Annotated in this window: 50 protein-coding genes, 2 tRNA genes and 2 pseudogenes (2 of these 54 cut by a window edge); 25 read left to right on the top strand and 29 right to left on the bottom strand. The window is 68.3% G+C overall.

Features of this window, described 5'->3' with window-relative positions:
• Positions 1 to 420 carry the 3' portion of a DUF5324 family protein gene (locus V2W30_RS20190; protein ID WP_338703701.1) on the top strand. 285 nt of this gene lie to the left of the window's left edge, so the window shows 420 of its 705 coding nt (coding positions 286–705); the start codon falls outside the window, past its left edge; its stop codon occupies positions 418 to 420.
• An 82-nt stretch (positions 421 to 502) separates the two neighbouring features.
• Here the strand turns inward: V2W30_RS20190 and V2W30_RS20185 are convergent.
• Positions 503 to 575, bottom strand: a tRNA-Ala gene (locus V2W30_RS20185).
• A gap of 184 nt (positions 576 to 759) precedes the next feature.
• Between V2W30_RS20185 and V2W30_RS20180 the strand changes: the two genes are divergently transcribed.
• Both V2W30_RS20180 and V2W30_RS20175 read left to right on the top strand, forming a co-directional pair.
• Positions 760 to 1308 (top strand): DNA-binding protein, encoded by a 549-nt coding sequence (locus V2W30_RS20180; protein ID WP_338698426.1) that lies wholly within the window; start codon positions 760 to 762, stop codon positions 1306 to 1308.
• A gap of 117 nt (positions 1309 to 1425) precedes the next feature.
• Positions 1426 to 2871 (top strand): serine/threonine-protein kinase, encoded by a 1446-nt coding sequence (locus tag V2W30_RS20175; RefSeq protein WP_338698425.1) that lies wholly within the window; start codon positions 1426 to 1428, stop codon positions 2869 to 2871.
• A gap of 49 nt (positions 2872 to 2920) precedes the next feature.
• Here the strand turns inward: V2W30_RS20175 and V2W30_RS20170 are convergent, their stop codons facing one another.
• Together V2W30_RS20170 and V2W30_RS20165 are read right to left on the bottom strand one after the other, a co-directional pair.
• Entirely contained in the window at positions 2921 to 4369 is a 1449-nt protein-coding gene (locus V2W30_RS20170; RefSeq protein ID WP_338698424.1) for a hypothetical protein, read from the bottom strand.
• A gap of 203 nt (positions 4370 to 4572) precedes the next feature.
• Positions 4573 to 4701 carry a DLW-39 family protein gene (locus V2W30_RS20165; protein ID WP_003999697.1) on the bottom strand — a complete coding sequence of 43 codons (129 nt, stop codon included), beginning with the start codon at positions 4699 to 4701 and terminating at the stop codon, positions 4573 to 4575.
• A gap of 288 nt (positions 4702 to 4989) precedes the next feature.
• Between V2W30_RS20165 and V2W30_RS20160 the strand changes: the two genes are divergently transcribed.
• Positions 4990 to 5328 (top strand): DUF6344 domain-containing protein, encoded by a 339-nt coding sequence (locus V2W30_RS20160; protein WP_338698422.1) that lies wholly within the window; start codon positions 4990 to 4992, stop codon positions 5326 to 5328.
• A 544-nt stretch (positions 5329 to 5872) separates the two neighbouring features.
• On the opposite strand, the gene V2W30_RS20155 is transcribed toward V2W30_RS20160, so the two are convergent.
• From V2W30_RS20155 to V2W30_RS20145, 3 genes are all read right to left on the bottom strand, one after another.
• Positions 5873 to 6040 carry a hypothetical protein gene (locus V2W30_RS20155; protein WP_338698420.1) on the bottom strand — a complete coding sequence of 56 codons (168 nt, stop codon included), beginning with the start codon at positions 6038 to 6040 and terminating at the stop codon, positions 5873 to 5875.
• A gap of 299 nt (positions 6041 to 6339) precedes the next feature.
• The gene (locus V2W30_RS20150) at positions 6340 to 6996 is read right to left on the bottom strand and encodes a hypothetical protein (protein ID WP_338698418.1); all 657 of its coding nucleotides are present in this window, start codon (positions 6994 to 6996) and stop codon (positions 6340 to 6342) included.
• Positions 6997 to 7724: 728 nt separating this feature from the next.
• Positions 7725 to 8462 (bottom strand): GntR family transcriptional regulator, encoded by a 738-nt coding sequence (locus V2W30_RS20145; protein ID WP_338698417.1) that lies wholly within the window; start codon positions 8460 to 8462, stop codon positions 7725 to 7727.
• Positions 8463 to 8742: 280 nt separating this feature from the next.
• Between V2W30_RS20145 and V2W30_RS20140 the strand changes: the two genes are divergently transcribed.
• From V2W30_RS20140 to V2W30_RS20120, 5 genes are all read left to right on the top strand, one after another.
• Positions 8743 to 9222: a hypothetical protein gene (locus V2W30_RS20140; protein WP_338698416.1), complete on the top strand. Its 480-nt coding sequence runs from the start codon at positions 8743 to 8745 to the stop codon at positions 9220 to 9222.
• On the top strand, positions 9222 to 9431 hold the full coding sequence (locus V2W30_RS20135) for a hypothetical protein (protein ID WP_338698414.1): 210 nt from the start codon (positions 9222 to 9224) through the stop codon (positions 9429 to 9431). The genes V2W30_RS20140 and V2W30_RS20135 overlap by 1 nt, the downstream gene beginning before the upstream one ends.
• Before the next feature lie 35 nt (positions 9432 to 9466).
• On the top strand, positions 9467 to 10855 hold the full coding sequence (repSA, locus tag V2W30_RS20130) for a replication initiator protein RepSA (protein WP_338703700.1): 1389 nt from the start codon (positions 9467 to 9469) through the stop codon (positions 10853 to 10855).
• On the top strand, positions 10848 to 11033 hold the full coding sequence (locus V2W30_RS20125) for a helix-turn-helix domain-containing protein (protein WP_338698412.1): 186 nt from the start codon (positions 10848 to 10850) through the stop codon (positions 11031 to 11033). Before repSA ends, V2W30_RS20125 begins: the two co-directional genes overlap by 8 nt.
• A 74-nt stretch (positions 11034 to 11107) precedes the next feature.
• Positions 11108 to 12190: a site-specific integrase gene (locus tag V2W30_RS20120; protein WP_338698410.1), complete on the top strand. Its 1083-nt coding sequence runs from the start codon at positions 11108 to 11110 to the stop codon at positions 12188 to 12190.
• A 55-nt stretch (positions 12191 to 12245) separates the two neighbouring features.
• Here V2W30_RS20120 and V2W30_RS20115 read toward each other — a convergent pair.
• The 9 genes from V2W30_RS20115 to dnaA form a co-directional block, all read right to left on the bottom strand.
• Positions 12246 to 12322: transfer RNA gene (locus tag V2W30_RS20115), tRNA-Ile, on the bottom strand.
• Between the two features lie 121 nt (positions 12323 to 12443).
• Positions 12444 to 13145, bottom strand: coding sequence for a DUF3566 domain-containing protein (locus V2W30_RS20110; protein WP_338698409.1), 702 nt, complete (start codon positions 13143 to 13145; stop codon positions 12444 to 12446).
• 18 nt (positions 13146 to 13163) lie between these two features.
• A complete protein-coding gene (gene gyrA / locus V2W30_RS20105; protein WP_338698408.1) occupies positions 13164 to 15788 on the bottom strand; it encodes a DNA gyrase subunit A in 2625 nt (874 codons plus the stop codon).
• 42 nt (positions 15789 to 15830) lie between these two features.
• Positions 15831 to 17903 (bottom strand): DNA topoisomerase (ATP-hydrolyzing) subunit B, encoded by a 2073-nt coding sequence (gene gyrB / locus V2W30_RS20100; protein ID WP_338698406.1) that lies wholly within the window; start codon positions 17901 to 17903, stop codon positions 15831 to 15833.
• A 275-nt stretch (positions 17904 to 18178) separates the two neighbouring features.
• Positions 18179 to 18733 carry a DUF721 domain-containing protein gene (locus V2W30_RS20095; protein WP_338698404.1) on the bottom strand — a complete coding sequence of 185 codons (555 nt, stop codon included), beginning with the start codon at positions 18731 to 18733 and terminating at the stop codon, positions 18179 to 18181.
• On the bottom strand, positions 18730 to 19854 hold the full coding sequence (recF, locus tag V2W30_RS20090) for a DNA replication/repair protein RecF (protein ID WP_338698402.1): 1125 nt from the start codon (positions 19852 to 19854) through the stop codon (positions 18730 to 18732). The genes V2W30_RS20095 and recF overlap by 4 nt, the downstream gene beginning before the upstream one ends.
• Positions 19855 to 19952: 98 nt before the next feature.
• Positions 19953 to 20828, bottom strand: a complete 876-nt coding sequence (gene gnd, locus V2W30_RS20085) for a phosphogluconate dehydrogenase (NAD(+)-dependent, decarboxylating) (protein WP_338698400.1) — start codon at positions 20826 to 20828, stop codon at positions 19953 to 19955.
• Positions 20829 to 20983: 155 nt separating this feature from the next.
• Positions 20984 to 22114 (bottom strand): DNA polymerase III subunit beta, encoded by a 1131-nt coding sequence (gene dnaN, locus V2W30_RS20080; protein WP_018529725.1) that lies wholly within the window; start codon positions 22112 to 22114, stop codon positions 20984 to 20986.
• Between the two features lie 903 nt (positions 22115 to 23017).
• Complete coding sequence (dnaA, locus tag V2W30_RS20075) at positions 23018 to 25006, bottom strand: chromosomal replication initiator protein DnaA (protein WP_338698394.1); 1989 nt, start codon at positions 25004 to 25006, stop codon at positions 23018 to 23020.
• 385 nt (positions 25007 to 25391) lie between these two features.
• On the opposite strand from dnaA, the gene rpmH reads away from it, so the two are divergent.
• The 9 genes from rpmH to V2W30_RS20030 all read left to right on the top strand — a co-directional run bounded on the left by rpmH (position 25392) and on the right by V2W30_RS20030 (position 32367).
• The gene (rpmH, locus tag V2W30_RS20070; protein WP_003967884.1) at positions 25392 to 25529 is read left to right on the top strand and encodes a 50S ribosomal protein L34; all 138 of its coding nucleotides are present in this window, start codon (positions 25392 to 25394) and stop codon (positions 25527 to 25529) included.
• A 20-nt stretch (positions 25530 to 25549) separates the two neighbouring features.
• The gene (gene rnpA / locus V2W30_RS20065) at positions 25550 to 25921 is read left to right on the top strand and encodes a ribonuclease P protein component (RefSeq protein WP_338698391.1); all 372 of its coding nucleotides are present in this window, start codon (positions 25550 to 25552) and stop codon (positions 25919 to 25921) included.
• Positions 25918 to 26268, top strand: a complete 351-nt coding sequence (yidD, locus tag V2W30_RS20060; protein WP_338698389.1) for a membrane protein insertion efficiency factor YidD — start codon at positions 25918 to 25920, stop codon at positions 26266 to 26268. The genes rnpA and yidD overlap by 4 nt, the downstream gene beginning before the upstream one ends.
• Positions 26269 to 26271: 3 nt before the next feature.
• Positions 26272 to 27579 (top strand): membrane protein insertase YidC, encoded by a 1308-nt coding sequence (gene yidC, locus V2W30_RS20055; RefSeq protein ID WP_338698387.1) that lies wholly within the window; start codon positions 26272 to 26274, stop codon positions 27577 to 27579.
• 41 nt (positions 27580 to 27620) lie between these two features.
• Complete coding sequence (locus V2W30_RS20050; protein ID WP_338698385.1) at positions 27621 to 28133, top strand: protein jag; 513 nt, start codon at positions 27621 to 27623, stop codon at positions 28131 to 28133.
• A 105-nt stretch (positions 28134 to 28238) separates the two neighbouring features.
• Positions 28239 to 28955 carry a 16S rRNA (guanine(527)-N(7))-methyltransferase RsmG gene (gene rsmG, locus V2W30_RS20045; protein ID WP_338698383.1) on the top strand — a complete coding sequence of 239 codons (717 nt, stop codon included), beginning with the start codon at positions 28239 to 28241 and terminating at the stop codon, positions 28953 to 28955.
• A gap of 306 nt (positions 28956 to 29261) precedes the next feature.
• Positions 29262 to 30338 (top strand): ParA family protein, encoded by a 1077-nt coding sequence (locus V2W30_RS20040; protein ID WP_338703699.1) that lies wholly within the window; start codon positions 29262 to 29264, stop codon positions 30336 to 30338.
• Positions 30335 to 31438 (top strand): ParB/RepB/Spo0J family partition protein, encoded by a 1104-nt coding sequence (locus V2W30_RS20035; RefSeq protein ID WP_338698381.1) that lies wholly within the window; start codon positions 30335 to 30337, stop codon positions 31436 to 31438. The genes V2W30_RS20040 and V2W30_RS20035 overlap by 4 nt, the downstream gene beginning before the upstream one ends.
• Before the next feature lie 311 nt (positions 31439 to 31749).
• Positions 31750 to 32367 carry a GNAT family N-acetyltransferase gene (locus tag V2W30_RS20030; RefSeq protein ID WP_338698379.1) on the top strand — a complete coding sequence of 206 codons (618 nt, stop codon included), beginning with the start codon at positions 31750 to 31752 and terminating at the stop codon, positions 32365 to 32367.
• Positions 32368 to 32465: 98 nt separating this feature from the next.
• Here V2W30_RS20030 and trxA read toward each other — a convergent pair whose 3' ends face one another.
• The 7 genes and pseudogenes from trxA to V2W30_RS19995 form a co-directional block, all read right to left on the bottom strand.
• The gene (gene trxA, locus V2W30_RS20025) at positions 32466 to 32798 is read right to left on the bottom strand and encodes a thioredoxin (RefSeq protein ID WP_338698377.1); all 333 of its coding nucleotides are present in this window, start codon (positions 32796 to 32798) and stop codon (positions 32466 to 32468) included.
• Positions 32799 to 32844: 46 nt separating this feature from the next.
• Positions 32845 to 33822, bottom strand: coding sequence for a thioredoxin-disulfide reductase (gene trxB / locus V2W30_RS20020; protein WP_338698376.1), 978 nt, complete (start codon positions 33820 to 33822; stop codon positions 32845 to 32847).
• Positions 33823 to 33946: 124 nt separating this feature from the next.
• The gene (locus tag V2W30_RS20015; protein ID WP_338698375.1) at positions 33947 to 34837 is read right to left on the bottom strand and encodes a hypothetical protein; all 891 of its coding nucleotides are present in this window, start codon (positions 34835 to 34837) and stop codon (positions 33947 to 33949) included.
• Positions 34834 to 35547, bottom strand: a complete 714-nt coding sequence (sigM, locus tag V2W30_RS20010; RefSeq protein WP_338698374.1) for an RNA polymerase sigma factor SigM — start codon at positions 35545 to 35547, stop codon at positions 34834 to 34836. The genes V2W30_RS20015 and sigM overlap by 4 nt, the downstream gene beginning before the upstream one ends.
• A 43-nt stretch (positions 35548 to 35590) precedes the next feature.
• Positions 35591 to 37318, bottom strand: a complete 1728-nt coding sequence (locus tag V2W30_RS20005; RefSeq protein ID WP_338698373.1) for a protein kinase family protein — start codon at positions 37316 to 37318, stop codon at positions 35591 to 35593.
• A gap of 120 nt (positions 37319 to 37438) precedes the next feature.
• Positions 37439 to 39678: pseudogene (gene murJ / locus V2W30_RS20000) on the bottom strand (murein biosynthesis integral membrane protein MurJ).
• A gap of 45 nt (positions 39679 to 39723) precedes the next feature.
• Entirely contained in the window at positions 39724 to 42090 is a 2367-nt protein-coding gene (locus tag V2W30_RS19995) for a DUF6049 family protein (RefSeq protein WP_338698372.1), read from the bottom strand.
• Positions 42091 to 42284: 194 nt separating this feature from the next.
• Here V2W30_RS19995 and V2W30_RS19990 point away from each other — a divergent pair, with 194 nt between their 5' ends.
• Positions 42285 to 43733: a CCA tRNA nucleotidyltransferase gene (locus V2W30_RS19990; RefSeq protein ID WP_338698371.1), complete on the top strand. Its 1449-nt coding sequence runs from the start codon at positions 42285 to 42287 to the stop codon at positions 43731 to 43733.
• Between the two features lie 116 nt (positions 43734 to 43849).
• Here V2W30_RS19990 and V2W30_RS19985 read toward each other — a convergent pair whose 3' ends face one another.
• From V2W30_RS19985 to V2W30_RS19975, 3 genes are all read right to left on the bottom strand, one after another.
• Positions 43850 to 45106 (bottom strand): MFS transporter, encoded by a 1257-nt coding sequence (locus V2W30_RS19985; protein WP_338698370.1) that lies wholly within the window; start codon positions 45104 to 45106, stop codon positions 43850 to 43852.
• Between the two features lie 125 nt (positions 45107 to 45231).
• Positions 45232 to 46314, bottom strand: coding sequence for an inositol-3-phosphate synthase (locus V2W30_RS19980; RefSeq protein ID WP_338698369.1), 1083 nt, complete (start codon positions 46312 to 46314; stop codon positions 45232 to 45234).
• Positions 46315 to 46358: 44 nt separating this feature from the next.
• Positions 46359 to 47039, bottom strand: a complete 681-nt coding sequence (locus tag V2W30_RS19975) for a PadR family transcriptional regulator (RefSeq protein ID WP_338698368.1) — start codon at positions 47037 to 47039, stop codon at positions 46359 to 46361.
• 374 nt (positions 47040 to 47413) lie between these two features.
• On the opposite strand from V2W30_RS19975, the gene V2W30_RS19970 reads away from it, so the two are divergent.
• Both V2W30_RS19970 and V2W30_RS19965 read left to right on the top strand, forming a co-directional pair.
• On the top strand, positions 47414 to 50095 hold the full coding sequence (locus V2W30_RS19970; RefSeq protein ID WP_338698367.1) for a transglycosylase domain-containing protein: 2682 nt from the start codon (positions 47414 to 47416) through the stop codon (positions 50093 to 50095).
• 111 nt (positions 50096 to 50206) lie between these two features.
• Positions 50207 to 51808: a glycosyltransferase family 87 protein gene (locus V2W30_RS19965; RefSeq protein ID WP_338703698.1), complete on the top strand. Its 1602-nt coding sequence runs from the start codon at positions 50207 to 50209 to the stop codon at positions 51806 to 51808.
• Between the two features lie 84 nt (positions 51809 to 51892).
• Here V2W30_RS19965 and V2W30_RS19960 read toward each other — a convergent pair whose 3' ends face one another.
• From V2W30_RS19960 to V2W30_RS19950, 3 genes are all read right to left on the bottom strand, one after another.
• Positions 51893 to 52924 carry an alanine racemase gene (locus tag V2W30_RS19960; RefSeq protein WP_338698366.1) on the bottom strand — a complete coding sequence of 344 codons (1032 nt, stop codon included), beginning with the start codon at positions 52922 to 52924 and terminating at the stop codon, positions 51893 to 51895.
• Positions 52925 to 52981: 57 nt separating this feature from the next.
• Positions 52982 to 54103, bottom strand: coding sequence for a peptidoglycan bridge formation glycyltransferase FemX (gene femX, locus V2W30_RS19955; RefSeq protein WP_338698365.1), 1122 nt, complete (start codon positions 54101 to 54103; stop codon positions 52982 to 52984).
• A 129-nt stretch (positions 54104 to 54232) separates the two neighbouring features.
• Positions 54233 to 54553, bottom strand: coding sequence for a hypothetical protein (locus V2W30_RS19950; RefSeq protein WP_338698364.1), 321 nt, complete (start codon positions 54551 to 54553; stop codon positions 54233 to 54235).
• A 287-nt stretch (positions 54554 to 54840) separates the two neighbouring features.
• On the opposite strand from V2W30_RS19950, the gene rpsF reads away from it, so the two are divergent.
• The 4 genes and pseudogenes from rpsF to rplI all read left to right on the top strand — a co-directional run bounded on the left by rpsF (position 54841) and on the right by rplI (position 56548).
• Positions 54841 to 55131 carry a 30S ribosomal protein S6 gene (gene rpsF, locus V2W30_RS19945; protein ID WP_338698363.1) on the top strand — a complete coding sequence of 97 codons (291 nt, stop codon included), beginning with the start codon at positions 54841 to 54843 and terminating at the stop codon, positions 55129 to 55131.
• Positions 55132 to 55204: 73 nt separating this feature from the next.
• Positions 55205 to 55803 (top strand): annotated as a pseudogene (locus V2W30_RS19940) (single-stranded DNA-binding protein).
• A gap of 43 nt (positions 55804 to 55846) precedes the next feature.
• Entirely contained in the window at positions 55847 to 56083 is a 237-nt protein-coding gene (gene rpsR, locus V2W30_RS19935; protein ID WP_003949403.1) for a 30S ribosomal protein S18, read from the top strand.
• An 18-nt stretch (positions 56084 to 56101) separates the two neighbouring features.
• Positions 56102 to 56548, top strand: coding sequence for a 50S ribosomal protein L9 (gene rplI, locus V2W30_RS19930; RefSeq protein WP_338698361.1), 447 nt, complete (start codon positions 56102 to 56104; stop codon positions 56546 to 56548).
• A gap of 184 nt (positions 56549 to 56732) precedes the next feature.
• Here rplI and V2W30_RS19925 read toward each other — a convergent pair whose 3' ends face one another.
• A protein-coding gene (locus V2W30_RS19925) for an MATE family efflux transporter (RefSeq protein ID WP_338698360.1) crosses the window boundary here: on the bottom strand, positions 56733 to 57671 show its 3' portion. 399 nt of this gene lie beyond the right edge of the window; the window shows 939 of its 1338 coding nt (coding positions 400–1338); the start codon falls outside the window, past its right edge; the stop codon is at positions 56733 to 56735.

Raw genomic sequence — 57671 nt, 5'->3', positions numbered from 1 at the left:
GCCCAGCAGGCTGCCGCGTATTCGAAGCCGCGTATCGAGCAGGCCGTGGCAGCGGCCGGTCCGGTGCGTGACGAAGCTGCGGCGCGTAGCGTCGCGGCGGTCGCGGCGCTGCGGGGGCAGGTCACCCCGAAGGAGATCCGGAAGCTGGCTCGCAAGCATCAGCGCCGGGCACGTGTCGGTCGGCTCGCTAAGGGGCTGGCGGTCGTCGGTGTCCTGGCGGGTGGTGCGTTCGCCGCGTGGAAGTGGTGGGACAAGCAGGCCAATCCGGACTGGTTGGTCGAGCCGCCGGCCGCGACCGAGGTTCCCGACAGTGCTCCGTTGACCTCGGTCGACGGGAGTGCTCAGGCGGCTCTCGATCCGGAGGTGCAGGCCAAGCAGGCGGAGGCCGAGGCGGACAGCGGTTCGGAGGAGAAGCGCTGACGCTGGTCCTTCGTCCGTGTGAGCAGTGGTACGACGAAGCCCCTCCGGCCAGGGTGAACCTGGCGGGAGGGGCTTCGGTGCGTGGAGCCTAGGGGAGTCGAACCCCTGACATCTGCCATGCAAAGACAGCGCTCTACCAACTGAGCTAAGGCCCCGAAAATGGCGCGTCCGCCGGAAGAATCGTGTTCCGGTCGTGCACCGCAGACCAGAGTACCGGGTCATCCCCCGGATCCCGCAAAAGGATTGGGGGTCCCGGCGGGCGACCACTCTCCGTAAGATGCCCCACGGTGCTTCGCGGCAGCGAAGGCGCCGTACTTGGGGAAGCGATGGGGAGACGCAATGGACGCCGCACAGCAGGAAGCTACCGCGAGAGCACGGGAGCTCCAGCGGAACTGGTACGGGGAGCCGCTGGGGGCGCTCTTCCGTCGGCTGATCGAGGACCTCGGCCTCAATCAGGCCCGCTTGGCGGGTGTGCTCGGCTTGTCCGCGCCCATGTTGTCCCAGTTGATGAGTGGCCAGCGGGCCAAGATCGGTAACCCTGCGGTGGTGCAGCGGGTGCAGTTGTTGCAGGACCTGGCGGGGCAGGTCGCGGACGGCAGTGTGAGTGCGGCCGAGGCCACGGAGCGCATGGACGAGATCAAGAAGTCGCAGGGTGGGTCGGTGCTCACCAACACCGGTCAGACGTCGACGAGTTCGGGTGCTCCGACGGTGAAGCGTGTGGTGCGTGAGATCCAGTCGCTGTTGCGGTCCGTGTCGGCGGCGGGCGACATCATCGAGGCGGCGGACTCTCTCGCCCCGTCGCACCCGGAGCTGGCAGAGTTCCTCCGGGTGTACGGCGCGGGGCGGACGTCCGACGCGGTCGCCCATTACCAGGCGCACCAGAGCTGACGGGCTTTGTGGCCGCTGCCGCCGGTGGAGGGCGGCGGTGGCCGTGGGGCGTACCTCGGGCGGTGTCCGGAGGGGGCCTTTGGCATCGCGGGCCCGGGAGGGGAGCGACGCACGACCATGGGTGAGGTCTTCGCCGGCCGGTACGAACTGGCCGACCCGATCGGTCGCGGGGGAGTGGGCGCGGTGTGGCGTGCCTGGGACCACCGTCGCCGCCGTTATGTCGCGGCCAAGGTGCTTCAGCAGAGCGATGCGCACACGCTGCTTCGTTTTGTGCGGGAGCAGGCGCTGCGTATCGATCATCCGCATGTGCTGGCGCCGGCGAGCTGGGCCGCGGACGACGACAAGGTCCTGTTCACCATGGATCTGGTGGCGGGTGGTTCGCTGGCTCATCTGATCGGCGATTATGGTCCGCTGCCTCCGCAGTTCGTGTGTGTGCTGCTGGATCAGTTGCTTTCCGGGCTCGCGGCTGTGCATGCCGAGGGTGTGGTGCATCGCGACATCAAGCCCGCGAACATTCTTCTGGAGGCGACCAGTACGCGGCTGCCGCATCTGCGGGTGTCGGACTTCGGCATCTCGATGCGTAAGGGTGAGCCGCGGCTGACGGAGACCAACTATGTGGTGGGGACGCCCGGTTATTTCGCGCCGGAGCAGGCGATGGGCGCGGAGCCGGACTTTCCGGCGGATCTCTTCGCGGCGGGTCTGGTCGCGTTGTATCTCCTGGAGGGTGCCAAGCCGGATGCCAAGTCGCTGATCGAGCACTTCGCGGAGCATGGCACGCCGAGCGCTCCGCAGGGTGTTCCCGGTCCGCTCTGGGGCGTTCTCGCGGGTTTGTTGCAGCCTGATCCCGAGGCTCGTTTCCGTACGGCGACGGGGGCTCGCAAGGCGCTGCTGGCCGCCGCGGAGCTGCTGCCTGAGCCGGGCCCGGACGACGAGTTGATCGAGGTGTTCGATCAGCTCGGCCCGTTGCCGCCGGGGTTCGGGCCGAACGGTCCGGCGACCCGCGGCCGCAGGGCTCGCCCCTTGCACTCCACCGGCCCGGCCGAGTCCCCCACGCCGCCCACCGTGCCCGAACCCGCCCCGCACCTGGAGCGAGAGCCGCACCCGCAGTCGCAGCGGAGCCCAGAACCACAGCCAGCACCGGCACCGGCACCGGCACCAGAGCGAGAACCAACACCCCCACCATCGGCACCATCATCGATGCCGCCACCGGCATCGGCACCGACTCCCCACCCCGCGATGTCGGAGACGGGTAGCTTCCATCTCCCCCCGCCCGCGCCGGCCCCCGACATCCGCTTCGCGACCCCACCACCGCTGCCTCCCCCCGTACCGCCGATGCCGGCGGTCGTCCTTCCTCCGCATGTGGCCCCCGCTGCCCACGCCGTGACGACGGTGGTTCCCCACGAACCCGTACCGGATCGTCACTCTCTGTACGCACTGCGACGCGGAGAGGTTCCCGACCGGCGCCGGACATCGCCGGGACCACCCCCACGGGTGACGATCCCGGTGCTGCTCCTCGCGCTGGTGTGCTTCACGGTCGGCATCTGGGCACTCACGCAGGCGTGAAGTCTGGGCACTCACCCGGGCGTCAAAGGGGCCCCGCCCCTCACGCCGGTCACCCGCGCAGGCGTCGCACCGCGACCAGGCGCCACGCCGCGAGCCACAGCAGCAACGCCGTTCCCGTCCCGACTCCGGCCACGCCCAGCAGTGTCATCGCCGCACTCCCGGACGAGGCGGAAGCGGTTCCTCCGGAGGCCGAGGAGCCGCCGCCGGTAGAGGAACCCGAGGAAGAGGCGGAGGGAGCGGCAGAGGAAGCGGACGAGCCGGAGCTGTCACCGGAGCCCGACGCGCCAGCTCCCCCGCTCCAGACGGCACCCCCTTCACCGTCCTCCGCGGCCTTCCGGTCGTCGGCCGTCACCTGGAACTCCCCCGGGTCCCGCACATAGTCGGGTGCCTTCTGGGGCTCCCCCTCCACGCCCACCCGGAGCGTCACGCCGGATTCCTTGTCGCCGTACTTCTGCGCCATCGCCGGGTTGAGGGTGACCTTGAGGTAGTACCAGCCGGCCAGCCGCATCGCGGATTCGTCGCCGCGCAGCAGGAAGCGGTTCTCGTACGCCACCGGTGGCAGCGGGTCGAGCGCGACGCCTGTCGGTTCACCGGCGTACGGGGCCTCTTTGGCGACGACCGTCGCCCGCGCCGGGTTGTACAGCTCGACGTCGAGCGCGCCGGGGACGAATCCGTTGCGGGCCGTGTCCTGCGCCGTACTGCCCAGATCGGTGCCGAGGAGGAGTTGCTGTCCCCAGTCCACGGGTACGCGGTAGAAGTGGCTCTGCCCCGGTCGGATCCGGTCCTGCCAGACGCCGGCGGTCAGTGCCTTCGCGTCGTTGAATCCGGTGCCGCCCCTGCGCAGCGTGCCCGTGCCGGACGGTGGCGGCACGGAGGCCGAGGGCCAGGTGTCGGGTCCTCGGGAGGGTGCGGCGGTGACGAGGCCGGGCTCGGTGGCCACATGCAGTTCGAGCCCCCAGGTCTGCCGTGTGGATTCTGCGTCGGTCTTGCGCTCCACGACCACGTAGTACGTGCCTGCCGTCTGGCAGTTCAGCCTGCCCGGTCGTACGAGCCGGGCTGCGGCGGCCGCGATCGGGCGGGGGTACGCGCCGGAGCGGAAGGTCGCGCGCTCGGAGTCGCAGCGGTTGCCGTTGCTGTCCTTGAGGACGACGGTGATCCCGTCCGCGTACGAGACCTTCGTCCCGGATCCGAGCGGGGGTACGGCGACGGCGGACACGTACGCGTTGGCGGCGCTGTCGAGCTCGACGCGGTAGTAGGCGGCGCCGCTCGGTCCCGTACCGATCGAGCTGCGGTACGTGCCGCCGACCTTCAACTCCGCCGCGTCGGTGCTGTTCCGTGCGGCTCGTACGTTCTGGGCGCTGTCGGCGTAGACGTACGGATCACTGTTCCCGGCCGCGACCGCGGGGCCGTGCGGAAGCAGTGCGGCGCACAGTCCCGCCCCGACGGTCGCCGCCACCAGTCGGGGGTCGCGCCGCCGTTCCGCCTTCAGCCGCCTCATGAGTCTCCCCATGGACCGTCATCCTGCCGTTCCGGTGCGCGCGTTGTCCGCCGTGCGTCGGAATCCCGCCATTCATTTGCTCACGCAAGGCCGGTCCGGGACGTGGTGCCGGTCCGGGACGTGGTGCCGGTGCCGGTGCCGGTGCAACACAAAACCCCGGCCGCTGGTGCGACCGGGGCCTGCGAAGAGACTGTTGTCGATACTCACGAACCCGTGGGCACGGAGTCAGTCGCCTCCGTCCACAGATCCTGCTCGGCGCGATCCGCCTGGATCTGGCGGTACACGAGGAGCCCGCCGATGGCGGCCAGTGCGACCAGGAGAAGCTTCTTCACCGCGCGACCTCGTCTTTCCTTGACGTAGGGGACCTCTGGCGCCCGACTATACACACCGACCGATACCGATCGGTGACCTGGATGTACCCCAACTCCCGCATGGCACGCCGCAGTCGAAACGGACCCTTCGCCTCCTTGGATCGACGCCCCGGCGAGAGGGCCCTTGAGGCCATCCGAGTGGTGTTCATCTGAAGATCGACGCGCCATGGGCGTCGGTCCCGCACTCTTGGCGCTGCGTACACATCATGAGGAAAGTACGCAAATCGCCCAACCCGAAAGTGAGGGACCATGACCAAGAACCGGGTCATGACGCTGTGGACCGTCGTCATCTCCGCCTTCATCGCGCTCTTCTCCGCGCTGGGACTCGTCTCCCCGGCCGCCGCGGCCACGCCCGTACAGCAGACGGAGGAGGCCCGCAACACGGTCGTGAGCGCCGCTCCCGCCGCCACCGCGGCCGTTCCCTTCTGGACCTTCAAGCGGTCCCTGCCACCGACGATGAAGCAGCGCATCCGCGCCGAGGCCCACGGTTCCTCCCCCAGCTGCCGCCACCGTCCGCCGGCCGACACCGAGCAGCAGGACGACAGCACCACGGACCTGGCCACCGAAGCCCTCACGGCCCAGCCGTAGCCCGCTCCGGAAGCTCGGCGCAGTCAGCACCACCCAGCACGCCGAAACCCCGTCAGACGCTCGCCGACGGGCAGCCCCTTCGCAGCACAGAGTGCGCCCCACAGGACGCACACACCGCAGAACCAAGCACCACAACGGCCAAGCACCACCAAGAGCCACTCGGCACCGAACCACGCCGCAGCATGAGCACCACACGGCACGCAACCACGCCGCAGTACGCGCACCACACGTACGGGCACGAAGCGCATGACCGTAACCCGCATGAACACCACGCAGGCCTGAGCACGACGCACCACTGATCACGCACAGAGCAGCCCACAGCAAGCCGGCCGACGGCAGCGACAACGGCAGACGGCGGAAGCACGGCCATCAGGCCCACCCCCGCCCAGGAAGCCCACCAGCGCACGCCGATGCACGCCGCTCCCCACTGATCCACGCCGATCCGAGGCCCCAGCCATTCCTTCCGGCTGAGCGGGCCCTTTCGGCATGCCCCGGGACGCGCCTACGGCCCCCGTCGGATCAGCCCGACACAACCGCGCTCGGCTCAGGGAAGCCACGCCGCATCCGATGACCCGAAGAGCTCGGTGGGCGAGGCGATCCGGACGGTGTACGCATCGAGCTCGTCGGTCTCGACCCACGCGTATCGCGCGACAAGGTCTTCCCAAGCTGCGACATCACCGTGCTTCGCCTTGAGAGGGGCGTCAGAAGTCATGAGGCCGCACCCTACGAAGCAACCAGGGAAGCGACTGCGCCCGAAGCCATACACGTCAAAGACCCCCAACCATCACTGGTTGGGGGTCTTTGCACTGGTGGGGCTAACAGGATTTGAACCTGTGGCCTCATCCTTATCAGGTCGATCGAGGGGACCTCTCGACCGTGATGAACGTCTGCTGAACCTTGGTCCGGCTGCCGCTCAGATTCGGCGTCGACCGGTGTCGTTCGTATCTGTTGGTGTCAGCTGTTGATGTCAGCATGCGGGGTGGTCTTGACAAGCCTTGCTCATCATGTTCTCTAGTGAACTCCCCACTCCCGCTGGGGGATGGAGCCCTCCCAGCTATCTGTACACATCTCAGCCCACTCAGCTGCGACGAACACAGGGCGGGTGCGGGCGAAGTCGCCGTTCTGCTGGCAACGCATGACCAGTCCCAAGCCGGGCAAGCCAGCCTCTCCGTTAAGCCCGATGCGTAGTCCATCCAGACCCTGAGGCATGTCCTTAAGGGAGTCCGCTGTCGCTTCAATCCACGGAGTCAGCTCAGATGGCAAACGGCCAACGAAGCGAACGCCATCGCGAAGAACCTGAGGACCGTTGCAGGCGTCGATCGAGATGGCAGCCAACGTCTGCTCATCCCGCGTGTAGTAGGTGTCGACACCCAGAGCACTGAACGGAACCCACTGCTTCTGAAGGTGCCATCCATTGATCGGCTCGCCGAGGGCAGCAGCAACCTCCTCCACGGTCTGACCAAAACGCAAAGGGCCCACGCCTTTCAGCGGAACCCAAGCCCACTCTGGACGCTCAGCATCAGAGAGAACTGACTGTGCCCACCACATGCAAAACCCCACCCCGACATCGAACCCATGTACGACACCGCATTGTGCCACCCTTCGTATCCCGTGCAGCCTGAGCAGAGCTTCGAGGTCGGTGGAGCGGCTTTGGGCTGGAGCTGCCATGGGGCGAGTGATCATGGCCCATTAAGCTGATAGCGAGTCGGGCAGTCTATGGACCTGCCCGTTAAAGCACGACGTTGGGCCATGATCTTCGAGGCTCGCCCCATGGTGGCTGCCTAAAGCCGTGGAACCGACCGGCCCCGGCCACGACGGGTTTCCCCGCTCATCTGGCCGTGAGTCCGCGTCCGGGGCTGGCCCATGTGATCAGCGGGCCGGAGGGTGCTTGCGAATCTGGCAGCGTCGGCCCGCCGGTCCCCGCCACCATGATCCGGCCTAATCGGTAGCCCAAAGCGTCGTTGACCTGTGGTGCGGCAATCCCCTGTACCTCTATGGCCCGTTGCTGGGTTCTTGGCCCCTTGGGGTGCGACGGGCGGACGGCGCCCCGCGGCCGGCGGCGCAGACATTTAGGCGGCGGGGCGGCGGCCGACCGGCGCCGCCCCGTTCGGGGCCCTCGATCCGGATTGATCCCTTTGGGACGGCTCGGGCTGGATGGTGGTTGTCCTCGGGGGTGTTCTTGTGCGTGCGCCTTGTGGTCCCACGGAAGCTGAAGGGATCTCCCTCAAGGCTGGATCATGGTGGCGGGGACCGGCGGGCCAGAGCGGCCGTTGATTCGCGGCAGCACTCTTCGGCGGTTGGGTTGGCAATGATCGGCGGCGTGGGCCGAAGCCCACGCCGCGAGCGCAGCGAGCCTTGATGAGGTAGAGAAACCTGTAACGGGCCCTCGCCATGCCTCAGTTGATGTCGTACTCCGCCGTGAGCTGTCGGCCACCGCCCATGAAGTCGATGGCGTACTCGATCACTGAACCATCTTGGTCCCAGTAGTAGTTGGTCACGGTCAGGGCTGGGGTCCCCGCCTCGATCCCGAGCAGCCCAGAAGCGTCCTCGGGGACTGGCCTCAAAGCCACAACATCGCGGCGCCGCACCGCACGTCGTCCCGTACGGTCCTCGATCAGGCCGAATGTCATCCTGGGAAGTGCCTCGGCAACGGCCAACTCGGGTGCCTGCTCGGCGAGATCACCGTGAAGCCACGACGTGGACAAGGTGATCACTCCCTCGTCATCCAGGTAGCGACGCTGGCGACGTACGACCGGTGCTCCTGCTTCAACCCCCAGCGCCTCTGCGATCTCAGCCGGTGCCGCTACGAGACCTGCGCCGACGATCTCGACGTGTTCTCCAGGGCGGAATCCACTGCCGGTGGCTCGCTGGAGCTGGAGACGGTCCGAGCCGCTGGTGAGCTTGCGTCCTAGATCAACGAATGTGCCCTGGGTAGTCGACCGGACGTACCCCTCGGCCTGAAGCTGCTTGATCCCCTTGGCTGCCGTGGCGGTGGCGACGCCCCACTCCTCGGCGATCTCCGCAATGGACGGCAGCTTGGTGTCCTGCGTCAGAACACCGTCAACGATCTTCTGACGAAAGTGGTCCGCGATCTGCATGAACGGCGGCGCGGCCCGCTGAACTCGCGGTGTCATTTCTCCTCCGTGATCGTCTGCTAGCTCACGGATTAGCGTACCCCCAAAGCGGCCTTGCCATCGCGTGCTAGTACGCGTATACATAAACGTGAGCTAGCACACAAAGCCCGGGGGCGGCGCCCTCTACCGCCAAGCAGATGCGCCGCCCCCTTCGTCCCCGAAGGGAAGCTCCATGATGCCTTCGACCTTGACCGTCGTACGACCTGAGGCCACGGTTTCGGCCCCGCTGTCGGCTCCGCTGTCGTTCAGTGATGACGCGACGTTGGTCCCGTCCCCGTGCATGACGTGCGGCCTGGACGTGGACGGCTGGGGCTGGATCAACTTCAACGGCCGTGGCCTGCTGATGCACGACATCGACGGTGAGAGCGTGCCGTGCCCGCACGCCCGTCCGATCGACTGGGCGACCGGTGACGAGCTGCCCCCGATCGCTCCGGCCACGCTCACCGCCACGGAATGGATCACCTCCCTGTACCTGTCGGACTACGTGGCCAAGTCCCGCCCGACCGTCGCCGCGCTGGCCGTCCTGATCACCCAGGGCCTGAACCGGTCCGGCTTCCCCCAGGTCGCCGAGAAGGCCGCGCAGCTCCGCGAGTTCTGGGAGCACTGCGAGAACGACACCGACACCTGCGCCGTCTGGGACACCTACAACCAGCGCTTCGACCGCACCCGTGCCTTCCAGAGCTCCTACGAGATCGAACGCAACTGGCGAGCCCTAAACCGCGAGTTCGCCGCGACGGCCGCTGAGGAGGTGGCTGCGTGATGGGACTCTTCAGCCGCAAGCCCGACTCACCGCCCCGCGGGTACGACGCCGATGACGCCAAGGTGCTCGCGGCCGTGCACCGCGACCTCGACGCGCACCGGCCGGAGAAGGACCAGCCCAAGCGCGACTCCTGGCACCGCAACTCCGCGGACACCTCGGGCCCGTCCGCCCCTACCGCGAACTCCCCCAAGCGGGGGCGTCGCTGGTGACCCACTTCCCCGTGTCCCCGGCCGCCGTCACCGACATGGCGGCGGCCGTGGGCACCGACCCCCTGACTCTGGCCGACATGCTGCGCGTGGCCAATGACCCCGGCTTTGAGCGGTGGCGAGAGCAGATCCGGCGTACCGGCGGCTGCTCGAACCCGATCCGTCTGCAAGGCCAGACCGTCACCCGCGATGCCAAGACCGGCGACGTCCTGTACGCCTACTCGACGGCCGACGAGCCGGGCGGAGCCCTCCGGGTCGCCTGCGGTAACCGCCGGGCCTCCCGCTGCCCCTCCTGCGCCTGGACCTATGCCGGGGACACCTACCACCTGATCCGCTCCGGGATCACGGGCGGCAAGTCGGTCCCCGCCACGGTGCGCGATCATCCCCGGGTCTTCGCCACCCTGACCGCGCCCTCCTTCGGCCCGGTCCACAACCGCCCGACCTCGGGCCGCTGCCGCTGCGGCGCCGCGCACGCCGACACGGACCCGATCCTCGGCACGGCCCTCAACCCGGCCGCGTACGACTACGCCGGGGCGGTGCTGTGGAACAACCACGCCGGGCAGCTCTGGCAGCGCTTCACGATCTACCTCCGCCGTGAACTGGCCGCTCGCGCGGGCCTGTCCCAACGCGCCCTTGGCGAGCACTGCCGGGTGTCCTTCGGCAAGGTTGCCGAGTTCCAAAAGCGCGGCGCCGTCCACTTCCACGCCGTGATCCGCATCGACGGACCGGACGGTCCCGACAGTCCCCCGCCCGGGTGGGCTACAACGGCACTCCTGGACGACGTGATCCGGGCCGCCGCCTCCCGCGCCACGGTCCCCATCCCGCCCGCCGGCGCCTTCGCCGGACGCACCCTGGCATGGGGAACCCAAGTCGACGTCCAACCGATCGGCGCCCTCGACCATGAGGAACTGACCGAAGCGGCCGTGGCTTCCTACGTCGCCAAGTACGCCACCAAAGCAGCCGAGACAACCGGCACCGTGGACCACCGCATCGGGGAACTCGCCGAACTCGACAAGCTGCCCCACCTGCCCGCGCACACCCGCCGCCTGATCGAAGCATGCTGGGCGCTCGATGCCGCCTACCCGGACCGGCTGTTGGCGCACTGGGCCCACATGCTCGGCTTCCGCGGGCACTTCTCCACTAAGTCCCGCCGCTACTCCACCACCCTCGGCATTCTCCGACAGGTGCGGGCCGACTACCGCGCACGACAGGACCGGCAGGAGCACGGGTGGGCCGAAGACCTCGACGACACGGAGGGCTCCACGCTCGTACTCGCCCACTGGACCTACGCCGGACAGGGCCACACCCCGGGCGAATCCTGGCTCGCCCAGTCCATCGCTCGAGACCTCCAACTGAACCGCGAAACAGCACGCGAAGCCCTCACCGAACTGTCCGACCTCGACGACTTGGGGGCCTGGGATGACTGACGAGCTGCTGACCGTCCCGGAGGTCATGGCCCGGCTCAAGGTGGGCCGAACGACCGTCTACGACCTGATCCGTACGCACCGCTTGCCGTCACTCACGATCGGCCGGAGTCGCCGCATCCCTGCTGACGGCCTGCGGGCGTACCTCGTCTCACGGCTTGAGTATGAGGAGGTGGCTTGATGGCCAAGCGTCGCCCCAACGGCGGGGGAACGATCACCAAGCGGAAGGACGGCCGGTATCACGGGGCCGCCTACGTGACCGACACGGACGGGAACCGCGTCCGGAAGTTCGTCTATGGCGCCACGTATGACGAGACGTCGGAGAAACTGGCCAAGCTCCAAGAGCAAGAGCGCAACGGCGTACCCGTGCCCGCGAAGTCCTGGACGGTCGGCGAGTGGCTGACCTACTGGCTTGAGCAGATCGTGAAGCCGGAGCGGGAGTTCAACACGTACGCCAAGTACGAGTCCAAGGTCAGGTTGTACCTGATGCCTCACCTCGGCACGAAGTCCATGGTCAAGCTCACCCCGGCTCAGATCCGGGCGTTCATGGCGCAGCTCAAGCGGGACAAGGTCGGCGCGGCGACTCGGTTCGAGGTGCTGCGGACCCTCCGGAACGCCCTCAACCGAGCCGTCCGTGAGGAGCTGCTTACGCGGAACGTCGCCCTGCTCGTCGACATGCCCAAGGTCAGTAAGGACAAGGGCAGGGCATGGAGCGCTCGGGAAGCGATCACGTTCCTTCGGACGGCTCGGGCCCATCGGCTGTACGCGGCCTGCGTCCTGGTGCTCGTTCTGGGCCTGCGACGGAGTGAGGTCCTGGGCCTGCGCTGGCAAGACGTCGACTTCGAGGCCCGGCAGTTCGAACCGGTCAAGCAGGTGCAGCGCGAGAAGGGGAAGGGGCTGATCCTGAAGGATCTCAAGACCGAGTCGTCACAGGCGGTGCTTCCCCTGCCCGAGTTCTGCGCTCGCGCCCTCGAAGAACGCCGGGAGCTTCAAGAGCTGGAACGGAAGATCGCGGGGGATCACTGGAAGCAGGCGCCGGACCAAGACCTGATCTTCTCGTCCGAGCATGGCGGCCTGATCGACCCTGTGGGCTTCTCCCGGAGCTTCGGCCGCCTCGTCACGCGCGCCGACGTCCGCCGCATCACGGTCCGGCTGGCCCGGCACACCTGCGGAACCTTGCTCGCCTTCCTCAAGGTCCATCCCAAGGTCGCCCAAGCGATCCTGCGGCACAGCCAGATCAGCATGACCATGGACGTCTACACGCACGTGGTCGGCTCTGACGAGAGGGAAGCAGTCGCGATGCTCGCTGAGCTACTGGAAGATCCGCTCATCGGCTGATGTCAGCCGTAGATGTCAAAGACCCCCCACCATGATCGGTGAGGGGTCTTTGCACTGGTGGGGCTAACAGGATTTGAACCTGTGGCCTCATCCTTATCAGGGATGCGCTCTAACCAACTGAGCTATAGCCCCGCCGCGCTTTGCGGTGTGTGTCCCGCGCGCTGACCTCTGAAGATTAGCGCACGAGGCGGCCAGTCCCAAAATCGATAGTCCTGGCCCGCCCACCTGCGGCGCGCTCGAGCGGGAAGCGCGCCTACTCGTCCTCGGCGAGCGTGAGCTCGATACCGCCGACGAAGCCCGCGGAGAGGTTGTAGATGAACGCGCCGAGCGTCGCGAGGGCCGTCGCGAGGACGACGTCGATGACGGCGATGACCGTCGTGAACATCAGCACGCGCGGCAGCGACAGGAACGACTGGAGGTCGAAGCCGTTGGACTCGTTCGAGCCCGTGGCCTCGGAGATCGTGCCGCCGACCGTCGAGAAGACGCCCATGGCGTCCATGACCATCCACAGCACGGCGGCCGCGATGATCGTGCAGATGCCGAGGGCGATGGAGAGCAGGAAGCTCACCTTCATCACCGACCACGGGTCCGCCTTGGCGACGCGCAGCCTGGCCTTGCGGGTGCGCGGGGTGGTGCGTGCGCCGGTGCGCGGCCTGCGGACCGCGCCCGGCGTCCCGGGCGCCGCCGGTGCGTTCTGGTAGGCCTGCGGCGGGTGGTACGGCTGAGCCTGCTGCTGGGGCTGCTGCCTCTCCCCGGGCAGGGCCCCGCCACCATCCGCGTACTGCTGGGTCTGCGGACCTCGAGTGTCCGTCACAGTTCCCCCCTGGGATCCATGAGACTCGTGCGAGTCGGTCGAGTCTTTGACGTCATGAACGTCGTGAGCGGAGCCACGGCCGCTCTCGGTTTCCGTACCGGTGGATGTACCGGTAGAGCCTGCGCCCGTGGCTCCGCTCACGATGATTCACTCCTCGCGCTACTCGGCCGAGGACTGCCCGCCCTCGTCCGTTCCGGCGGCCGTCTCGTTCTGAGCGGATTCGTCGGTCACGACGTCGTCCGCGTCCTCCGCGGCGTCGCCGTCGACTTCCTCTGCTTCACGACCGGCCTCGGCGTTACGTGCGATGCCGACGACGGCATCGCGCTTGCCCAGGTTGATCAGTTGGACGCCCATGGTGTCACGGCCTGTCTCCCTGACCTCGTTGACTCGCGTACGAATCACACCGCCGGACAGCGTGATGGCGAGGATCTCGTCGGTCTCCTCGGTCACCAGAGCGCCGACGAGCTCTCCGCGGTCCTCCACGATCTTGGCGGCCTTGATGCCGAGGCCACCGCGACCCTGGACGCGGTACTCGTCGACGTTGGTCCGCTTCGCGTACCCACCGTCGGTGGCGGTGAACACGAAAGTACCCGGCCGGACGACATTCATCGAGAGCAGTTCGTCGCCGTCGCGGAAACTCATGCCCTTCACGCCGGAGGTGGCGCGGCCCATCGGGCGCAGTGCGTCGTCCGTGGCGGTGAAGCGGATGGACTGCGCCTTCTTGCTGATGAGCAGCAGGTCGTCCTCGGCCGAGACCAGTTCGGCGCCGATCAGCTCGTCGTCCGAACCGTCCGCCGCCTCGCGCAGGTTGATGGCGATGACACCGCCGGAGCGCGGCGAGTCGTAGTCCTTCAGAGGCGTCTTCTTGACGAGGCCCGCCTTGGTGGCGAGCACCAGGTAGGGCACCGCTTCGTAGTCGCGGATGGCGAGGATCTCGGCGATCGCCTCGTCCGGCTGGAAGGCCAGGAGGTTCGCGACGTGCTGGCCGCGCGCGTCACGGCCGGCGTCCGGGAGCTCGTACGCCTTCGCGCGGTAGACGCGGCCCTTGTTGGTGAAGAACAGCAGCCAGTGGTGCGTCGTGGACACGAAGAAGTGGTCGACGATGTCGTCTTCCTTGAGCTTCGCGCCGCGCACGCCCTTGCCGCCGCGCTTCTGCGAGCGGTAGTCGACCGTCTTGGTGCGCTTGACGTAGCCACCGCGTGTGATGGTGACGACGATGTCCTCTTCGGCGATCAGGTCCTCGATGGACATGTCACCGTCGAAGGGCACCAGCTTGGAGCGGCGGTCCTCGCCGAACTTGTCGACGATCGCCGCGAGTTCCTCGCTGATGATCTGGCGCTGGCGCTCCGGGGAGGCCAGGATCGCGTTGTACTCGTTGATCTTCTGCTGGAGTTCGTCGTGCTCGGCGACGATCTTCTGGCGCTCCAGGGCGGCCAGGCGGCGCAGCTGCATCTCGAGGATGGCGTTGGCCTGGATCTCGTCGATCTGGAGGAGGCCCATGAGGCCCTCTCGCGCGACGTCCACGGTGTCACTGCGCCGGATGAGGGCGATGACCTCGTCGATGGCGTCCAGGGCCTTCAGGAGGCCGCGCAGGATGTGGGCGCGCTCCTCGGCCTTGCGCAGCCGGAACCGCGTGCGGCGGACGATGACCTCGACCTGGTGGGCCACCCAGTGGCGGATGAACGCGTCCAGGGAGAGGGTGCGCGGCACACCATCGACGAGGGCCAGCATGTTGGCGCCGAAGTTCGTCTGGAGGTCGGTGTGCTTGTAGAGGTTGTTCAGGACGACCTTGGCGACGGCGTCGCGCTTGAGCACGATGACGAGGCGCTGGCCGGTGCGGGACGAGGTCTCGTCGCGGACGTCGGCGATGCCGCCGACCTTGCCGTCCTTGACCAGGTCGGCGATCTTCTGCGCGAGGTTGTCCGGGTTGACCTGGTACGGGAGTTCGGTGACCACCAGGCACTGGCGGTTCTGGATCTCCTCGACCTCGACGACCGCGCGCATCGTGATGGAGCCACGACCGGTGCGGTACGCCTCTTCGATGCCCTTACGGCCCACTACAAGGGCGCCGGTCGGGAAGTCGGGGCCCTTGATGCGCTCGATGAGGGCGTCCAGGAGCTCCTCGTGCGAGGCCTCCGGGTTCTCCAGGCACCACTGGGCGCCGGCCGCGACCTCGCGCAGGTTGTGCGGCGGGATGTTGGTGGCCATGCCGACCGCGATACCGGCCGAGCCGTTGATCAGCAGGTTCGGGAAGCGGGCCGGCAGGACGGTCGGCTCCTGGGAGCGGCCGTCGTAGTTGTCCGTGAAGTCGACGGTCTCCTCGTCGATGTCACGGACCATCTCCATGGACAGCGGCGCCATCTTGCACTCGGTGTAGCGCATGGCGGCGGCCGGGTCGTTGCCCGGGGAGCCGAAGTTTCCGTTGGAGTCGACCAGCGGCATGCGCATCGACCACGGCTGAGCCAGGCGGACCAGGGCGTCGTAGATCGAGGAGTCGCCGTGCGGGTGGTAGTTACCCATGACGTCACCGACGACGCGGGCGCACTTGTAGAAGCCCTTCTCGGGCCGGTAGCCGCCGTCGTACATCGCGTACAGGACGCGGCGGTGGACGGGCTTGAGGCCGTCGCGCACGTCCGGCAGGGCGCGGGACACGATGACGGACATCGCGTAGTCGAGGTACGAGCGCTGCATCTCCGTCTCGAGCCCGACGGGCTCGATGCGCATGGCGATGTCGCCGCCCTCTTCAGGGATGCCAGGAGTACTGGGGGTGTTCTCGTCGGCCATTGCTGGTGAAGATCCTTTCTGCGGCGGTCAGCTGAGACCGACTCAGATGTCGAGGAAGCGGACGTCCTTGGCGTTGCGCTGGATGAACGAGCGGCGCGCCTCGACGTCCTCACCCATGAGGACCGAGAACAGGTCGTCGGCCTGGGCGGCGTCGTCGAGGGTGACCTGGCCGAGGACGCGGTGCTCCTGGTCCATGGTCGTGATGCGCAGCTCCTCGGCGTTCATCTCACCGAGACCCTTGAAGCGCTGGACCGAGTCGTCACGGATGCGCTTGCCGGCCTGCTTGCCCAGCTCGATCAGGGCGTCGCGCTCGCGGTCCGAGTACGCGTACTCGAAGTCCTCACGCCCCCACTTGATCTTGTAGAGCGGCGGACGCGACAGGAAGACGTGTCCGGCCTCGACCAGGGGCCGCATGAAGCGGAACAGGAAGGTCAGCAGCAGGGTGTTGATGTGCTGACCGTCGACGTCGGCGTCCGCCATCAGGATGATCTTGTGATAGCGGAGCTTCTCGATGTCGAAGTCCTCGTGGACTCCGGTGCCGAACGCGGAGATCAGCGCCTGGATCTCCTGGTTCTGGAGGATCTTGTCGATCCGCGCCTTCTCGACGTTGAGGATCTTGCCTCGGATCGGGAGGATCGCCTGGTACTGCGGGTTGCGGCCGGACTTGGCCGAGCCGCCGGCGGAGTCACCCTCGACGATGAAGATCTCGCACTTGGTGGGGTCGTTCGACTGGCAGTCGGACAGCTTGCCCGGCAGCGACGCCGACTCGAGCAGGCCCTTGCGGCGCGTCAGGTCGCGCGCCTTGCGGGCCGCCACGCGCGCGGTGGCCGCCTGGATGGACTTGCGGATGATGTCCGACGCCTCGACCGGGTTGCGGTCGAGCCAGTCCGTGAGGTGCTCGTGCACGACCTTCTGGACGAAGGTCTTCGCCTCGGTGTTGCCCAGCTTCGTCTTGGTCTGGCCCTCGAACTGCGGCTCGCCGAGCTTGACCGAGATGATCGCCGTCAGACCCTCGCGGATGTCGTCACCCGTGAGGTTGTCGTCCTTCTCGCGCAGCAGCTTCTTGTCGCGCGCGTACCGGTTGATGAGACCGGTGAGCGCCGCGCGGAAGCCCTCTTCGTGGGTGCCGCCCTCGTGCGTGTGGATCGTGTTGGCGAAGGAGTAGACGCCCTCGCTGTAACTGGTGTTCCACTGCATCGCGACCTCGACGGAAAGGAGCTTCTCCTTGTCCTCGGCCTCGATGTCGATCACGGTGGGGTGGACGACCTCGCCCTTGCGGGAGTTGAGGTACTTCACGAAGTCGACGATGCCGCCTTCGTAGTGGTACGTCACCGTGCGCGCTTCGTTGTCGTCCGCGGGCTCGGCGTTGTCCGCGCCGGTGGTGGCCTTGGCCGACTCACGCTCGTCGGTGAGCTTGATCGTCAGGCCCTTGTTGAGGAAGGCCATCTCCTGGAAGCGCCGCGACAGCGTCTCGAAGGAGTACTCGGTCGTCTCGAAGATGTCGCCGTCGGCCCAGAAGGTGACCGACGTGCCGGTCTCCTCGGTGGCCTCGTGCTTCGCCAGCGGGGCGGTCGGAACGCCCGCCTTGTAGTCCTGCGTCCAGCGGTAGCCCTCGGTCTTGATGTCGACGGAGACCTTCGTGGACAGCGCGTTCACGACGGAGACACCGACGCCGTGCAGACCACCGGAGACGGCGTAGCCGCCACCGCCGAACTTGCCGCCCGCGTGCAGGACGGTGAGCACGACCTCGACGGCCGGCTTCCCCTCGGAGGGGATGATGCCGACGGGGATGCCGCGGCCGTTGTCGATGACGCGGACGCCGCCGTCGGGCAGGATCGTGACGTCGATGGTGTCCGCGTGACCGGCCAGCGCCTCGTCGACGGAGTTGTCCACGACCTCCTGCACCATGTGGTGCAGGCCACGCTCACCGGTCGAGCCGATGTACATGCCAGGTCGCTTGCGGACCGCGTCCAGCCCTTCGAGGACGGTGATCGCGCTCGCGTCGTACGAGGCTTCTGTCGCCCCTACGTTCGCGTGCGCGACAGCGTCGGTGGTCGGGATGTTCTCGTTGGGGTTGCCGGAATCGGCCACGAAGCGCCCTTTCTGGCACAGCACAAGCCAAGCTCCCGGTTGGTGGCCGGAGCGGCTGCGGCGTGTTTTTTCGGTAGGCCCTAGTCAGCGTTGCTCGGTGCGTCCCACAAGTGGGGCGGGATTAGCTTCCAGTCTACCGGTAGCGCCGACAGTGATGGGGGTTTGGCGGTACCTGAGTCCGCACGTGCCGCCCTCAACCGGTCTCGGCCGACTCCCCATATGCGGAGCGGGGCTCCAAGAGGCTCACAGCGGCACTCAGCGCTTCGAGGTGTCAACCCCCCGCTACAGAGGGCGCGCTCTCACCCGTAGGTGTCGTCGCGACCGGTGCTTCCCGGGGCGCGCAAGGGGCCGTAGCGGCGCGGGGGACCACCGGGTCCCTGCACCTTGATGAGGCGTACGGTGCCGTGCCCCAGGTCCTGGTTCAGGCGCGCGACCAGCTGCGGAGCCAGCAGCCTCAGCTGCGTCGCCCAGGCCGTCGAGTCGCACAGCACGGTCAGCACGCGCTCGTCCTCGTCGTACTTCTGCGGGACGCAATGCTTGGCGAGGTCCTCACCGACGATCTGCGGCCAGCGGCCCATGACGCCGCCGACAGCGGCCGGAGTCTCCCACCCGCGCTCGGTGATCAACCGGTTGATGGCAGGGCCGAGCCCCATCGGATCGCGGCCGTCGGCCCGCGCACCGGACCGCAGCCCGCCGCCCCGCCGGGCCTGCTTCTTCTGCTGCGCGGAGGCACCCCGCGCGCGTGCCGCTTCCTTGGCCGCCCGTAGGGCGACGCGCGCGAGGTCGACACCTGAAGGCTCGGGATTCGCCTGTGGCTCCCGCTCCGGGCCACGGGATTCGTCGCTCGTGCTCACAGCCGCTCCACCGTCCCCTCGAAGACCGCGTACCGGGTGCCGGTCAGCACGCCCGGTACGTCGTCGTCGACCGCGGCCGTCACCAGGACCTGCTCACCGGGCGCCACGAGCTCCGCCAAACGCTCCCTGCGCCGCGCGTCGAGCTCGGCGAAGACATCGTCGAGGACGAGCACCGGCTCGTTCCCCTCGGCCCTCAGCAGGTCGTACGAGGCCAGCCGCAGCGCCAGCGCGTACGACCACGACTCGCCATGACTCGCGTACCCCTTGGCGGGCAGCCGGCCGAGCTTGAGGAGCAGCTCGTCACGGTGCGGGCCGACGAGGGTGACCCCCCGCTCGATCTCGCTCTTGCGCGCGCCCTCCAGAGCGGCCATGACCTGCTCGTACAGCTCCTCGCGCGCGTGCCCGACGATCTCCGGGGACGACGGCTTGTACTCCAGCGCCACCGGCCCGCCGCCGGGCGCCAGCTGCTCGTACGCCTTGTCGGCCAGCGGCTGCAACGTCGCGATCAGGTCCAGCCGCTGCGCGAGCAGCTCCGCGCCCACGCGCGCCAGATGCTGGTCCCACACGTCGAGCGTGGACAGGTCCATGGAACGCCCACCGTGCCGCCGGGCCAGCGCCGCGGACTTCAGGAGCGTGTTGCGCTGCTTCAGCACGCGGTCGTAGTCGGACCGCACGCCGGCCATACGCGGCGAACGCGCCGTGATCAGCTCGTCGAGGAACCGCCGACGCTCACCCGGGTCGCCCTTCACCAGCGCGAGATCCTCGGGCGCGAACAGCACCGTCCGTACGATCCCCAGCACGTCACGGGGCCTGACCTGCGAAGACCTGTTGATGCGGGCGCGATTGGCCTTGCCGGGGTTCAGTTCGAGCTCGATCAGCTGCTGGCGCTCGCCCTGGCGGACCTGGGCCCGGATGACGGCACGCTCGGCGCCCATGCGGACCAGGGGCGCGTCCGAGGAGACGCGGTGACTGCCCAGGTTGGCGAGGTAGCCGACGGCCTCGACCAGGTTCGTCTTGCCCTGCCCGTTCGGCCCCACGAACGCGGTGACGCCCGGATCGAGTGCCACCTCGGCCCGGGCGTACGAGCGGAAGTCGGCCAGCGACAGATGCGTGACGTGCATGGTCGTGGGCCGACCTCCCCCAACGTTCTCAACAGCGGTTCTCTACAGCTGTGGATGACTTCGTCCGCCGACCGCGGACCGCGTCCTCAGCCTGTGGACTACTTCTTCTCCACGGCGTGGCCACCGAACTGGTTGCGCAGCGCCGCGATCATCTTCATCTGCGGGGAGTCCTCCTGCCGCGAGGCGAAGCGCGCGAAGAGCGACGCGGTGATCGCCGGCAGCGGGACGGCGTTGTCGATGGCGGCTTCCACGGTCCAGCGGCCCTCACCGGAGTCCTGCGCGTACCCGCGCAGCTTGTCCAGGTGCTCGTCGTCGTCCAGGGCGTTGACCGCCAGGTCGAGGAGCCAGGAACGGATGACCGTGCCCTCCTGCCAGGACCGGAAGACCTCGCGCACGTCCGTCACCGAGTCCACGGCCTCCAGGAGCTCCCAGCCCTCGGCATAGGCCTGCATCATCGCGTACTCGATGCCGTTGTGGACCATCTTGGCGAAGTGCCCGGCGCCGACCTTGCCCGCGTGCACGGAACCGAAGTCACCCTCCGGCTTGAGCGCGTCGAAGACCGGCTGGACCTTCGCGACGTCCTCGGCGGAGCCGCCGTACATCAGCGCGTAGCCGTTCTCCAGGCCCCAGACACCACCGGAGACGCCGCAGTCGACGAAGCCGATGCCCTTGGCCGCGAGCTCGGCGGCGTGCTTCTCGTCGTCCGTCCAGCGGGAGTTGCCGCCGTCGACGACGATGTCGCCGGGTTGGAGCAGCTCGGCCAGCTCATCGACCGTGGACTGGGTCGCGGCACCGGCGGGCACCATCACCCACACCACGCGCGGACCCTTGAGCTTGCCCACAAGCTCTTCGAGGCTGTGGACGTCCGCGAGGTCCGGATTGCGGTCGTAGCCGATGACGGTGTGGCCTGCGCGGCGGATGCGCTCGCGCATGTTGCCGCCCATCTTGCCGAGGCCGACGAGACCGAGCTCCATCAGTGGTTCCTTACGTTGCGACGGGGCGAGAGGTGGTGCGTGACGGTACGGAGCCGTGCGTTCGTACCTGCGTCTGAGCCTAAACCCGGACGCTCATGCACACCTGTGGGCATAGCCGCTCAGGGGAACCCCGAGCGACCTGCCCGTCAGGAGCCTCAGCCCGACAGCCGCACCGGCATGATCAGGTACTTGTACGCGTCGTCCGCCTCGGCGTCCACGGCCGGCTTGCCGGAGAGCAGCGCGGGCTTGGTGGACGTCGTGAACGACAGCTGGGCGACCGGGGAGTCGATCGCGGACAGGCCGTCCAGCAGGAAGGTCGGGTTGAAGGCGATCGAGATGTCGTCGCCCTCCAGGTTCGCGTCGACCCTCTCCACAGCCTGTGCGTCGTCGCTGGAGCCGGCCTCCAGGATGAGCACACCCTGCTCGAAGCTGAGCCGCACCGGGGTGTTCCGCTCGGCGACCAGGGCCACACGCTTGACGGCCTCCACGAAGGGGGCGGTCTCGATGACGGCCACGGAGTTGAACTCCGTCGGGAACAGCGTGCGGTACTTCGGCAGGTCGCCCTCGAGGAGGCGGGTGGTCGTGCGACGACCGGCACCCTCGAAACCGATGAGGCCCTCGCCGGCACCCGAACCCGACAGCGCCAGGGTGACCGTGTCACCGCTCGTGAGCGCCTTGGCGGTGTCCAGGAGCGTCTTGGCGGGCACCAGGGCGACCGCGGACGCCTCGGGGTCCTCCGGCTTCCACAGGAACTCGCGCACGGCGAACCGGTAGCGGTCGGTGGACGCCAGCGTCACCGTGTCGCCCTCGATCTCGATGCGCACACCGGTCAGCACGGGCAGCGTGTCGTCGCGTCCCGCGGCGATGGCCACCTGCTGCGCGGCGGAGGCGAAGACCTCGCCCGGGACGGTGCCCGTCGCGGTCGGCATCTGCGGCAGCGCCGGGTACTCCTCCACAGGGAGGGTGTGGAGCGTGAAGCGCGAGGAGCCGCACACCACGGTCGCTCGTACACCGTCTGTGGAGATCTCCACGGGACGGTTGGGGAGGGCGCGGCAGATGTCGGCGAGAAGGCGGCCGGAGACGAGCACCGTGCCTTCTTCGTCGATCTCCGCGTCCACCGAGACGCGTGCCGAGACTTCGTAGTCGAAGCTCGACAAGCTGAGTGCGCCCTCCTCGGCCTTCAGGAGAAGGCCCGCGAGGACGGGCGCTGGCGGTCGTGCCGGGAGGCTGCGCGCCGCCCAGGCCACTGCCTCCGCGAGTACGTCGCGTTCCACCCGGATCTTCACCGTAAGCCGCCTCCTGCGTGTTGCTGGCTGCTCTCGCCCTGCATTGGTCTCGGTCTTCGTCGTCAGACGTCGGTGTCGCTCGGTCCACAGCTGGGGAGGACACCGGGGAACAGTCTGACGCACCGCACTGACAGTCGTTGCCCGCCTCGGTCAAGTCGTGCCGAGCCGCGGTCGAGGTGCCGAGAGCGAGTTGTGCACAGCCCCGTCTTCGAAGCGGATTCCCAGCTCTCTCTAGTTGGGAGTAGTAGTAGGGGCTGTGGAAACCGTGGATAACCACCTTTTCGCAGGTCAGGCCCGGTTTTTTGTCCACTGACCCTGTGGGCCGAGGCGGTGGATAACCGCCCCCGTCTGTGGACGGCGAAAAGTTCTGCACACACGATGCACAGCCTCGGGGTACTTCTCCCCAACGTCGTCCCCAGCTTTACCCGCGTTCCCCACAGCCCAACCGACCCCCTTGGTGTGACGCCTTTCACTCGCCACGGTGACGAGGCGCGTCGCGTTGCCGAACAGTGGACAGCCGTGTGGAGAAGCTCCCGATCACTGTGCACAACGGCTGTCATCCTGTGGGTCGACGGTGGACAACGACATGCACACCCTGTGGACAGGATTTCTCTCCACAGCCTGTGGATATCTTTTGTCCACGGATCCACAGGTGCCTGACCTGGCCTGATGCTCTGTCACCACTCCTTGCTGTGGACGCAGTCTGGACAACTTTCCGGTCCCCAGGGTGTGGATCGAAGAAATCCGGCACATCTGTGGAGAACACCCGTAACGCGCCGGGAAATCGAACAGCACCGCGGCGCCGACCGCGCAGGCGGACGAAGAACGGACGTGGAGCGGACGCGGAAAGGCGCCCCGGGAGACGTTCCCGGGGCGCCCTTGAGAGCCGTTACCGGCCGTGTGTCAGCCGTTCTTGATGCGGTTGGTGAGCTCCGTGACCTGGTTGTAGATGGAGCGCCGCTCGGCCATCAGCGCGCGGATCTTGCGGTCCGCGTGCATCACGGTCGTGTGGTCGCGGCCGCCGAACTGCGCGCCGATCTTCGGCAGGGACAGGTCGGTGAGCTCGCGGCAGAGGTACATCGCGATCTGGCGGGCCGTCACCAGGACGCGGCTGCGCGAGGATCCGCAGAGGTCCTCGACGGTGAGTCCGAAGTAGTCCGCGGTCGCCGCCATGATGGCCGTCGCCGTGATCTCCGGGGCCGCGTCCTCGCCGCCCGGGATCAGGTCCTTGAGGACGATCTCCGTCAGGCCGAGGTCCACCGGCTGCCGGTTGAGCGACGCGAACGCCGTGACGCGGATCAGCGCGCCCTCCAACTCGCGGATGTTGCGCGAGATGCGGGACGCGATGAACTCGAGCACCTCCGGCGGGGCGTTGAGCTGCTCCTGCACGGCCTTCTTGCGAAGGATCGCGATACGGGTCTCCAGCTCGGGCGGCTGGACGTCCGTGATGAGGCCCCACTCGAAGCGGTTGCGCAGCCGGTCCTCCAGGGTCACCAGCTGCTTGGGCGGCCGGTCGCTGGAGAGCACGATCTGCTTGTTCGCGTTGTGGAGCGTGTTGAAGGTGTGGAAGAACTCCTCCTGCGTCGACTCCTTGTCCGCGAGGAACTGGATGTCGTCGACAAGAAGGATGTCCATCTCGCGGTAGCGCTTCCTGAAGGAGTCGCCCTTGCCGTCGCGGATGGAGTTGATGAACTCGTTGGTGAACTCCTCGGAGCTCACGTAGCGCACGCGCGTGCCGGGGTAGAGGCTGCGGGCGTAGTGCCCGATGGCGTGCAGCAGGTGGGTCTTGCCGAGGCCCGACTCCCCATAGATGAAGAGGGGGTTGTAGGCCTTGGCGGGTGCTTCGGCGACGGCGACCGCGGCCGCGTGGGCGAAGCGGTTGGACGCGCCGATGACGAACGTGTCGAAGAGGTACTTGGGGTTCAGTCGGGCGGTCGGTTCGCCCGGACCCGTCGCCGGCGCCGGCTGTGCGGCGAGCGGACCGGGGGCGCCGCTGGGCACGCCGCGTCCGCCGGGGCCGCCGTCCGGAGCGCTGTGGCGCCCACCACCGCGCGGGGGCTCTCCGCGGTCGCGTCGAGGCTGGCGGTCGTGCTGCTGGTCGTAGCCGCCGCGCTCCTCGTAGCCGCCGCGGTCTTCATAGGAGGGCCGTTCCGGTTTCTGCTGCTCGTAGGGGGAGCGCTCCTGCTGCTGGTCGTAGCGGCCGCGCTCGGGCTCGTACCCCTGCTGCTCGTAGGGAGACCGTTCCTGCTGCCGGTAGTCGTGCTGCTGCGGGGGCGACGCGTACGGGTCGCGCTCCGGGAAGCCGAGCCGGGGTTGCTGCCAGCTGTACTCGTCCTGCTGCGGTCGCGGCCAGGCGCCCGGCTCGGGGCGCTGGTAGTCCGGGTAGGCGGGGCGGGCCGTGGGGAGCGGGTCGGCGCGGGGCGTCTGGGGCTGCTCGCCGCGCGGGCCCTGTCCCTGGCCCTGGCTGTGCTCGTCCTTGCCGCGGCGGTCGTACCCGTCGTAGCCGTCGTACGTGTCGCGGCTCTCGTACGTGTCATGGCCCTGGCCCGCGGGGGCCGAGGGCTGCTCGGTGTCCTCGTAGCGGTGCTGCTGGACCGGCGGGGCGGGCTGCTCCCCCACGGAGTCGTCGACGGTGATCGCGATCCGGATGGGGCGGCCGCACTCGCGGCTGAGGGTCTCGCTGACGACGGGGGCGAGTCGGCCTTCGAGTACGCCCTTCGCGAATTCGTTGGGGACCGCCAGGAGGGCGGTGTCGGCGACGAGGGCCAGGGGCTGGCAGCGCCGGATCCAGTGTTCGTCCTTCGTCTCGACGCCCTGCCCGCGGCCTTCCCCGAGGAGTTGTTCCAGAACTCGTGGCCACACTGCGGCAAGATCGGCAGGTACGTCAGCCACAGGGCACGCTCTCTCGCTGGTCCCACGAACGTGTGGTTCTCGGGACGGATCGGGAAGAAAATCGGGTGGGGTGGTGAGAAGGGAACGAATCGGAGTTCAGCCACGGTAGTCAGCGCGACCGCTGCGGTTCAAGTTGTTGTCCCCAGCCTGTGGACAGTGTCTCCCGTGTGACGCCGGTTTGACCGGATGGCGTAGCCGCGCGTACCGTGACCAGGTCGAGTTGTCGATGGCTGCTGCCGCCTGCCTCCGATGGGCAAGGTCACGGGTCGCAAGATCTTTGCGGTTCGTGTAGCGGTGCACTCGGGCGTATTGCGAGCTTCTCGTGGGCGCACGGTGACAGCCAGGCGATGTCCCGCCACCACCCGATTTCTTCTGGAGCCCCCGAGTGAGCAAGCGCACCTTCCAGCCGAACAACCGTCGTCGCGCCAAGACCCACGGTTTCCGCCTTCGCATGCGGACCCGTGCCGGTCGTGCGATTCTCGCCAACCGTCGTGGCAAGGGTCGCTCCAGCCTGTCCGCCTGATCTAGTAATCAGGTCATGACGTGCTGCCTACCGAGTATCGGCTGAGGCGGCGCGAAGACTTCGCGACCGCGGTACGCCGAGGACGTAGGGCCGGACGCCCGCTCCTCGTCGTCCATCTACGCAGCGGTTCAACGGACCCGCACGCGCCTGGGGAGAGCGTTTCCCCACCGCGTGCGGGTTTCGTCGTGAGCAAGGCCGTAGGTGGAGCCGTCGTACGGAACGCGGTGAAGCGCAGACTTCGACACCTCATGCGCGACCGAGTGGCCTTGTTGCCCCCAGGTAGCCTGGTAGTCGTACGCGCGTTGCCCCCCGCGGGCGACGCCACCCACGCACAGCTGGCCCGAGACCTGGATGCCGCCCTGGAGCGGCTGCTGGGAGGGGGCGCGCGATGAAGTACCCGCTGCTTGCTCTGATCAAGATCTACCAGTGGACCATCAGTCCGCTGCTCGGTCCGGTGTGCAAGTACTACCCGTCGTGCTCCCATTACGGCTTCACGGCCATCGACCGGCATGGTGCGATCAAGGGCACGGCCCTGACCGCTTGGCGCATCCTGCGGTGCAATCCGTGGTCGCTCGGCGGTGTCGATCATGTTCCGCCGCGTAAGCGTCCGCGGTGGCACGAAATGCTGCGCAACGCCTGGCGCGAACGCAAGGGCGGGCCTTCCGCCGCCGGCGCGCCTGCCCAGGGCTCCCCGGAGAGCCTGGCCGCCGAGACCCCGTCCCATGCTCAAGGAGCTTGATTAGTGGACACGATTGCCGGTTTTTTTAGTTTCATCACGACGCCAGTTTCTTGGGTCATCGTCCAGTTCCACTCGATGTACGGGAAGATCTTCGGTCCCGACACGGGCTGGGCCTGGGGTCTGTCCATCGTGTCCCTGGTGATCCTGATCCGGATCTGCCTGATCCCGCTCTTCGTGAAGCAGATCAAGTCGACTCGGGCGATGCAGACGCTGCAGCCCGAGATGAAGAAGATCCAGGAGCGCTACAAGAACGACAAGCAGCGCCAGTCCGAAGAGATGATGAAGCTGTACAAGGAGACGGGTACCAACCCGCTCTCCTCGTGCCTTCCCATCCTGGCGCAGTCGCCGTTCTTCTTCGCGCTGTACCACGTGCTCAACGGCATCGCGACGGGCCAGACGATCGGCGTCATCGATGACGATCTGCTGGAGAGCGCGCGTAAGGCGCACATCTTCGGCGCCCCGCTGGCCGCGAAGTTCACGGACAGCGCCGACAAGGTCGCTTCGCTCGGCGCGACGCTGACCGACGTCCGCGTCGTCACGGCGATCATGATCGTCCTGATGTCGGCGTCGCAGTTCTTCACGCAGCGCCAGCTGATGACGAAGAACGTCGACACCACGGTGAAGACCCCGTTCATGCAGCAGCAGAAGATGCTGATGTACGTCTTCCCCGTCATGTTCGCCGTCTTCGGTATCAACTTCCCGGTCGGTGTCCTCGTCTACTGGCTGACCACCAACGTGTGGACCATGGGCCAGCAGATGTACGTGATCCGCAACAACCCGACGCCGGGTTCCAAGGCGCAGGCCGCGTACCTGGAGCGTCTGCTCAAGCACACGACGCACGCCGAGAAGATCCGTCTGCGCCGCGACCGCAACGTCGTGAAGGCGATCGTGGCCAAGGGCCGTGACCGCAACGAGTTCGAGCGCAAGTTCATCAACGGCCTCACCAAGGCCGGGCTCGCCGCTCAGGCCGACGGTGCTGTGGTGAAGAGCACGGCGGCGACCGCGGTCCTGGACGAGGACGGCGTGCCGACGACGACCGGTACCGGCGCTCCGAAGCGCCAGCAGCCCAAGCGTCAGTCCAAGTCGCAGCGTCAGTCCGGGGCCACCGCGCAGGGTTCGGCGAAGGACGACTCCGAGCCTTCTTCGGACAAGCCGTCGCTGGTGAAGAAGGATGAGCCGCAGGACGCCAAGCCGCAGGACAAGCAGTCCGGGGGCGCCAAGCCCGCCGGTGGCTCGCAGCAGCGCAGCAAGGCCAAGTCCGGGCAGCGCAAGGGCGGCCCGCAGCGGCCGAAGTCCCCGTCCAAGAAGTAACACCTCGACGTAAGTCTTTGACGTAAGAAGGAGTCCATCCCGTGACGGAAGGCACCACCTCCGCCGCTCCTGACGCCGGCGACACCCTGACCCGCCTGGAGCAGGAGGGCGAGATCGCTGCGGACTACCTCGAGGGTCTGCTGGACATCGCCGACCTCGACGGCGACATCGACATGGACGTGGAGGCCGACCGGGCCGCCGTGTCCATCGTCAGTGACGCGGGCAGCCGCGATCTTCAGAAGCTGGTGGGCCGCGACGGCGAGGTCCTGGAGGCTCTCCAGGAGCTGACCCGTCTGGCCGTGCACCGGGAGACCGGTGACCGCAGCCGCCTGATGCTGGACATCGCCGGGTACCGCGCGCAGAAGCGTGCCGAGCTCACCGAGCAGGGCGCCAAGGCCGCGGCCGAGGTGAAGAGTTCCGGTGAGCCGGTCAAGATGAAGCCGATGACGCCCTTCGAGCGCAAGGTCGTGCACGACGCGGTCAAGGCCGCCGGCCTGCGCAGCGAGTCCGAGGGCGAGGAGCCGCAGCGCTTCGTCGTCGTGCTTCCTGCCTGAGCGGCACGTCGCTTCCCGGCCCCGTCTGTTCGCAGGCGGGGCCGATCTTTGTCAGCCTGTTAGTCAGCCACCCATGCGGTAGTGCGGTACGGAAGGACGGTCCCCGTGACGGAGGCAGCAGAACTCCCCCCGGCTCCGGAGCAGGCCCGGACGGTGTTCGGCGAGCGCTATGCGGACGCCGTCCGGTACGCGGAGCTCCTCGCTGACGCGGGAGTGCAGCGTGGCCTCATCGGCCCTCGTGAGGTTCCGCGTCTGTGGGAGCGGCACATCCTGAACTGTGCCGTGCTCTCCGAGGTGGTCCCGGAAGGTGTCACCGTGTGCGACGTCGGTTCGGGCGCCGGGCTGCCGGGCATCCCGTTGGCCCTGGTCCGCCCGGACCTCAAGATCACCCTGCTTGAGCCTCTTCTGCGGCGTACGACATTTCTCACGGAGGTCGTCGAGCTGCTGGGTCTCGACCACGTGACGGTGGTGCGTGGGCGTGCGGAGGAGGTCCTCGGCAAGCTTCCGCCGGTGCACGTCGTCACGGCTCGTGCGGTGGCCCCGCTGGACCGGCTGGCCGCGTGGGGCGTTCCGCTGCTGCGGCCGTACGGCGAGATGCTGGCCCTCAAGGGCGACACGGCGGAGGAAGAGGTCAAGAGCGCGGGTGCCGCCCTGAGCAAGCTGGGTGCGGTCGAGAGCTCGGTGCTGCATGTCGGTGAGGGCGTGGTCGATCCGCTGTCCACCGTCGTGCGGGTGGAGGTGGGCGAGAGCCCCGGCGGTGTGCGTTTCGCCGCCAAGCGTGCCAAGGCGGCCCGTACCGGCCGTACCCGCCGCAGGCGTTGAGCGCCTGCGGGTCGAGGGAGTTGTGTGATGAGTGCCGCTGATCCGTCCTGAGGACCAGCGGTACTCCACAAAAGCTGTCAAACGTACGCATCTCGGGGTGTCGCACGGGGGTGTACCAGGCTGCGGTGCATCGTGTTTCACGTGAAACGTCGCTCACTGCTGCATGGCATCATCAGTCGCGGCCGCGCAGCGGCCGCTCCCCGCGACCGTAGGCCTCTCGGATCCCTCGATCCGGACACGGAGTTGTCCACATCAGGGGATTCATCCACAGAAGACCGGGCCTCGCTGGTTCTCGACCCCGAAGGCATGGGAGGCTCTGTTCATTGCGAGCCTGAAGTCGAGGAGAGTGAATCCTTGCGGTCCGACGCCAACATCGCGGGACCGATGACCGATCCGGTCCCCGGTCCCCGTACCGAATCGGCGGGGGAGGATGTTTCACGTGAAACACCGACCCCGATGGACGACACCCCCATCGGTCGCGCTGCCCAACTGGCAGTAGAAGCTCTCGGACGTGCCGGCGAAGGCCTGCCACGTCCTGAGCAGACCCGCGTCATGGTGGTGGCCAACCAGAAGGGCGGGGTCGGCAAGACCACGACCACGGTCAACCTTGCCGCGTCGCTCGCGCTGCACGGCGCCCGCGTTCTGGTGATCGACCTGGATCCACAGGGCAACGCCTCCACGGCTCTGGGTATCGACCACCACGCCGAAGTTCCGTCCATCTACGACGTGTTGGTGGAGAGCAAGCCGCTCTCCGACGTGGTCCAGCCTGTCGCGGATGTCGAGGGTCTCTTCTGTGCCCCGGCCACCATCGATCTCGCCGGGGCGGAGATCGAGCTGGTTTCTCTGGTGGCACGTGAGAGCCGGCTCCAGCGCGCCATCCAGGCGTATGAGCAGCCGCTGGACTACATCCTCATCGACTGCCCGCCGTCGCTCGGCCTGCTGACGGTCAACGCGCTCGTCGCGGGCGCGGAGGTCCTGATCCCGATCCAGTGCGAGTACTACGCGCTGGAGGGCCTGGGGCAGCTCCTGCGGAACGTGGATCTGGTGCGGGGGCATCTCAACCCGGACCTGCACGTCTCGACGATCCTTCTCACGATGTACGACGGGCGTACCCGGCTGGCCTCCCAGGTCGCCGAGGAGGTCCGGAGCCACTTCGGCAAAGAGGTTCTGCGGACGAGTATTCCGCGCTCGGTCCGCATCTCGGAGGCGCCGAGCTATGGGCAGACGGTGTTGACCTACGATCCGGGTTCCAGCGGTGCGCTTTCCTACCTCGAAGCAGCACGGGAGATGGCGCTGCGCGGTGTAGGGATCCACTACGACGCCCAGCACGCCCACGCGGGCACTCAACTTGACCAGCAGAGCATGCCGGAGGGTATTCAGTGAGCGAGCGACGGAGGGGACTGGGCCGTGGTCTCGGCGCGCTGATCCCGGCGGCACCCACCCCTGAGAAGAACGGATCGACGAGCCCGGCACGGGCGTCGGCTTCCCCCAGCGCCGTTCCGGTGCTGACCGCGGAGCGCGGTGTGGCGGCGGCGAAGGTGGCATCGCTGTCGCAGAGCGATGTTTCACGGGAAACGGAGACGCCGGCGCGGGACGCGGTGGCGGACTTCGAGCGTGCGGCGGGGGGAGCGTACTTCGCCGAGCTTCCGCCGGAGTTCATCACGCCGAACCCGCGCCAGCCGCGTGAGGTGTTCGACGAGGACGCCCTCGCCGAACTGGTGACGTCCATCAAGGAGGTCGGTCTCCTCCAGCCCGTGGTCGTGCGGGAGGTCGGGCCGGACCGCTACGAGCTCATCATGGGCGAGCGCCGTCTGCGGGCCAGCCGCGAGGCGGAGCTGGAGCTGATCCCCGCGATCGTGCGGGCGACGGACGACGAGAAGCTTCTTCTCGACGCGCTGCTGGAGAACCTGCACCGGGCGCAGCTGAACCCGATCGAAGAGGCCAACGCCTACGAGCAGTTGCTCAAGGACTTCAAGTGCACGCATGACCAGTTGGCGGATCGGATCGGTCGGTCGCGTCCGCAGGTCTCCAACACCTTGCGGCTCCTGAAGCTCTCGCCGGCGGTGCAGCGTCGTGTCGCGGCGGGCGTGCTCTCCGCGGGTCACGCTCGTGCGTTGCTCTCCGTGGAGGATTCGGAGGAGCAGGATCGTCTCGCCCTTCGCATCGTCGCCGAGGGTCTGTCGGTGCGGGCCGTCGAGGAGATCGTGACCCTCATGGGTTCACGGTCGACGAGCACCGCGCGTGCCAAGGGGCCGAGGGCCGGGGGCCGTGTCTCCCCGGCGTTCAACGAGCTGGCCACGCGGCTCTCGGATCGCTTCGAGACGCGGGTGAAGGTCGAGCTCGGCCAGAAGAAGGGCAAGATCACCGTCGAGTTCGCTTCGCCGGACGATCTTGAGCGGATCCTCAGCACGCTGGCTCCGGGAGAGAGGCTCGCGTTGCAGGAGAGCCTCCAGGAGAGCGCGGCGGAGGATCAGGACAGCTGATCCTGTCCGCCTCGCCCGGTCATGCGGAGCGGGCCGTGTCCGGTGTGTACCGGAACACGGCCCGCTCTTTGCTTTCCTACGGTATCGACGGAATCGCATCCTGGTTACGATGCGATCGGGAAGAGCGCATCCACCCGGCAGCACCTCATTGGGGAGGGCGGGGTCATGCCATCGGTGAGTCGCACCGGACTGATGACCGCAGGTCTCGGACTGGGCGCGGTCGGCGGATTCGTCGGCAGCCTGCTCAGGGAACGGAGCGCGCTGACAGCTGCCCGCGTCGCCGCGGGTGAAGGAAGCGAGGAACTGCCTTCATGGGGCGTCGGCTCGTACCGCTCACGCTGGACAACCTTTCGGACCTTCCCCAGCGTTGCCGGTCGTGCGTCTTCTGGGAACTGGACCCGGTCAGCGGCCAGGCCGCGGTAAAGGCTGGAACCCCGGAGCTGGAGAAGGAAGCCTGGATCTCGGCCGTTCTCCTGGAGTGGGGCTCCTGCGGACGCGTGGTCTACGTCGATGACGTCCCGGTCGGCTTCGTGCTCTACGCACCGCCCGCCTATGTCCCCCGCTCCACGGCGTTCCCCACGAGCCCGGTGTCTCCCGACGCCGTCCAGCTGATGACGGCGTGGATCACGCCGAACTACCAGGGACAGGGCCTCGGGCGCGTCATCGTGCAGACCGTCGCGAAGGATCTGCTGCGCCGGGGCTTCAAGGCGATCGAGGCGTTCGGCGACGCCAAGGGGAAAGAACCCGCGTGCCTGCTCCCCGCCGATCATCTGCTGGCGGTCGGCTTCAAGACGGTCCGGCCGCACCCTGCCTATCCGCGGCTGCGCCTGGAGCTGAGGACGACGCTGTCCTGGAAGGAGGACGTCGAGATGGCTCTGGACCGGCTGCTCGGCGCCGTACAGAAGGAGCCCGCGCTGCGGCCACTGTGATGGGCCGGAGAATGCCGAAGGGCCAACCCGGACGGGTTGGCCCTTGCGTGTTTCACGTGAAACAACGTCTGCTGCTTCCGTGAAACGGCGTCATCGAACTACTCGGCGATGAAGTCCTCGAGGTCACGCACGATGGCGGCCTTCGGCTTGGCACCGACGATGGTCTTGGCGACCTCGCCACCCTGGTAGACGTTCAGGGTCGGGATCGACATGACGCCGTACTTGGCGGCCGTGCCCGGGTTCTCGTCGATGTTGAGCTTGACGACCTCGATCTTGTCGCCGTACTCGGCAGCGATGGCCTCGAGCGACGGCGCGATCTGGCGGCACGGACCGCACCAAGCGGCCCAGAAGTCGACCAGGACGGGCTTGTCGCTCTTGAGGACGTCCGTCTCGAAGGAGTCGTCCGTCACGTTCTTCAGGTTGCCGGCCACAGCGGGCTCCTCATTTTCTCGGGGGTTGCGGGAGAGGGAGTTCGGATCAGACCGTGGCGGTCTGGGTCTTCTCGGGCTCCGCGGCCTCGCCGTCGGCGAGCGCGGCAAGGAAGCGCTCGGCGTCGAGAGCGGCGGAGCAGCCGGTACCGGCTGCCGTGATCGCCTGGCGGTACGTGTGGTCCACGACGTCACCGGCGCCGAAGACACCGGTCAGGTTCGTGCGCGTCGACGGAGCCTGGACCTTCAGGTAGCCCTCGTCGTCCAGCTCGAGCTGGCCCTTGAAGAGCTCGGTGCGCGGGTCGTGGCCGATCGCGATGAACAGACCCGTCACCGGCAGCTCGGAGGTCTCGCCCGTCTTGAGGTTGCGCAGCGTCAGGCCGGCGAGCTTCGGGTCGCCCTTGATCTCGGCGACCTCGCTGTCCCAGACGAACTTGATCTTCGGGTCGGCGAACGCGCGCTCCTGCATCGCCTTCGAGGCGCGCAGGGTGTCGCGGCGGTGCACGATCGTCACGGACTTGGCGAAGCGCGACAGGAAGGTCGCCTCCTCCATCGCGGTGTCGCCGCCGCCGATCACGGCGATGTCCTGGTCCTTGAAGAAGAAGCCGTCGCAGGTCGCGCACCAGGAGACGCCACGGCCGGAGAGCGCGTCCTCGTTGGGCAGGCCGAGCTTGCGGTGCTGGGAGCCGGTGGTGACGATGACGGCCTTCGCGCGGTGCACGGTGCCCGCGGTGTCCGTCACGGTCTTGATCTCGCCGGTCAGGTCGACGGCCACGACGTCGTCGGGGATCAGCTCGGCGCCGAAGCGCTCGGCCTGGCCGCGCATGTTGTCCATGAGCTCGGGGCCCATGATGCCGTCCTGGAAGCCCGGGAAGTTCTCCACCTCGGTGGTGTTCATGAGCGCGCCACCGGCGGTGACGGCGCCCTCGAACACCAGCGGCTTCAGCGACGCGCGCGCGGTGTAGAGCGCCGCCGTGTAGCCGGCGGGCCCGGAGCCGATGATGATCACGTTACGGACGTCGCTCACGGCTTGATTCCTCGTCTCTGCGGGACTGCTGCGTACTGCCGGGGAGAGACCCTTCTCGGGACTCTCACCCCACCCAACGGATCCTACGGGGCTTGCATTCCCGAGATGTCCGGGCGCTTCGGTCTCAGCCGCGGTCGTAGTCGTGGGTGTACAGCAGCTTGCCCTGGGAGGAGCCCGTCGTCACGCAGGAGGCGTCCACGACGAAGGCCGTGACTCGTCGGGACGGCTCGCTCTGGTGGGGCAGCACGACGAGGTAGGCGTCCGTGCCGCCGTACGTGCCCTTCTCCGCGGCGATCGGGTCCTCGCTGCGGTGGGTGCCGAGCTGGACGCAGGCCGGGACCGTGGGAGCGCCCTTCTTGATGTTGGGAGGAGCCTGCGGCGACTTGGGGCCACCGGTGCTCTCGGTGCCGATCGACGGTTCGCCGAGCAGGTCCGACACCTTGGTCTTGAGCGGTGTCCCCGCGAAGGTCTGGGCCGTGCCGCTCGTGTGGTTCTCCGCCACGTTGGGAGTGTCGCCTCCGCCCTGGACGAGGAGCCCCCAGACACCGAGGGCGGCCACTGTGAGGACGGCGCCGACCGCGGCCCCCGTACGGCGTCGTGCGGAGCGAGGCCTGCGGCCGGGGCCGGTCCCGGCGCGCGGGTGTCCCGTCGGCCGGTCCACGGCGTGCGGTGTCGCCGTGGAGGCGCGGTCGGTCGATGTTTCACGTGAAACAGGCGCGGTCGTTTCGCGCACGGATTCCAGCGGCGCCTCAGGAGCCAGGGTGTCCAGCAGGGCCTCGGCGGCCAGTGCGGCGTCGATGCGGTGGGCGACGTCCTCGGGCATGCGCGGGGGGCCGGGCAGGGTGCCGAGCATCCCGCGGATCTCTTCCAGCGAGGCGTAGACGTCGGCGCAGAGCGCGCAGCCGTCGAGGTGGCGGCGGAGATCCGAGGTGCGGGAGGGAGACAACAGGCCTTCGGCGAGATCGGAGATCTCGGTGACCTCCGGGTGCTCCGCCGTGTCGGTCGTGGAAGTCACGCTCGCCCACCTCCGCCCTTCACCGCAGCCGAATCACTTGGTCCTGCCTCGTCCCGAGGCCCCGCTGCGGGTGGGACGGATGTCCCCTGCGTCCGGTTCCTTCGGGGGGACGGGTTCTCGCCACTTCCTTCGTCCCCGCCCTCGTCGCGCAGATGCGTCACGAGGGGGAGGAGGCGTGCTCTGCCCCGGGCGCAGCGGCTCTTGACGGTGCCGGTGGGCACGTCGAGGACGCGGGCGGCCTCGGCCACCGGGTACCCCTGCATGTCGACCAGGACGAGGGCCGCCCGCTGGTCGGCGGGCAGGGATCCCAGGGCTTCCAGCAGTTCGCGGTGGAGGTCGTTGCGCTCGGCGGGCGCCGCGGCGGACTCGTGGGGTTCGAGCAGCTGGTCGAGGCGCTCGGTGTCGTCGACGGGTGCGGTCTTCCGCGAGGCCATCTTGCGGGCCCGGTCCAGGCACGCGTTCACGGTGATGCGGTGCAGCCAGGTCGTCACGGCGGACTGCCCGCGGAAGGTGTGCGCGGCCCGGTAGGCGGAGACCAGTGCGTCCTGTACCGCGTCGGCGGCCTCCTCCCGGTCCCCCAGCGTGCGCAGGGCGACGGCCCAGAGGCGGTCGCGGTGGCGCCGTACGATCTCGCCGAAGGCGTCCTTGTCCCCCGCGACGTGGCGGGCGAGGAGGTCCTGATCGCTCGCTTCGCCCAAGGCGTCGTCCACTGTCGAACCCCCTCCCCCTGGCGAGTCCCGATGTCCCGGTGCGTCAGCCGGTGAACTTCACGTTCGTGATGCCCTGCTTGTAGCCGGCCTGGCTGTACCCATCCTGGCCCGCCTTGGGCAGTGCGGTCAGCCAAACGAGGACGTAGCGCGTCTTGACCGGCTTGTCGGCCTTCACGCTCGCCGAGGCGCTCTCGGTGGTGGTCTTGGCCCCGATCCGATCCAGGCCGCTGACGGAGGACGGGCTGAGCGAATCCGCGGCGTAGAGCGAGACCGCCGTGTGGTCGCCGGTGTAGCGAAGCCCTATCGACGCGGCCGACACCTCTTGCGTCGAGCCGAGGTCGTAGACGATCCCGACCCCCGGCTTTATGACGAGCTCGGGGCCGTCCACGAACGACTTGGTCCGCCAGTACGAGGCGCTGTCGTCGTCGTACGTCTTCGCCACGTCGGCCGGTGCCTGGGCGTCGCCCTCGGCCACGTACTCCTTGGCGTCCTTGATCGTGATCGGCTTGGTCGGCTTCTTGTCGTCCTTGCCGCCACCGCCGTCGGTGGTGTGTGTGGTCTCGGAGCTGTCGGAGTTGCCGCGGTCCATGAGGGCGTCCGCGAGCTGCCAGCTGCCGAGGCCGAGGGCCGCGATGAGCAGAGCGGAGACGGCCCACTTGAGGGCCTTCCCGGTGCGGCTCTGCAACGGGGCCGGAGGCGCGGGCACGGGCTGGGTGGCGCCGAGCGGCGCCGGGCGGCCGTACGTCCCCTGCTGGTACGTGGTCCGCTGGTACTCCGGAGGCGCGGTGAACGCGGGCTCCGGCGGGCGGATCTTGGGCATCTCGCCGATGGCCTTCACCAGGTCCTCGGGCGTGGTGCACGGGGGTTCCTGACGGGACGCCGTCGCCCCGTCGTTGGCGAGCGCGCGCATGGCGAGCTCGGCGAGGCCGCGGTGGACGCCGGCCCGCACCTGGTCGGGGGCGATGAGACCGACGTCCTTGGGTAGCCCTGACAGGCCGTACGCGTCGTTCTCGTACGGCCAGCGCTGGGTCAGGGAGGCGTAGAGGAGCGCGCCGATCGCCTCGGCGTCGGTGCGCTGGGGGGTGTCGGAGGTGATGCCGCGCAGCGCCGCGTTCACGGCGAGGCCGCGGATGCGCCACTGGCCGGTGGAGGTGCGCAGCACGGCGCTCGGCGTGAGCCGCAGGTGGGCGAGGCCCTCGCGATGCGCGGCCGCCATGGCGTAGGAGACCTGGCTGACCATCTGGTACGCGTCGTGCGCCTCGAGGGGGCCGACGGCGAGCAGGGCGGTCAGTTCGGTGGCGTCGGGCAGCCACTCGTGGACGACGTAGACGAGGTCGTTCTCCTCGACGGCGTCCAGGACCTGGACGAACCGGGGGTCGCCGAGCAGCGCCGACGAGCGGGCCGCGGCGAGCACCGAGCGGGCCCGCGGGTGGTCGGCGGGCAGCAGGTGCACGCCGACGGCGCGGCGGAGCTTCTCGTCCACCGCGCGCCAGCTGCTGAAACCGTCCAGACGGGTGACGCACTCTTCCAGCCGGTAGCGTCTGGCGAGCTTGTGGCCGCTGTGCAGCTCGGGCGGTGAGGAGGTGCCGGGGCTCACATGTGTCCCCGTCTCCGCGGTGTCCGCGGGCTCCTCACGCGCCGGTGTGTCCAGCTCTTCGGTCTTGGCCACCCCGTCGGCCGTGGCCTGCTCCGCCTTGTCCGCGCTGGCGGTCAGCGGTTCGTCCCCGCTGTTGTCGGCCACGTCGACGGCAGCCGTGCTCCGTTCCGCCACCGTCGCTCCTGCCTCCCCATCCGTTGCAATCACTCCGACGCCAAAGCCAATTGTGCCCACAGTCCGGCGCTATGCACGACACGCGGTGGTCACCGATGGTTGCACGCACATCCGGCCGACTCAGCGGCCGAGGCGTCCGCGGACCATTCCGACCATCGAATTCAGCTCCTCGATCCGCATCTTGCGCGCCGCTGCATAGAAGACGCCCAGCATGACCGCACCGCCGATGACCAGCGCCGCGATCGAACCGGCCGCCCCGTGCCCGAGTGCCTTGGTGAGCGCGTACCCGATTCCGCCGCCGATGACCGCGGCCGGCACGGATGCGAGGCAGAGACGTGCGTACGTACGCACCACATTCGCGCCGTCCAGGTCGCCCCCGAGCCGCTTGCGCAGGCGCCGCCACGCGATACCGACCCCGATCGCGTACGCGAGACCGTACGAGAACGCCATCCCGACGACCGCCCACTGAGCAGGCAGGATCGCGTAGCAGACGGCTGAGGCGGCGGCGTTGACGGCGGCGACGATGACCGTGTTGTAGAAGGGCGTCCGGGTGTCCTCGTACGCGTAGAAGCCGCGGAGCACGACGTACTGCACGGAGTACGGAATGAGACCGAGTCCGAACGCCATCAGGATGTAGCCCATGGACTGGGCGGCCTCGGTGCCGCTGGAGCCGAAGAGCAGGGTGCACATCGGGACGCCGAGCGCCACGAACATGAAGGCCACCGGGACGATCGCCACGGCCGAGGTGCGCAGGCCCGAGGAGATGTCGTCGCGGACCGCGCCCGGGTCGCCGTCGTGGGCGGAGCGGGAGATCCGCGGCAGCAGCGCGGCCATGACCGAGACGGTGATGATGGCCTGCGGCATGCCCCAGATCAGCTGGGCGTTCGAGTAGCCCATGATGCCGGTGCCCTTGACGGGGGACGCTTCACCGGCCGCCGTGGCGAGCTGGGTGACGACCAGGACGCCCGCCTGGTTGGCGAGGACGAACAGCACGGTCCACTTGGCGAGCTTCACGGCCTTGCCGAGGCCGTGGCCCTTCCAGTCGAAGCGCAGGCGGAAGCGGAAGCCGGTCTCGCGCAGGTACGGGATCATCGCCAGCGCCTGCACGGTCAGGCCGAGCAGGGTGCCGATGCCCAGGAGGCGGACGCCGTCGTCCGGGATCGTCGTCACGCCCATGTTGGTCTCGGCAGCGGTGCCGTAGACCCAGATGAACATGCCGAACGTGAAGATCATGACGATGTTGTTGAGGACCGGGGTCCACATCATCGCGCCGAACTTGCCGCGGGCGTTCAGGATCTGGCCCATGACCACGTGCACACCCATGAAGAAGATCGTGGGCAGGCAGTAGCGGGCGAAGGTGATGCCGACGCTGTTGGCGTCCGGGTCGTTCGCGACCGTGCTCGACATCAGGTGGATCAGCAGCGGCGCCGCGAACACGACGAGCGCGACGATCGCCGCGAGGGCGACCATCACGAGGGTCAGGAGGCGGTTGGCGTAGGCCTCGCCGCCGTCCTCGTCCTCCTTCATGGCGCGCACGAGCTGCGGCACGAAGACCGAGTTCAGACCGCCGCCGACGGTGAGGATGTAGATCATCGTCGGCAGCGTGTACGCGACGGTCCAGGTGTCGCCGAGCAGACCGGCGCCGAGCGCCGCGGTGATCACCATCGTGCGCACGAAGCCGGTCAGGCGGGAGACGAGCGTGCCCGCCGCCATCACCGCGCTCGACTTCATGAGGCTGGAGGCGCGGCCGCCCTTCTTCGGCGCGGGCGCCGGGGCGGGTGCGGCCGGAGGGGCGGGGACAGCGGCGGGCCGAGCGCCGTGGTCGGCGTGTCGACCGGTTCGGTCGGGGGGCGGCCGCCGCTGTAGCCGGGCTGCTGGTCACGGAAGAGGTGTGCGAACGCGTCGGGCTCGTGGTGCTCCTCGCCGGCCTGCGTCACCAGGTCGTCGACGCCCACGAACTGCGTCGTACGGGCGTCGTCGCCGTACGGGAGGTACTGGGTGGGGCCCTCGGGCTCCGGCGCGGGCGTCTGGGCCCAGACGCGCGGGTCGGGCTGGTACTGGTTCGCGGGCGGGGGCGCGTACAGGGGCTGTGCCTGGTACGTGCCCGGGGGCGGCGGGGGGTGCGCGGCGCGGTCGTACAGCGCCTCGGTCACCGGGTCCTGCGCGGCCAGGTCGTTCGCCCGGTACGGGTCCTGGTCGTAGGCGTCCTGAAGGTACGCGTCCTGCTGGTACGCGTCGGGGGACGGCTGGGGAGGCGGGACCTGCCCGCCGGTTCCCCGGGAGCCGGCGTACGGGTGGCCATCGCCCGAGGCAGAGCCGCCCGAGCCCTGGCCACGGTCACCGTCGTACGGCGCGTTCATGGATACCCCACCTCATCGTCCCCGGCCCACCGGCCACGACATCGCTCAACGGTCCACTCTCTCACCCGGGCCCGACGGGGCCGTGCTTTCCGAAGCGGTGTCAGCCGTCGGGTCACTCGGCTGCTGCGGAACGTCTGCCCGGGTGGTGGGCGCCGACTCGTCCTCCGGCTCGTCCTGCGCCGCCGCTGCGGAGTCACCCTCGGGGGTGTCCTCGGCGGGCTTGGCGGCGGCGGCACGCTTGCGCTGTGTGTACATCCGGAACCCGGCCAGGACCAGCAGCAGGAAGCCGCCGGCGATGACCAGCATCACCGTGGGGGTGACCTCGGTGGCCTCGACGGTGAAGGGGACACGGTCGCCGTAGGGGTGGCCGTCCTCGGTGAACAGCTGGGCGTAGACCGTGATCGGGCCCGTGGCCTTGGCCGTGGTGGTGAACTTCACGGACTGGCTGTGCCCGCTGGCGACCTTCACCTGCTGGTCCTGCCAGGTGCTGCCACCGATCTTGAGGCGGGTGCCGTTGCCGGAGGTGAGCCGGAGGACCAAGTGGTCGACGTCCTGCCACAGGTTGTTCTGGACCGACACCGGGATGGTGGCGCTGCGCCCGGAGAGCCGCACCGTGGACTTGTCGATCAGCGCCACCTGCTCGGTGAGACCGGACAGGTACCCCCCGACGCTGTTCCGGAGGGTCGCGGACGCCTTGGCCCTGCCGCGCCAGGACGTCGACATCTCCCGATCCATCGCCCGGCCGAACGGCGTCACCACCCGGGACTCGTCGGTGAGGACGACCTTGAAGTTCTCCAGCTCGCGCTGGGTGTTCTGCATCTGCCGGAACGCCGCGTCCGAGAGCTCCTGCTTGCGCAGCGACTTCGGGTACGAGCGCGCGGACGGCACCCGCGTGGAGGCGTCGGGGTCGGGCTTGGCGGCGGCGGCCGCGGACAGGCTCTGGGACTGCGACCAGGTGCCGTCCTGGAGCACGTGAAGGGCCTGCGCCATCGTCTGGGCCTGGCTGGCCGTGGGCATGCGCTGCGGGGCCAGCACGACACTGCGCTGCTTGTCCGTCTGGAGGTTCAGCATCAGGCTCTGGGCCAGGAACCGCTGCACGGCGAGCGTGGAGCTCTCGGCCCGCGTCATGTCCGACGCGAAGGCGGTCGACAGTCGCGCGTCGGCGACGACGGCCGTGGCACCGCCGCCGATGGGGCGCGCGGCGGACGGCGAGTACGTCAGGCTGTCCTTCTCGGGGAAGGTGTCGCTGCGCGCGATGATCTTGTCGGCGCCCGCGGAGGTGGCGACCTTGACGATGTCCGGGTCGACGGCGCCCTCGGCGGGCCACGCGTAGGACGTGTCCGGCTTCATGTGCAGGATCGTGTCCACGGTCTGCACGGCGGCGTCCGTGGCGTCCTTGAGGTGGCTGAGGGACCCGGTGACCTTCGTCCCGGTGTGCGCGAGCGAGGCGAGATCCGGGTCGGCGAACGGCAGCGTGACGACTTTGTGGTCCTGCACGGCGGCCTGTAGGTCGCTCAGCCACTGCTTGGCCGTCGCCTGGTTCTTGCCCGAGGTGAGCCGCCCGTCGGCTCCCTTGATCTTGTACGACTCCGTCATCGCGTCGACCGAGGCCAGCAGGTCGGGGTCGATCACCCAGGTGACGTCGAGGTCGCTGCCGAGCGCCAGCATCTGCTGGAGCCGGCCGCCGGGGCCGATCTGCTTCGCGAGGCTGTTGTCGTCGAAGACGGGGGTCTGCTCCTCGTCGGTGCCGGTCTCCGCCGTGAGATGCGTTTCGGAGATCAGCGGCCACAGGACCGTCGTCTTCGTCCTCGTGCCGGCGCCCGCGGGCTGCCAGGGAAGGAAGGTGCGCTGGATGCCGAGCGTCTGCGCGTAGGGCTGCGTGACCGTCTGCCCCATCAGCGCGACGCTGATCTGGTAGACCCCGTCGGCGCCGAGCTCCAGCGCCTTGGCGGGCACGGAGAGGGTGAAGTCCTGGGTGGCGCCGGGCGCCAGCTCGGCGACCTTCCGGGCGTACTTGCTCGCGACTTCCCTGCCGTCGGGGGCGCCGCCCGTGCCGCTCCTCGCGGCCTCGTCGATCGCGGTGCGGCGTCCGTAGGCGGCGCCCACCCGCAGCGCCACGTGGGCGTCGGTGACGGCCTGCCTGCCGTTGTTGGTGATCTTGCCGACGACGGTGATGGTGTCGTCCTCGGTCGGCGCGCTGGGCGACAGCTTGTTCACGGCCACGTCGACCGTGCTCGTGCCGGTCGCCGCGGCGGTGGCCGTCTTCGGGGTCGCGGCCGCGGCGGGAGCGGCGGCGGGCAGCAGAGGAAGGCTCGCCAGCAGCGGTGCGGCGGCCAATAGGGCTCCGCTGCGCCGCAGCAGTCGGCGGGCAGGTGAGGGAGTCACCCCTGGGAAGTCTGCCGCCTCGGCCACGCGCTCGTCCGTCCCTCGTCGTCGTCAGTGGTCGCAGATGTGTCCACGCATGGTAACGAGGAGCATTGTGGCTGAGTGCCCGGGTCTGCCGCACAAGATCGTGGGGCCAGGGTAGGGGGCCGCCCCGGCGGCCGTGCCGCGACCCCGGCAAACGGTTCGGCTCGGGCCGCCCGAGCCACGTACCCTGTCCTGTTGTGCCGAACGCCAATGAAGACAACCCCAGTGCCCTGAGCCAGGTGCAGCGTCTCGCGGTCAGCGAGCTGCTGCGGGTCTCGCCTGTCGCAGACGACCTCGCCCGCCGCTTCCAGGAGGCCGGGTTCTCTCTCGCCCTGGTCGGCGGTTCGGTCCGGGACGCACTGCTCGGGCGGCTCGGCAACGACCTGGACTTCACGACCGACGCCCGCCCCGAGGACGTTCTGAAAATCGTCCGCCCGTGGGCCGACGCGCTGTGGGAGGTCGGGATCGCGTTCGGCACCGTCGGCTGCCAGAAGGACGGGTACCAGATCGAGGTCACGACCTACCGGTCGGAGGCGTACGACAGGACCTCGCGCAAGCCCGAGGTCTCGTACGGCGATTCGATCGAGGAGGACCTCGTCCGCCGTGACTTCACGGTCAACGCGATGGCCGTGGCGCTTCCGGCGAAGGACTTCATCGATCCGTACGGCGGCATCGGGGACCTGTCCGAGCGTGTGCTGCGTACACCGGGCACGCCGGAGGACTCGTTCTCGGACGACCCGCTGCGGATGATGCGGGCCGCCCGCTTCGCCGCTCAGCTCGACTTCGAGGTGGCACCCGACGTCGTCGCCGCGATGAAGGAGATGGCCGGGCGGATCGAGATCGTCTCGGCGGAGCGCGTCCGGGACGAGCTGAACAAGCTGATCCTCTCCGCTCACCCGCGCAAGGGCCTGTCCCTGCTCGTCGACACCGGCATCGCCGACTACGTCCTGCCCGAGCTGCCCGCCCTGCGCCTCGAGCGGGACGAGCACCACCGCCACAAGGACGTCTACGACCACACGCTGATCGTCCTCGAACAGGCGATGGCGCTGGAGACCGACGGCCCCGACCTGACCCTGCGTCTCGCGGCGCTGCTGCACGACATCGGCAAGCCGCGCACCCGCCGGTTCGAGAAGGACGGCCGGGTCTCCTTCCACCACCACGAGGTGGTCGGCGCCAAGATGACGAAGAAGCGCATGACCGCGCTCAAGTACTCGAACGAGCTCGTGAAGGACGTCTCCCGTCTCGTCGAGCTGCACCTGCGCTTCCACGGGTACGGCACCGGTGAGTGGACGGACTCCGCCGTGCGTCGCTATGTCCGGGACGCCGGTCCCCTGCTGGGCCGGCTGCACAAGCTGACCCGTTCCGACTGCACGACCCGCAACAAGCGCAAGGCCAACACCTTGTCGCGCGCCTACGACGGCCTGGAAGAGCGGATCGAGCGGCTTCAGGAGCAGGAGGAGCTGGACTCGATCCGCCCGGACCTCGACGGCAACCAGATCATGGAGATCCTGGATGTCAGGCCGGGCCCGGTGATCGGGCAGGCCTACAAGTTCCTGCTGGAACTGCGTCTGGAGAACGGGCCGATGGAGCACGACGCGGCCGTGGCGGCGCTCAAGGAGTGGTGGGCCGAGAGCTCGCAGGGCTGATCGCACATCATGACTCGGGGCTCTGTTTCACGTGAAACAGAGCCCCGAGTCATGACGCCTCCTGTGTGAGGGACAGCGATGTTTCACGTGAAACATCGCCGCCCTGGCCGTCGTCCTCACCGCCGCCGGGAACGGGTCATCGCCAGGGCGACCGCTCCGTAGAGGGTCGCGACCAGGATCACGAGAGGGACCGAGCGCCCGTCGGGCGGCAGCATCAGCGCGGCCACTCCGGCCGCGCCGACGAAGGCGACGTTGAACAGCACGTCGTAGACGGAGAAGATCCGGCCCCGGAAGCCGTCCTCCACGGAGGACTGGATGACCGTGTCGGTGGCGATCTTCGCGCCCTGCGTGGTGAGGCCCAGGACGAACGCGGCCACCAGTATCGGCGCCGGCGCGAAGGTCAGGCCCAGGGCGAGTTCCAGGACGGCCGCGACCCCGGCGCAGAGCGTGATCCAGCCGCCGGCGCCGAAGCGCCCCACCCCCGTCGGGGTGATGACGGCCGAGACGAAGAAGCCCGCGCCTGAGATACCGACCGCGAGACCCAGCAGCGCCAGGCCCTCGGACTCCGTGGACGACCACGCGTACCGGCACAGCATCAGCACCATGACGAGCAGGGCGCCGTAGCAGAACCGCATCGCCGTCATGGCCCCCAGAGCGCGCGCCGCGGCCGGGCGGGAGGCGAGGTGGCGTACGCCGGAGAGCAGGTCCCGTGCGGTGCCGGACAGCGCGGTGCTCAGGCGTGCCTGAACCAACTCAGGTTCGGGTCCGAGGAGTTGTACGTCCATGCGCAGGGACGCGAGCGCCGCACAGAGGTAGAGGGCCGCCCCGAGGAGCACGACGGCGGCGTCCGAGTCGGAGGCGACGATGCGCACACCGAAGGCGAGACCGCCGCCCAGTGTGGCGGCGAGCGTGCCCGCGGTCGGGGAGAGGGAGTTCGCCATCACGAGACGGTCGGAGTCGACGACGCGTGGCAACGCGGCCGAGAGCCCGGAGAGCACGAACCGGTTGACCGCGGTGACGCACAGGGCGGAGGCGTAGAAGAGCCAGTCCGGCGCGTTGGTCAGCATCAGGACGGCCGTCGCCGACGCGAGGAGCACGCGCAGCAGATTGCCGTAGAGGAAGACCTGGCGGCGGCGCCAGCGGTCGAGCAGCACGCCGGCGAACGGTCCCACGAGTGAGTACGGCAGCAGCAGAACCGCCATCGCGGAGGCGATCGCGGCGGGCGAGGCCTGCTTCTCCGGGGAGAAGACGACGTAGGTGGCGAGGGCGACCTGGTAGACGCCGTCGGCGCCCTGGGACAGCAGCCGCAGCGTGAGCAGGCGCCTGAAGTCGCGCAGGCGCAGCAGTACGCGCAGGTCACGGACGACAGCCATGGGGCACAGCCTCACATACGAGTGAGGCCCCCGGCCGCACGACGTGTGCGAACCGGGGGCCTCAACAACCCTCAGGCAGCGGCTGTTTCACGTGAAACAGTGAAGCAGCCGCCCGTCGGGGTAGGTCAGCGCTCGACCTCGCCCTTGATGAACTTCTCGACGTTCTCGTAGGCCTCGTCGTCGAAGTACTGCACCGGCGGGGACTTCATGAAGTACGAGGACGCGGAGAGGATCGGGCCGCCGATACCGCGGTCCTTGGCGATCTTCGCGGCGCGCACGGCGTCGATGATGACACCCGCCGAGTTCGGGGAGTCCCAGACCTCGAGCTTGTACTCGAGGTTCAGCGGGACCTCGCCGAAGGCACGGCCCTCGAGGCGGACGTAGGCCCACTTGCGGTCGTCGAGCCACGCGACGTAGTCGGACGGGCCGATGTGGACGTTCTTGTCGCCCAGCTCGCGGTCGCGGATCTGCGAGGTGACGGCCTGCGTCTTCGAGATCTTCTTCGACTCGAGGCGGTCACGCTCGAGCATGTTCTTGAAGTCCATGTTGCCGCCCACGTTGAGCTGCATGGTGCGCTCAAGACGGACACCGCGGTCCTCGAACAGCTTCGCCATCACGCGGTGCGTGATGGTCGCGCCGACCTGCGACTTGATGTCGTCGCCGACGATCGGGACGCCCGCCTCGGTGAACTTGTCCGCCCACTCCTTGGTACCGGCGATGAAGACCGGCAGAGCGTTGACGAACGCGACCTTGGCGTCGATGGCGCACTGCGCGTAGAACTTCGCCGCGTCCTCGGAGCCCACGGGCAGGTAGCAGACGAGAACGTCGACCTGCTTGTCCTTGAGGATCTGGACGACGTCGACCGGGGCCTCGGAGGACTCCTCGATCGTCTCGCGGTAGTACTTGCCCAGACCGTCGAGGGTGTGGCCACGCTGGACCTGGACACCCGTGTTCGGGACGTCGCAGATCTTGATCGTGTTGTTCTCGGAGGCGCCGATGGCGTCCGCGAGGTCGAGGCCGACCTTCTTCGCGTCGACGTCGAACGCGGCGACGAACTCGACGTCGCCGACGTGGTAGTCGCCGAACTGGACGTGCATGAGGCCGGGGACCTTGGTCTCCGGGTCAGCGTCCTTGTAGAACTCGACGCCCTGAACCAGCGAGGCGGCGCAGTTGCCCACGCCGACGATGGCTACGCGAACCGAACCCATTCCGGTTGCTCCCTGTGTGTACTCGGTGAAGTCCTGAGCGGACTTCACGTGTCGGTGTCGTCGGACGGATCCGGCCGGGTGCTGTCCCGGTGCCGGGGCAGGCCGCCCGTCTCTCCAGATGTGTCCTGCCGAGCCGCGCCGTCCGGGCCGGAGCTCCGTTGGTCGCGGCCCGCGCGCTCGCTCTCGATGAGCTCGTTCAGCCAGCGCACTTCGCGCTCCACGGACTCCATGCCGTGTCGCTGAAGCTCGAGCGTGTAGTCGTCGAGGCGCTCCCGGGTGCGGGCGAAGGAGAGGCGCATCTTCTCCAGACGCTCCTCCAGCCGGCTGCGACGGCCCTCGAGGACGCGCATACGTACGTCGCGCGACGTCTGCCCGAAGAAGGCGAATCGCGCGGCGAAGTGCTCGTCCTCATACGCATCGGGGCCGGTCTGCGAGAGCAGGTCCTCGAAGTGTTCCTTACCTTCCGCCGTCAACCGATAGACGATTTTGGCGCGACGTCCTGCGAGTGGAGCGGCAGGAGTGTCGGCGGGACCCGTGCCCGGTTCCTCGATCAACCAGCCGTTGGCGACCAGCGTCTTGAGACAGGGGTACAGCGTCCCGTAGCTGAAGGCGCGGAAGACCCCCAGCGACGTGTTGAGTCGTTTGCGCAGCTCATAGCCGTGCATCGGGGACTCGCGGAGCAGGCCGAGTACGGCGAACTCAAGGATGCCGGAGCGCCGGCTCATGGTCGCCTCCTCACTGTCGCGGGTCCGTGTATCGACTCTTTATGTCGTGCTGATGTATCGACTCGATACATCTCGACGATAGAACGACCCTGCGATTGCGACAAGGGGGATCACGGTGAACGGCGTCACATCACCGATTCGTAGGAAGCAACTTGCCTGATTTGGGGTGAACTTCGGCCCTAGGTGGGTTTTGACGGTGCGTAGTCTGTCCGCCATGCAAAACACCGGGAACCAAGTGACGCGTGGGGGCGTCGTCGTCCCTGGTGCAGTGCGGGTGAGTGCCGATAGAGGCGCATCCGTATTTCGGGGGGACCGGAAACCAGACGCCGTTTCCAGGCGCGCGATGCCGCGCCTGCCCGAGGAGTAGTCGTTCGATGAGCGAGCACCGTCGCAAGCCGCCGCAGCCGCAGGGCGGCGGGCGCGCCGCGGCCCGTCGCGGAGCGTCCGGAGCACCGTCGGGCCGCCGCGCGGCCCCGCGCGGCAGCACCGGATCGCCGTCCGATTCCTACGGCGCCCCGAGTTCATCGGGCTCGTACGGCAATGCGGGCGAGGAGAGTCAGTGGGGTGGCCGGGCGGAAGCGCGCCGGTCGGCCCAGCGCAGCACTGGAAGCAGACGTCGGGCTCCCGACGGCGGCGGGCGCGGTGGCGCCGGTGGTGGCGGCGGCCGTCGTGGCGGTGGCGGTCCCGGTGGACCGAACGGTCCCGGCCGCGGCAGAGGCCGCCCGGAGAAGAAGAGGTTTATCGACTATCCCCGCTCCGGCAAGTACGGGCTGGCCCGTTTCGTGCCGTCGTGGAAGCAGGTCGTCGGTACGTGCTTCGGCTTCATGCTCCTGGGGATAGGAGCGTTCGGCATCGGCCTGCTGATCGTGTCGGTACCGGTCGAGGCGGAGGCCGCCCAGGCCCAGTCGAACGTCTTCTACTGGGACGACGGCACGCAGATGGCCGCTACGGGCGGGCAGCAGAACCGTCAGATCGTGGACCTCGCGGACATTCCGAAGTCCATGCGGAGGGCGATCATCTCGGCGGAGAACGCCTCGTTCTACGACGACTCGGGCGTCGACCCGATGGGCATCGCGCGTGCCATGTTCAACATGGCCAAGGGCGGTGAGACCCAGGGCGGCTCGACCATCACCCAGCAGTACGTGAAGAACGCGATGCTGGACGACCAGTCCCAGTCGATCTCCCGTAAGGCCAAGGAACTCTTCATCTCGGTGAAGGTGGGCGCCACGGTCGACAAGGACGACATCCTCCAGGGCTACCTCAACACCGCGTACTTCGGGCGCAACGCGTACGGCATCCAGGCCGCCGCGAACGCCTACTTCGGCGTCGAGGCCAAGAAGCTCACCGAGGAGCAGAGCATCTTCCTGGCGTCGGTGCTCAAGGGCCCGAACCTCTACAACCCCGACGGCGGCATCGGCCAGAACGCGACGCAGCAGCTCAACACGGAGCGCGCCAAGGGACGCTGGAAGTGGATCGCCGACCGTGAGGTCGAGGTCGGCAACATGACCCAGGCCAAGCGCGACAGCCTCAAGGGCTTCCCGAAGATCAAGAAGCAGAAGTCCGCGCTCTCCGGGCAGACGGGTTACCTGGTGGACATCGCCAAGGACTACGTCACGAAGAAGAGCAAGATCTCGCCCGAGGACCTCGAAAAGGGCGGCTACAAGGTCTACACGACCTTCAACAAGAAGAAGGTCGGAGAGCTCGAGAAGGCGGTCAAGGCCACCGAGAAGAGCTTCCTGGACCCGAAGCACCGGTCCAAGGACAAGTACGTCCAGTTCGGTGCCGGTTCCGTGGAGCCGGACACCGGCAAGATCGTCGCGCTGTACGGCGGCGCTGGCTACGACAAGGACCACTACACGAACAACGCGAACACCGCGGGTGTCCCGGTCGGTTCGACGTGGAAGCCGATCGTCCTCGCCTCGGCGATGGAGTACGGGACCTACAAGTCGGACGGTGACGGGATCTCGCCCCTGAGCCGGTACAACGGCAACGACCTCGCCATCATCAAGGACCGCAACGGCGACCCCATCCGCGCCGCCGACGGCACCCCGTTCCGGCAGAAGAACGAGGGCACGAAGGCCTGGGGCAACGTCACGCTCCGCAAGGCGATGGAACAGTCGATCAACACGCCGTTCGTGCAGCTCGGCATCGACGTCGGCCTCGACAAGACGCGCGAGATGGCCAAGAAGATGGGCATCCTCGAGTCGAGCTTCGACCAGGGGAACCTGCGGAACGCCTCGTTCTCGCTGGGTACGTCCACGCCGAGCGCCATCCGCATGGCCGACGCGTACGGGTCGTTCGCCACGTCGGGGCAGCACACCGATCCGTACTCCGTGACCAAGGTGGTCGACAAGGCGGGCACCGAGCTCTCCGGATTCGACGAGCCCAAGCCGACCCGCGCCATGGATGCGTCGGTGGCGGACAACGTCACCGACGTGCTCCAGAACGTGGTGAAGAACGGTACGGGCAAGAAGGTCGCCGACATCGGCTTCCCCGTCGCCGGCAAGACCGGTACCACGGACAAGAACAAGTCCGCCTGGTTCGTCGGCTACACGCCCGAACTCTCCACCGCTGTCACGCTGTTCCGCACCGACCCCCGGTCGAACGGCAAGGAGCTCCTGTCCATGAACGGCACCGGTGGTGTCGAGTCCATCCACGGTGGTGACATCCCGGCGCAGATCTGGAAGGACTACATGGCGGCCGCGCTCAAGGGCGTGGACCACGGCGACTTCCCCGAGCCGGAGAAGATCGGCACGATCGTCGGCAACACCCCGTCCCCGACGCCCACGCCGTCCGCCACGCCGACCCCGACGGAGACCGAGTCGGCGACCCCGTCCCCCAGCAAGACCCCGCCGGGCCACGCGTCCCCGACGCCCAGCGAGACGTGCAACCAGTGGGACTGGAACTGCAACAACGACGGAGGAGCCACCGGTGGTACCGACACCGGAGGGACCACCGACGGCGGAGTGACATCGTCGCCGTCGGCGAGCACCACCGACGGCTCAGGCAACTCCAGAGGGAACGGCAACGGAGGTCTCTTCGGAGGCACCGGCTAGCGGCAACGCAGCGTGTTTCACGTGAAACACCGCGTGTTCCACGACAGGCGAGGGCCGTCGCACCGATCGGGTGCGGCGGCCCTCGCCCCGTTCTCAGCTCCGTACGGCAGGATGTGCGGCATGCCCAGTGCAGAGACGACGCATGCGAACCCACAGCAGCCGGAGCTGGTGAGACCGACCAGGGAAGACGAGGTCGCGGCGGCCGGCAGCGAGTTCATCGGCGGACCCGTAGGGCGGCGGGCGCTGCTGGGCCGGTCCTGGTGGACCCCCGTACGCGTCATCGCGCTCGTCATGCTCGGCATGTTCGCCCTCGGCATGGTGCAGAAGTTCCCCTGCTACGACGGTGCCTGGTTCTACGGGGCGAGCTCGCAGTACACCCACGCCTGCTACTCGGACATCCCGCATCTCTACCAGGGACGCGGTTTCGCCGACGGGCTCGTGCCGTACTTCGACAAGCTGTCCGGCGACATGGACTACCTCGAATACCCGGTCCTCACCGGTGTGTTCATGGAAGTCGCCGCCTGGCTGACACCCGGCAGCGGCACCATCCAGCACCAGGAACAGGTGTACTGGATGGTCAACGCAGGGATGCTGATGATCTGCGCCGTGATCATCGCGGTCTGCGTCACCCGCACCCATCGCAGGCGCCCCTGGGACGGCCTCCTGGTGGCCCTCGCGCCCGCGTTCGCGCTGACCGCCACCATCAACTGGGACCTGTTCGCCGTGGCCCTCACAGCGGCCGCCATGCTGATGTGGTCGCGCGGACGCGCCCTCGCCTTCGGCGTGCTGCTCGGTCTCGCGACGGCGGCCAAGCTCTATCCCGTACTGCTGCTCGGCCCGCTGTTCGTGCTGTGCTGGCGGGCCGGGAAGTGGCGGGCATTCGGCACCGCGATGCTCGGCGCGGCCGTCTCGTGGCTGGTCGTGAACCTGCCGGTGATGCTCCTCGCGCCCGAGGGCTGGTCGAAGTTCTACACGTTCAGCCAGGAACGCGGCGTCGACTTCGGCTCGTTCTGGCTGATCATCTCGCAGCACATGGACACGCCGCTCGACACCGATGTGGTCAACACCCTGGCCACGGCCCTCATGGTGCTGTCCTGCCTCGGCGTCGCCGCCCTGACGCTGACCGCGCCGCGCCGTCCGCGTTTCGCGCAGCTCGCGTTCCTGGTGGTCGCCGCCTTCATCCTCACCAACAAGGTCTACTCGCCGCAGTACGTCCTGTGGCTGATCCCGCTCGCCGCCCTGGCGCGGCCGAAGTGGCGGGACTTCCTGATCTGGCAGGCGTGCGAGGTCGCGTACTTCCTGGGGATCTGGCTGTACCTCGCGTACACGACCAGCGGCGACAAGCACCAGGGCCTGCCGACCGACGGCTACCAACTGGCCATCGCCGTCCACCTCGCGGGGACGCTGTACCTGTGCGCCGTCATCGTGCGCGACATCTGGCTGCCCGAGCGCGACGTCGTACGGCGCTCGGGGGACGACGATCCGTCGGGCGGCGTCCTGGACGGTGCGCAGGACCGCTTCGTCGTCGGGCATGCCGCCCTCGCGCCGTGGCACCTCGAACAGGGCCAGGAACACGACGGCCGGCCGCCCACGGTGGACTGGGGCAAGGCGCCCGAGCAGCCGTACGAGCAGCCTTATGGGCAGCCCCACGGCCGGGCGCCGCGCGACGCCGAGCCCGATTCCGACGACACCAATCCCTACCGTTCACCCTGAGCGAACGCACCGCGGTGCGGAAAAGGGCCGGACACCTCATCAGGTGTCCGGCCCTTCTCGCGTACGTGCCGCCTATGGCTGCGCTCAGCGGTCCACGATCCGGTCGAACTGCGTGGTCGTGTGCCGCAGATGGGCCACCAGCTCCTCGCCCACCTTCGGCTCGGTGGCGTCCGACGGCACGAAGAGGATCGACACCTGCATGTGCGGCGGCTCGGCGAACCAGCGCTGCTTGCCCGCCCAGACGTACGGCGCCAGGTTCCGGTTCACCGTCGCGAGGCCGGCCCGGGCGACGCCCTTGGCGCGCGGCATGACGCCGTGCAGCGCCTTCGGGGCCTCCAGGCCCACACCGTGCGACGTACCGCCCGCCACGACCACCAGCCAGCCGTCGGAGGCCGCCTTCTGCTGCCGGTAGCCGAACCGGTCGCCCTTGGCGACGCGCGTGACGTCCAGGACGGCGCCGCGGTACTCGGTCGCCTCGTGGTCGCCCAGCCACAGCCGCGTACCGATCCGCGCGCGGAAGCGGGTCTGCGGGAACTGCTGCTGAAGGCGCGCCAGTTCGTCGGCCTTGAGGTGGCTGACGAACATCGTGTGCAGCTGAAGACGGGCCGCGCGCAGCCGGTCCATCCAGCCGATGACCTCCTCGACGGCGTCCGAGCCGTCGGTGCGGTCGAGCGGCAGGTGGATCGCGAAGCCCTCCAGACGCACGTCCTGGATGGCGTGCGCGAGCTGCGGCAGGTCCTGCTCGCTCACGCCGTGCCGCTTCATCGAGGACATGACCTCGATGACGACACGGGCGCCGACGAGGCCGTGCACGCCGTCCACGGAGGAGACCGAACGGATGACGCGGTCGGGCAGCGGCACCGGCTCCTCGCCGCGCCGGAACGGGGTCAGGACCAGCAGATCACCGCTGAACCAGTCCTTGATCCGGGCGGCTTCGTACGTGGTCCCGACGGCGAGGATGTCGGAGCCGAGGCGCGTGGCCTCCTCCGCGAGCCGCTCGTGACCGAAGCCGTAGCCGTTGCCCTTGCAGACGGGGACGAGCCCCGGAAACTGCTCGAGCACGTGCTTGTGATGTGCCCGCCAGCGCGCGGTGTCGACGTACAGCGTGAGCGCCATGGCCGGTCCCGGAACCTTTCGTGAGGAGTACGGAGCTACGTGGATTGTGCCGGGTGGTCAGCGCCGCGACATGTAGATGTCGAGCGCCTTGTGCAGCAGCTTGTTGAGCGGGAAGTCCCACTCGCCGAGGTACTCGGCGGCCTGGCCGCCCGTGCCGACCTTGAACTGGATCAGGCCGAAGAGGTGGTCCGTCTCGTCCAGCGAGTCGGAGATGCCGCGCAGGTCGTAGACGGTGGCACCCAGCGCGTACGCGTCGCGCAGCATCCGCCACTGCATCGCGTTCGAGGGGCGGACCTCACGGCCGATGTTGTCGGAGGCACCGTAGGAGTACCAGACGTGACCGCCGACGACGAGCATCGTCGCGGCCGACAGGTTCACGCCGTTGTGGCGCGCGAAGTAGAGCCGCATGCGGTTGGGGTCCTCGGTGTTGAGGGCCGTCCACATGCGCTCGAAGTACGAGAGCGGACGCGGCCGGAAGTGGTCGCGCACCGCCGTGATCTCGTACAGGCGCTGCCACTCGGCGAGGTCCTGGTAACCGCCCTGGACGACCTCGACACCGGCCTTCTCGGCCTTCTTGATGTTGCGGCGCCACAGCTGGTTGAAGTTCTTGTGGACCTCTTCCAGGGAGCGGTTCGCGAGCGGCACCTGGTAGACGTAGCGGGGCTGCACGTCGCCGAAGCCGGCGCCGCCGTCCTCGCCCTGCTGCCAGCCCATGCGGCGCAGCTTGTCCGCCACCTCGAAGGCACGCGGCTCGATGAAGTCCGCCTCGATGTCGCGCAGGCGCTTCACATCCGGGTCCTGGATGCCCTTCTTGATGGAAGGGGCCTCCCAGCGGCGGATGATCACCGGCGGGCCCATCTTCACGGAGAAGGCGCCCTGCTGCTTCAGATGCGCGAGCATCGGACGCAGCCACTCTTCGAGGTTCGGCGCGTACCAGTTGATGACCGGACCCTCGGGCAGGTACGCCAGATACCGCTTGATCTTGGGCAGCTGGCGGTACAGGACGAGGCCCGCGCCGACCATCTCGCCGGTCTTGTCGTCGAACCAGCCCATGTTCTCGGAGCGCCACTCCGCCTTGACGTCCGCCCATGCGGGGACCTGCATGTGGCTCGCCGACGGCAGGCTCTGGATATATGCCAGATGCTGCTCTCGGCTGATGGTCCTCAGGGTCAGGCTCATTCGGGGCGCTCCTCGGGCTGGTGTGTCCCCATGGGTACAGGGGCTCCGGCTCTCGCGCCGAAGCCTACTGCGCCCTGTGAGCGCCCCGACTGGCCGTATGGAAGGTCAGGCCCCTCCGATGGCCGGGTGTCAGCCGATCACCCCGCCGAAGAGGCCTCCATGAGCCATGCCGATGAAGAAACCGATGGCCGAGGCGCCGAGGCCCAGGATGAGCCCGAACCGTTCGCGGGTCGTCTCCGAGACGAACTGGCCGTAGGCCCCGGTCAGGATCCCCACCAGTCCCGCCCAGGAGCTGAGGAGATGGAGGCCGGTCCAGAGCGAGGAGATGATCGCGATCGCCCCGAGCACCGCGGTCACCGCGAGCAGGGTGTCCGGAAGCGGATGGGATTTCCCGTCCGAGGCGAAGAGAGAGCCGACTGTGGTGCTGTTCGGTCGCATTGCTTGTGCCATGTGGCACCTCCTGCGGAAGGCGGCGCATCGTAGCGCCCTACACACCCGATGTGTACAGATTGCGGCCGTCCGCTGTCGGATTTCAACCGGAAGCCGAGGTGCGGGTAGTCTGTACCGTCTGCATCAGTGTCTGCCCACGTCCCGACCAGGGACAGATACCCACTGAACTGCGGGGTTCTCCACAGGAGGCCCGGTTGTCAGTGGCGGCCGATACCGTTGCTCACGCATAACAACCCTCCTGCCACGGAACGACCGTGGCCGCTGAGTCCAAAGGAGGTGGGTTCCACATGCGTCACTACGAGGTGATGGTCATCCTCGACCCCGATCTGGAGGAGCGCGCTGTCGCCCCCCTGATCGAGAACTTCCTCTCCGTCGTCCGTGAGGGCGAAGGAAAGGTCGAGAAGGTCGACACCTGGGGCCGTCGTCGTCTCTCGTACGAGATCAAGAAGAAGCCCGAGGGCATCTACTCGGTCATCGACCTGCAGGCCGAGCCTGCGGTCGTCAAGGAGCTCGACCGCCAGATGAACCTGAACGAGTCGGTCCTCCGGACCAAGGTCCTCCGCCCCGAGACCCACTGAACTTCCTAGTTCAGCGGATTCGGGATTCGAGTAGCAGCAAGCAGTCCGCAGCAAACCCGCCGAGAGGTACCCCATGGCAGGCGAGACCGTCATCACGGTCGTCGGCAATCTTGTCGACGACCCCGAGCTGCGCTTCACCCCCTCCGGTGCGGCGGTCGCGAAGTTCCGTGTCGCGTCCACTCCCCGCACCTTCGACCGGCAGACCAATGAGTGGAAGGACGGCGAGAGCCTGTTCCTGACCTGCTCGGTCTGGCGTCAGGCGGCGGAGAACGTCGCGGAGTCGCTCCAGCGAGGCATGCGCGTCATCGTGCAGGGCCGGCTGAAGCAGCGGTCCTATGAGGACCGTGAGGGCGTCAAGCGCACGGTCTACGAGCTGGACGTCGAGGAAGTCGGCGCCAGCCTGAAGAACGCCACGGCCAAGGTCACCAAGACCACTGGTCGCGGTGGCCAGGGCGGCGGCTTCGGCGGCGGCGGTGGCGGCCAGCAGGGCGGCGGCTGGAGCGGTGGCTCCGGTGGCGGTCAGCAGCAGGGCGGCGGCGGTGCTCCCGCCGACGACCCTGGGCGACCGGTGCGCCGGCCGGCGGCGGCCAGCAGCAGGGCGGCGGCGGTGGCGGCTGGGGCGGAAGCTCCGGCGGCTCCGGCGGCGGCTACTCGGACGAGCCCCCCTTCTAGGACGGGCTCACCCCACACTTCTTGATCACACAGGAGAAACACCATGGCGAAGCCGCCTGTGCGCAAGCCTAAGAAGAAGGTCTGCGCTTTCTGCAAGGACAAGGTCACGTACGTGGACTACAAGGACACGAACATGCTGCGGAAGTTCATTTCCGACCGCGGCAAGATCCGTGCCCGCCGCGTGACCGGCAACTGCACGCAGCACCAGCGTGACGTCGCCACGGCCGTCAAGAACAGCCGTGAGATGGCGCTGCTGCCCTACACGTCCACCGCGCGATAAGGGAAGGGTGACCGAAAAATGAAGATCATCCTGACCCACGAGGTCTCTGGCCTCGGCACCGCCGGTGACGTCGTCGACGTCAAGGACGGGTACGCCCGCAACTACCTGGTCCCGCGTGGTTTCGCGATCCGCTGGACCAAGGGTGGCGAGCAGGACGTGGCGCAGATCCGCCGCGCCCGCAAGATCCACGAGATCGCGACCATCGAGCAGGCCAACGAGATCAAGGCCAAGCTCGAGGGCGTCAAGGTCCGTCTGGCCGTCCGCTCCGGCGACGCCGGTCGTCTCTTCGGTTCCGTCACGCAGGCTGACGTCGCTTCGGCGATCGAGTCCGCGGGTGGCCTGAAGGTCGACAAGCGCCGCGTCGAGCTGGGCTCGCCGATCAAGACGCTGGGCGCCCACGAGGCGACCGTGCGTCTGCACCCCGAGGTTGCCGCCAAGGTCAACGTCGAGGTCGTCGCTGCCTGAGCACTGCCCTGAGCAGCGCTGAAGCGAATGTGGGGCCGCACCCTTCGGGGTGCGGCCCCACGTGCTTGCCGGTACGGGATACTCACTCGCTGGTTCGCTGGTTCGCTGGTTCGCTGGTTCGCTGGTTCGCTGGCTTCCGATGCCGTTTCACGGTTCCGGTTTCACGTGAAACGGTGCGACTTCGTCAGCGGGTCGCGCCCGTGACCGCCCAGCGGCCGGAGCGGTAGCGGGCCCACAGGGTCACCATGCGCACCGCCATCATCAGGGTCATCGCGCCCCACACCGCGGTCAGACCACCGCCGAGGACCGGCACCAGCAGGGCCACCGGTGCGAACACCGCCAGCGTGAGCAGCATGGCCCAGGCCAGGTACGGTCCGTCGCCGGCACCCATGAGGACACCGTCGAGCACGAACACGATGCCGCAGATGGGCTGGGACAGCGCCACGACGATCAGGGCGGGCAGAGCCGCGTCCTGGACGGCCGGGTCGCTCGTGAACAGCGGGACGAAAAGGGGCCGGGTGACGATGACGAGTACGCCGAGGACCACACCCGCCGCGATGCCCCACTGCACCATGCGGCGGCAGACGTCCCGTGCCCCTGGTGCGTCGTCGGCGCCGAGGTAGCGGCCGATGATCGCCTGCCCCGCGATGGCGATCGCGTCCAGCGCGAACGCCAGCAGGCTCCACAGGGACAGGATGATCTGGTGAGCGGCCACATCCGCGTCGCCGAGTCGGGCCGCGACCGCCGTGGCGATCATCAGGATCGCGCGGAGCGAGATCGTACGGACCAGGAGGGGCGCCCCTGCCTTGGCACAGGCGCGGATACCGGCCGCGTCCGGGCGCAGGGATGCGTGGTGGCGGCGGGCTCCACGGACCACCACGACCAGATAGACCGCGGCCATGGCGAACTGGGCGATGACGGTGCCCCACGCGGAACCCGCGATACCGAGGCCGGCGCCGTAGACCAGCACGACATTGAGCACGCCGTTGGCGACGAAGCCGCCGATGGCGACGTACAGCGGGGTCTTCGTGTTCTGAAGGCCGCGCAGGACGCCGGTCGCGGCCAGGACGACGAGCATGGCCGGGATGCCGAGTGCGGAGATGCGCAGATACGTGATCGCGTA

This window comes from Streptomyces sp. Q6 (assembly GCF_036967205.1).
GTDB lineage: Bacteria > Actinomycetota > Actinomycetes > Streptomycetales > Streptomycetaceae > Streptomyces > Streptomyces citrinus.
This window is presented reverse-complemented; position numbering and strand designations above follow the sequence as displayed.

Coding starts and splice junctions, on each gene's coding strand:
- V2W30_RS20180 (WP_338698426.1), top strand. CDS start 760: ATGGACGCCGCACAGCAGGAAGCTACCGCGAGAGCACGGGAGCTCCAG.
- V2W30_RS20175 (WP_338698425.1), top strand. CDS start 1,426: ATGGGTGAGGTCTTCGCCGGCCGGTACGAACTGGCCGACCCGATCGGT.
- V2W30_RS20170 (WP_338698424.1), bottom strand. CDS start 4,369: ATGAGGCGGCTGAAGGCGGAACGGCGGCGCGACCCCCGACTGGTGGCG.
- V2W30_RS20160 (WP_338698422.1), top strand. CDS start 4,990: ATGACCAAGAACCGGGTCATGACGCTGTGGACCGTCGTCATCTCCGCC.
- V2W30_RS20155 (WP_338698420.1), bottom strand. CDS start 6,040: ATGACTTCTGACGCCCCTCTCAAGGCGAAGCACGGTGATGTCGCAGCT.
- V2W30_RS20150 (WP_338698418.1), bottom strand. CDS start 6,996: ATGGCAGCTCCAGCCCAAAGCCGCTCCACCGACCTCGAAGCTCTGCTC.
- V2W30_RS20145 (WP_338698417.1), bottom strand. CDS start 8,462: ATGACACCGCGAGTTCAGCGGGCCGCGCCGCCGTTCATGCAGATCGCG.
- V2W30_RS20140 (WP_338698416.1), top strand. CDS start 8,743: ATGACGTGCGGCCTGGACGTGGACGGCTGGGGCTGGATCAACTTCAAC.
- V2W30_RS20135 (WP_338698414.1), top strand. CDS start 9,222: ATGGGACTCTTCAGCCGCAAGCCCGACTCACCGCCCCGCGGGTACGAC.
- repSA (WP_338703700.1), top strand. CDS start 9,467: ATGGCGGCGGCCGTGGGCACCGACCCCCTGACTCTGGCCGACATGCTG.
- V2W30_RS20125 (WP_338698412.1), top strand. CDS start 10,848: ATGACTGACGAGCTGCTGACCGTCCCGGAGGTCATGGCCCGGCTCAAG.
- gyrA (WP_338698408.1), bottom strand. CDS start 15,788: ATGGCCGACGAGAACACCCCCAGTACTCCTGGCATCCCTGAAGAGGGC.
- recF (WP_338698402.1), bottom strand. CDS start 19,854: ATGCACGTCACGCATCTGTCGCTGGCCGACTTCCGCTCGTACGCCCGG.
- gnd (WP_338698400.1), bottom strand. CDS start 20,828: ATGGAGCTCGGTCTCGTCGGCCTCGGCAAGATGGGCGGCAACATGCGC.
- yidD (WP_338698389.1), top strand. CDS start 25,918: ATGAAGTACCCGCTGCTTGCTCTGATCAAGATCTACCAGTGGACCATC.
- V2W30_RS20040 (WP_338703699.1), top strand. CDS start 29,262: ATGGGAGGCTCTGTTCATTGCGAGCCTGAAGTCGAGGAGAGTGAATCC.
- V2W30_RS20030 (WP_338698379.1), top strand. CDS start 31,750: ATGGGGCGTCGGCTCGTACCGCTCACGCTGGACAACCTTTCGGACCTT.
- V2W30_RS19985 (WP_338698370.1), bottom strand. CDS start 45,106: ATGGCTGTCGTCCGTGACCTGCGCGTACTGCTGCGCCTGCGCGACTTC.
- V2W30_RS19980 (WP_338698369.1), bottom strand. CDS start 46,314: ATGGGTTCGGTTCGCGTAGCCATCGTCGGCGTGGGCAACTGCGCCGCC.
- V2W30_RS19975 (WP_338698368.1), bottom strand. CDS start 47,039: ATGAGCCGGCGCTCCGGCATCCTTGAGTTCGCCGTACTCGGCCTGCTC.
- V2W30_RS19970 (WP_338698367.1), top strand. CDS start 47,414: ATGAGCGAGCACCGTCGCAAGCCGCCGCAGCCGCAGGGCGGCGGGCGC.
- V2W30_RS19965 (WP_338703698.1), top strand. CDS start 50,207: ATGTGCGGCATGCCCAGTGCAGAGACGACGCATGCGAACCCACAGCAG.
- V2W30_RS19960 (WP_338698366.1), bottom strand. CDS start 52,924: ATGGCGCTCACGCTGTACGTCGACACCGCGCGCTGGCGGGCACATCAC.
- femX (WP_338698365.1), bottom strand. CDS start 54,103: ATGAGCCTGACCCTGAGGACCATCAGCCGAGAGCAGCATCTGGCATAT.
- V2W30_RS19950 (WP_338698364.1), bottom strand. CDS start 54,553: ATGGCACAAGCAATGCGACCGAACAGCACCACAGTCGGCTCTCTCTTC.
- rpsF (WP_338698363.1), top strand. CDS start 54,841: ATGCGTCACTACGAGGTGATGGTCATCCTCGACCCCGATCTGGAGGAG.
- rpsR (WP_003949403.1), top strand. CDS start 55,847: ATGGCGAAGCCGCCTGTGCGCAAGCCTAAGAAGAAGGTCTGCGCTTTC.
- rplI (WP_338698361.1), top strand. CDS start 56,102: ATGAAGATCATCCTGACCCACGAGGTCTCTGGCCTCGGCACCGCCGGT.